Origin of the sequence: Brevibacillus sp. MCWH, from assembly GCF_013096935.1 — a bacterium.
In the GTDB taxonomy this organism is placed as follows: domain Bacteria; phylum Bacillota; class Bacilli; order Brevibacillales; family Brevibacillaceae; genus Brevibacillus; species Brevibacillus aydinogluensis.
This window is the reverse complement of record NZ_SDLF01000017.1, coordinates 1-57671: the sequence shown is the minus strand read 5'-3', so window position 1 is coordinate 57671 and position 57671 is coordinate 1. Positions and strand designations below refer to the sequence as shown.

Below are 57671 nucleotides of genomic sequence, written 5' to 3'. Positions count from 1 at the left end.
GTCCGGCGAACCGGCATTGATCAGAAAGCTGCCGCCGCGAATCAGATCTTTCGTTTCAGCCATCAAATCCCTCTCCCTTTTTATAAAATGTGGTGTTTCTCCGTGCCTACAGCATTTCGAACACGCCGGCGGCCCCCATGCCGCCGCCAATGCACATCGTCACGACGCCGTACTTGCCGCCGCGCCGCTTCAACTCATTCAACAGGGAAACGGTCAGCTTCGCCCCGGTGCAGCCCAGCGGATGGCCCAGGGCAATCGCACCGCCGTTGACGTTTACTTTTGCCGGGTCGAGGCCCAGTTCGCGGATGACGGCGAGTGACTGGGAGGCAAACGCCTCGTTCAGCTCAAACAGGTCCACATCGGCCAGGCTCAATCCAGCCATTTTCAGCGCTTTTGGAATGGCGACTACCGGACCGATCCCCATCACGTCGGGATCGACGCCGCCCACCGTAAACGAGCGGAATCTGGCGATCGGGCGAACGCCCAGACTGTCCGCCTTTTCCGCCGACATCACCAGTACGGCGGCTGCGCCGTCGCTCGTCTGCGAAGAGTTGCCTGCCGTGACCGTGCCCTGCACGTGGAACACCGGCTTCAGCTTGGCCAGCGCTTCCAGCGAGGTGTCAGCCCGCACGCCCTCGTCCGTGTCAAAGACGCGCTCCGTGACGTGCAGCTTGCCGTCATCGTCCACGCGGTGCTGCTTGACGGTCAGCGGCACAATCTCGTCCCGGAACTTGCCGGCGGCGATGGCGGCTGCAGCCCGCTGATGGCTTTGCAGCGCAAACGCGTCCTGGTCTTCGCGGCTGACGCCGTAGCGCTTTGCCACTTCCTCGGCTGTGTGCCCCATGCTCATGTACGCTTCCGGCATTGTCTCCATCAGCGTCGGATTGAGCGCCACCTTGTGGCCGGCCATCGGCAGCAGGCTCATGCTCTCCACCCCGCCGGCCACGATCACGTCAGCCCCGCCGGCGATAATCTGCTGGGCGGCGTAGGCGATGGTCTGCAGGCCGGACGAGCAAAAGCGGTTGACGGTAATGCCGGGAACGTTGGTCGGCAATCCGGCGCGCAGGCCGATCAGGCGGGCCATGTTCATCCCCTGCTCGGCTTCCGGTACGGCCGTCCCCATGATCACGTCCTCGATCTCGGCCGGATTAAGCTCGGGGACGCGGCGCAACAGGTCGCTCACGACCGCAGCCCCCATGTCGACGGGATGCACGTCCTTCAGGCTGCCTCGCTTCGCTTTTCCCACCGCGGTGCGGGCGCCGGCGACGATCACTGCTTCTCTCATGTCTTTCCCCCTCCCTAGTTACGCAATGGCTTGTTTTTCATCAGCATGTGCTGCATGCGCTGCTGCGTCTTGGGCGTCTTGATCAGCTCGAGGAACGCCTGCCGCTCCAGCTCCAGGATGTAGGATTCCGTCACCTCGGTGCCGGCCGGCACGCTGCCGCCGGACATGACGTAGGCGATCTTGCTGGCGATCAGTTCGTCGTGATCGCTGATGTAGCCGCTCTTTTTCATCGAATAGATGCTTTGCCGCAGGGTGGCATACCCCGACTCGCCGATGACGCGAATCTTGCGCGGCCGCTGCGGTGTATACCCCTCCTTGACCATCGTCAACACGAGCTGCTTGGCGTCGTAGAGGAGGTGATCCTGATTGATGCTGATCCGGTCGCTCGGGCGCAGGTAGCCCAGATTGATCGCTTCCTTCCCGCTGGTAGAGACTTTGGCCATGGCAATCGTCTCGAACGCACGGGCCACGAACGGGAATGGATCAACCGGCACGGTGCCGCCTTCCGGTACTTGTTCCATCGCCCGGAACAGCATCTCCTTGGTGCCGCCGCCGCCGGGCAAGAGGCCTACGCCCACTTCCACCAGCCCCATGTAGGTCTCGGCGGCCGCCTGCACGCGGTCGGCCAGGAAGCAGACTTCCACACCGCCGCCGAGCGTCATGCCGAACGGCGCCGCTACGACCGGACGGTGCATGGTGCGCAGCGCGTTCCCCACCTTGTGAAACTGTCTGACCAACATGTCCAGTTCAAACCAGTTTTCGTCCTGTGCCTCCATCAAGGCCAGAGCCAGGTTCATGCCGACACAGAAGTTTTTGCCCTGATTGCCGATCACCAGTCCGAGGAAGTTGCGCTGCACCTCTTCCACGGCGAAGGCCGCCATCTGCAGCACATCCATGCCCAGCGCGTTGTGCGGAGAGGTAAACTCCAGGCAGGCCACACCGTCGCCCAGGTCCACCAGCGCGGCACCCGCGTTTTTCCTGATCAGCCGGCCCTGTTCCTTGAGTGCCGCCAGGTTGATCTGCTCTTTCTTTTCCTCGACGTCCTTGTAGCGGCCGCCGACGGCAAATACAGCCACACGCCCGTCCTGTTTCTGATAGAACGAGGTCTTGCCGCTCGCCAGCAGTTCCTCCACCAGCGCCGGGATTGTCTCGCCCTCTTCGCGCATGCGGGCCACCGATTTTTCCACACCGATCGCGTCCCAGGTCTCAAATGGTCCCAGTTCCCAGCCGAAGCCCCATTTCATCGCCCGGTCGACAGCCACGATGTCGTCGGCGATTTCGTACGCCTTGGCCGCCGAGTAGAGCAGCACCTTCTTGAAGACGCTCCAGAGAAACTCGCTCCCCTTGTCCTTGCCGTACACAAGCGCTTTCAGCTTTTCCGGCAGCGTCTTCGCCGTCTTGGCCGCCTCCAGCGACGGAAACTTCGCCTTGACGCGCGGACGGTATTCCAGCGTGTTGTAGTCGAGTACGAGAATCTCTTTGCCATTCTCCGTCTTTACCTGCTTGAAGAAGCCCTGACCTGCCTTTTGGCCGAGCCAGCCCTTTTCCACCAACTGCAGCACCAGGGACGGCACTTCGAAGATCGCTTTTTCCGCGTCATCCGCGGTCTTGTTTTTCACGTTGTTGGCCACGTGCACATACGTGTCCAGCCCGACCACGTCCAGCGTGCGGAAGGTGGCGCTTTTCGGACGACCGATCACCGGACCCGTCAGCGCGTCTACCTCGTCGATGCCCAGTCCGAGCCGCATCATCTCCTGGATCGAGACCTGCAGGCCGAACGTCCCGATGCGGTTGGCGATGAAGTTGGGGGTGTCCTTGCAGAGCACCGTTCCTTTGCCCAGCACGAATTCGCCAAAGTGCATCATGTAGTCGACAATCGCCGGATCCGTGTCGTTTCCGGGAATAATCTCAAGAAGTTTCAGATAACGGGGCGGATTAAAAAAGTGCGTGCCCAGGAAATGCTTGCGAAACTCGTCGGAACGTCCCGCGCATATCTCGTTGATGGAAACGCCCGACGTATTGGAGGAGACGATGGTGCCCGGCCTGCGGTGCGCCTCGACCAGTTCAAACACCTTTTTCTTTACGTCGAGGTTTTCCACGACCGCCTCGATGATCCAGTCAGCCTCGCCGAGATAGGACAGGTGGTCTTCCATGTTGCCGACAGTGATCAGGTCCAGGTTCGCCTTGTCGTAGAGCGGAGCCGGCTTTTCTTTCAGCAGCCGGTCCTTGCCGGACTGGGCGATGCGGTTGCGGACGACGGGATCAGCCAGCGTCAGTCCTTTCTTTCTCTCGTCCTCTGTCAACTCTCGCGGCACGATGTCCAGCAGGTAAACGAGGATGCCGACGTTGGCCAGATGAGCGGCGATGCTTGCTCCCATCACGCCGGAACCGAGCACGGCCGCTTTGTAGATGTTGCGTTCCATCCATTACCCTCCTCACTAAAGAAATGGGGTCCTGCGAAAAAGGCAAAACAGTCTGAACTTGCAGAGTTTTTCACGAAGGATTTCTACCTGTTCAAACGTATTCCTTTTTTTCGCCGCACATGTCACCCCTTGAATGAATGCTCATTCATTTTGCTGGTGTAAAAAAACACCCCACCGTATAAGCCCTCGCACCTGTGAGATGTTTGGCGATTCAGACGCGACTGAATGATCGCTCAGTTTTATTGTAAACGAAAAGGAGAGCGGTTGCAATCTTCATTTGCTGCTTATTCGCTCTCTCCCCTTCCCGGAAGTTTTCCCGCCGCAACAGCCAAAGACAGGGCAGGCGGCCACGTACAGGCAGCAAAGACGCAGCCGCCCCTGCCGTTTATGCCGTTACTTATGGATGATGTTGATCGACATCACCTTGCGGCCAAACGGATTTCCGTCATCCGGTTCCAGCAGGTACTCCAGCTCGTATTTGCCCACTTTGCTGTCTACGTAAGCTGCCGTGACCCACAGCTTGTTCTTGTCGGTGTCATCCTTGCGCAGCGTGAGCGTCACGCGATAGTCATGCAGCGGCACGCCGATTTTGTCGATGCTCTCCTGCGCAGACTTGCTCAGATACGCGTCCAGCCATTTCTCATTCTTGGTTTGGTGCGCATAGTTGGCGGCGGTTAGCAGCATGTTCACCGCTGTTTGCTGCCGATTTTGCGATTCCCGGAACTGTTTGGCGGCGTCTTCCGTGTAAAAATCGTACAGGCGCTTCAGTACGGTTGCAAACTCTGCGCGTGTCATGTTTTTGTACGGGTTAAACAGGCGCGTTTCGTTGAACAGATGGAATTCGCGAATCGCTCCCGCATAAGGCGAGGCAGTATCAGGATAATAGCTTGGCTGTTTCCATCCTTGGTACCCGGCGAAAAACGAGGCGACATCCTGCGACTTTGCATTCATGGTTCTCAACTTGTACGGGGCGAGCAGGTGAAAGAAGATCATGCTGGCTTCTTCCCGCGAAAGCGGATACTGCAGGAACTGGGTCGGCACCCACCAGTCGACCAGTTCTTTCTGCGGTGTTTTCATCAACTGCCCCTGGGAAACCAGATGGAGATAATACAGAATCTTGTCACCCGGCCGGTATTCGTTGACAAAGCCTGTCTGGACGTCCAGCAGCACCTGCAGGTTGGCCGTCATCGCTTCGATTTCCTTTCGGAGCGGATACCTGTAATCGAGGTAAGCCTTCTGCTCGGGAGCAGCCAACGGTCCGTAGACGGCTTCAAAGACGCGGTTCGCCAGCACCAGCGCCTCGCCGCGGGTAATTGGCTTGTCCGGGTAAAAATGGCGCGTGCCGTTTCCCTTGTATATGCCCCGTTCGGTCAAGAACTGAATCTGCTCGCTGGCCCAGTGCCCCTTGACGTCGTCGTACGCGGTTTCGGCGTTTGCGCAGGGCACGATGACGACCTGGAACAACAGGCAAACCATGAGTACCCACAAAAGACTTCTCTTGAACATGATTTCTCCTTTCCTCTCCAAGTGAATTTGCGTCGAATGGTATGATTTGTACAGATGATTTCCGGGAAAAACTGCCTGTTTTACCGCCCAACCGCTGCTAAGTTATGAGAAAAAAATACCAACAGTTCCCACCTTTGTAAAGATAGCTTAAAAAATTTAGGATGGGATGCACAAGCTCTCCGCCTGACCCAATAGTCCGATCATCCTGCAATCAGGAAACATCATCCAGTTTTTAAGCTCTGTGTCGTGCGTCTTTCCGCTCCCTGTGCCGCACCAGGCCAAGCAAAAAACCGAAGGAATGACTCCTCCGGTTCAGCGTGCAGACAAAGTCCGCGGCACATGAGTGATGGGGCCCGCTTGGCTTTCTTTGCCCCATTTCTCCTTGCCATGCACTTTTTCTTACGACTTGATCTTCTCCATCCATTCTGGTCCTTTGGTCACCAGCACCCGCCAGAGCACCAGGTCGAGGACGGCAAACAAGCCAAACAGCAACAGGCTGATGCCGTACAGCGACGGCGTCACCTGGAACACCAGGTACAGCGTTGGCGCTGCGATGACCACCACGGCCGCCAACGAGAACAGCGTGTTCCAGTTCTGCTTGACCGCCTTCTGCTCTGAATCCCAGTCCAGTTTGGGCATCCTGAGGTCTATCATGATCCCGATCAGGTTGAGGAACACGATGCCCGGCAGGCTGGCAAGCAACGCGATCACGAGAAATTGCAGCGGCGGATGAAACACCAGCCCGAGGACGGCACACAGCAGCAGCATGCTGATGATGCCCAGTATCGTGCCCGGCACCACTTTGGCCGCGATGATCTGCACGTAAGAAACAGGCAGGTACTTGTTGACGAAAAAGGACTGCCCGTCGCGCGAGAAGGCCGTGGCGGAGACGCTGTTCATGACCGTCATGAAAATGGCGAGCACAAACAAGACCGCCACGCCAATTCCGGCAAAGGCGTCTTTCTGGAGAAACTGCCCCCACTCGCCCACTGTTTCAAACCCGTCCGGGCGGCTGAGCACGGGAATGAACACCAGCAAGGGAAACAAGAAGCAGGACAGGACGCAGTTGAGGAAAAAGGCAGGGGTGCGCAGCAGCACCTTCCATTCCTTGCTGGCGAACGCCAGCACAGGCGACCTTCGTCCGGTCAGCTTGTCAAACTCATCCCCGCTGACACGCCTGCGCCTGGCCGCCGTCTCGGAGATCCCCATGACACCCTTCAGGTACAAGCGGTCTCCCAGCATGACAAAGCCCGCGGCAAACACCGCCGACACCAGCACAAAGGCGAGCAGGTACCATAGGCCGGCGAGAGCTCCCGACTCGACAAGCGCCAACGCCCCCAGCCTGGTGTTCGGGAACAGTCGGGTGACCAGCGAAAGCAGGGCGTTATTATCCGAGATCAGCATTTGTGCCAACTGCTCGAAGCTGTGTTCCCCTGCGTTGTTCCGATTGATGGCAACTTGAACGCCAATCACGGCCGCGATCCCGATTACGCCGCTGATCAGGCGGAGCCGGTCCCTGCTTTTCCCCACGCTGGTCACCCGCATGAACAGCATGGCCACCAGCGAGGCGATGACCAGCGGGATGACCGGCAGCGTCAAAAAGACGACGGCCGCGTACAGGTAGTAGAGCGGTCCGGCGCCACTTTTCACCCCGTACGTTATCAGCAGCGGCAGCAGCAAAAACGCGGTCGGCACATACTCGTACACCAGCGTGACGAGGAACTTTGCCCCGAGAATGTCGGACGGCTTGAGCGGCAGGGGCAGCAGGTGCTCCACGTCCTGCGAGTAGTAGTATACAGTCAGAACGTAAAAAAGGGCGAAAATCAGGATGCCCATACTGGCAATTGCCATCCCCATCCCCAAGAGCGCGCTCTGCTGCCCGCTCGCCGCCAGTCCGTCGTACAGGCCCATGACCCCCATCACGTATCCGGATATCATCGGGAAAAAGGCGACAGCCAACAGCAGGATAATCAGCGCATTTTTCCACCAATTCCCCCGCTTCCCGCTCAAAAGGCCGCTGCCGTTTTTCATCAGCACCTTGGTCAACTTCCAGGTCCTATTCATGCTTCGTCAGCTCCAGGAACAGCCGTTCCAGCGATTCGCTGGAGCGGAAGTGCTCTTGCATCTCCTTGAACGTGCCGCAGAACAGAATCTCGCCCTTGTTGATGATGGCGACGCGGTCACACAGCTTCTCCGCCACTTCCAGCACGTGTGTGGAGAAAAACACGGTCCGGCCGCTGTCAGCGTGTTCCCGCATCATTTCCTTCAGGGTGAACGCTGATTTTGGGTCCAGCCCGGTCAGCGGTTCGTCGAGAATCCAGACTTCCGGATGGTGGACGAGGGCCCCCATGATTACGATTTTTTGCCTCATGCCGTGCGAATAACTCTGAATCGGATCAGAGAGGGCGTCGGTCATGTCAAACCGTTCGGCCAGCCGGGCGATCCGCTCCTTGCGCACGTCCTGCGGCACTCCGTACATATCGGCCATAAAGGTGACGTATTCCAGCCCTTTCAGGCGCAAAAACAAGTCGGGACTGTCCGGCACATAACCGAACTGCCGCTTGGCCTCCAGCGGTTCGGTCCCGATATCTCGGCCGTTCACCCGGATGGTTCCCTGGTCCGGCCGGACGATGCCGGTAATCATCTTGATCGTCGTTGTCTTGCCCGCCCCGTTTGGCCCGAGAAAACCGAAAATTTCCCCGCGGGGAACGGTCAGGGTGAGGCGGTCAACCGCCTTGACAGTACCGCCGTAGCTCTTGCTCACGTCCACGAGTTCGATCATGGTCGTCCTCCTTTTGCCGGGAAGTGCGTCGTACTTACACGTAATACGAACCAGCCGATAATGAGTTTCGTATCTCCCCTGCACCCTGCGGTTCTCCTGCGCCTGAGAAAAGAGCCGGCAAGAATGCCGGCTTGCGTGTTACTGCGGGATAAAACTGCCGTCGCGAAGCATGGTCAGCTCGCCCATGAAGAACGCCACGTCTTCCGATTCAGGCAGCTGGCCGTTTGCCTCCAGCGTCTCCAGACGGCGCAGCAGAAAGTTGGCAAAGTCGCTGATTTGCAGCGGATGCGCCTCCATGTCCGCATCGTCCAGCACCTCATATCGGGTCATGGCCTCCAGGTGGATCATGATGCGGAATCCGCCCAGTTCCCCCAGGTATTCCCGATTGTTCAGCGGCGATTTTTCCAGCTTTTGCAGCATGCTGACAATGTCATTGGCATACATGCTGGGAAACGCGACCATGTAGATGTCGCGAAGTTGCGATTCTTCCGTCTTAATCAGCAATACATCGATGCCGTCCATCTTTTTTTCCTTTTTCCCAAAACCGAACATGCCTATTCCACCTCAACTGTTTTTCAACCTCATTCCATGATAGCCATAATTTCTCCACGGAAACAACCCCTATCTCGCAACCAGCTCACATCGTTTTGCCGCACCGTGTTTGCGCGCTGTTTTTCGCGGGAAACATAAGCGCAATCACGAGTCAGACGGTGTCGGGAGCGGCAGCCGTAATCCGGACATGCGAAAAAAATATGTGCGCAAACCCCCTTGACATTTGCACAGGCCCACGCGAATAATTATGAATTAACAAACGCGATTGAACAAAAGTGTATAGCCTATGGCGATGACGGGGATCAGTAAAACCGCCCTTCAGGTACAGAGAGCGAGATTCAGCGGCTGAGAGATTTCGCCCATGAACCGGTTTGAACCCACCCCTGAGCGGCCAGGGATGACCTGGACAGGTTTCTTTCACCTGTTATCAAAGAAAGAGAGCCGAACGGTTTGGCGGCTGAACACGAGGACAACGCCTCGTGCTTTACGCCTGCATACCGTTAAATAAGGTGGTACCGCGGAAGAGAGATACCCTTTCGTCCTTATGTGTGGGATGAAAGGGTTTTTTGCTTTTTTGTTGCTGGAATGAGGAGGGTTACACGATGAAGAAGGGAAAAATGCGGCTGGTGGTAAAAGTGGGCAGCAGTTCGCTGGCGGCGCCGGGCGGCGGGTGCGATCCGGCGAAAATGTCCCTGCTCGTATCGGCCGTCAGCCGTCTTAGAGACGCCGGCCATCAGGTCGTGCTCGTCTCCTCGGGAGCGGTGGCGAGCGGCTTTCGGAAGCTGGGGTACCAACAGCGTCCCCGCACGCTGGCGGCCAAACAGGCAGCTGCGGCCATCGGGCAAAGCCTCCTGATGCAAACCTACACCGAACTGTTCGCCGCATACGGCTGCACCGTGGCGCAAATCCTCTTGACCCGGGGCGACTTTTCCGACCGCGAACGCTATCAGCACGCCTTTCAGACGCTGTCTCTGCTGCTGGAGAAAAACGTCCTGCCGATCATCAACGAAAATGACACCGTCTCCGTGGCGGAGCTGACCTTTGGCGACAACGACATGCTGGGCGCGCTGGTCGCCGGTCTGGTACACGCCGACCTGTACCTGATCCTGACGGATACCGACGGGCTGTACGACAAGGACCCGCGCACCCACGCGGACGCGGTCCGCATTCCCTATCTGTCCGCCGTCACCGACGAAGTGGAGGCGCTGGCTGGCGGAGCCTCCCGATTGGGCACAGGCGGGATGCGCTCCAAGCTGATTGCCGCCAAGACTGCCCGGCAGTTGGGCGTTCCCAGCTTTATCGGCCGCCTGGCGCAGCCGTCCGACCTGCTTGACGTGCTGGATGGCAGCGGCAGCGGCACCTACGTCGGCTTCCGTCCCGAATCGCCCGCTGGCCACGCGCTGCCGACCCGCAAGCAGTGGATCGCGCTTCACTCCCCCGTCCGCGGGCGGATCAGCGTGGACCAAGGCGCCGCCGAAGCTGTGCTGCTACACCAGCGCAGCCTGCTTTTGGCCGGCGTGCGGGACGTGGATGGCGCGTTTGCCTCCGGCGAGGTGATCGAGGTGTACTGCGACGGCCAAATGATCGGTCGCGGCGTCAGCCGCTGGAGCGCCGCCGAGCTGCGGGCAAAGCTCTCTGCCGCCAGTCCGCCGAAAGGCATCGTCATCCACCGCGACCAATGGACGGAAGCAGCGTGCTTTGCGGCAATCGGCGGCAGCGAGAGAACGTGAAGCAGGCGGGGGATTCCCTCGCGTTAAAGGAGATGAGGAATGTGGAGAAGAGCCAAACTGAGAAAAAACCACACATGGAGCAAAACCTGAAGGAACGCGTGTACGAACAGATCCGCCTGGCCAAACAGGCGTCGCGGCACCTGGCCTTGCTGTCCCGCCCGGAAAAGGACCGCGCCCTAAAGGCAATCGGCGAACGTCTGCTGGCTGACGAAGCAGCCATCCTCGCCGCCAACGAGCGGGATATGGCCCGTGCGGAAGCGGACGGTCAACCGGCTGCCTATCTGGACCGGCTGCGCCTGACGCCGGATCGGCTGCGCGATCTGGTCGAAGGGCTTGGCCAACTGGTCGCGCTGAACGATCCGGTGGGCGAAGTGACAGCCCAATGGACCCGGCCAAACGGTCTGGTGATTCAGCAGGTGCGGGTCCCGCTGGGCGTGATCGGCATGGTCTACGAGGCCCGGCCAAACGTCACCGTGGACGCCGCGGCGATTGCGCTCAAGACGGGCAATGCGATCGTCCTGCGCGGCAGCCGCAGTGCCCGGGAAAGCAACCTCGCCCTGACGCACAGCATCCGCGCCGCTCTGGCGGACAGCGGGCTGCCGGCAGAGGCCGTGCAGTACCTGCCCTATGACGCACACGAATCGGTCGATCTCTTGTGCACGGCCAACGGCTTGATCGACGTCGTCATTCCGCGCGGCGGCGCCTCGCTGATCAGCCGTGTGCTGCGCACCTCCACCGTCCCGGTGCTGGAGACGGGCGTGGGCAACTGCCACATCTACATCGACCGAACCGCCGAGTACGCCATGGCGGAAACGATCACCCTCAACGCCAAAACGAGCCGCCCTGCCGTCTGCAACGCGGCCGAAACCCTGCTCCTGCACCGCGCCTGGCCTGAAGCGCACCGGCGCGACCTGTTGGCCCGTCTTATGGAGGCCGGCATCGAACTGCGCGCCTGCGAGGAGACGCGGCGGCTCCATCCGGAGCTGGCGGACCGGCTCGTACCCGCCACGCCGGCGGACTGGGATGCGGAATACCTCGGCTTGATCCTGGCCGTGCGCACGGTAGACAGCATGGACGACGCACTGGACCATATCTCCCGCCACGGCACCGGCCACTCTGAAGCGATCGTGGCGCAGGACGCCGCGCGAGCGGAACGGTTTCTCGCCGCCGTCGATGCGGCAGCCGTCTACCACAACGCGTCCACCCGCTTTACGGACGGCGGGGAATTCGGCTTTGGCGCGGAGATCGGCATCAGCACGCAAAAGCTGCACGCCCGCGGTCCGATGGGCCTGCCCGCGCTTACGTCCAGCAAGTACGTCGTGCGCGGCAGCGGACAGATTCGCTAACGGAAGGAGAATGCAGCATGAGTGAACATTCAACGCTCTCTTTCGATACGCGGCTCGGCTTTCTCGGAGCCGGTTCGATCGTCGAGGCCATGCTGGCCGGCATATTGAAAAACGAACTCATTGCACCGGAGCGGATTTTTGTCGCCAACCGCAGCGACCAGGCGCGGCTCAGGCATCTGGCAGAGACGTTCGGGGTGAACGCCTGTGAGGACAAAGCCGCTCTGGTGGAGCAATCCGATATTCTCATCCTGGCGATGAAGCCCAAAGACGCTCCGGATGCGTGCCGCAGCCTGCGCGGACTCGTCCGTCCCGATCAACTGGTGATTTCCGTCGTCGCCGGCGTTTCCACGGCTTGCATCAGCGACTGGCTGGGCACCAATGGCCCGATCGTCAGAACGATGCCGAACACGTCGTCCGCCGTCGGGCTGTCCGTCACAGGCCTCTCCGCCAACCACGCCGTGAGTGAGCAGCAGCTTGGCGCCGCCACTGCCCTGTTTGAAGCGATCGGCTCCGTCCACATCGTGTCTGAAGACGAGCTGGACATCATCACCGGCCTCTCCGGCAGCGGCCCGGCCTACGTGTACTACCTGGCAGAAGCGATGGAAGGCGCGGGCGCGAAAGCCGGCCTGTCCCGCGAAATGGCCCGGCAGCTCACCGTCCAGACCCTGCTGGGAGCAGCGCAGATGCTGCTCCACTCCAGCGATGAGCCCGCCCTTTTGCGGAAAAAAGTAACCAGTCCGGGCGGCACCACCCAGGCCGGTCTGGAAGTCCTGGATTCGTACCGCTTTCAACACGCCGTCACCTCCGCGGTGCTGCGCGCCGCTGAACGGGCCCGCGAGCTTGGCGCCCAGTACCGGTGATCCGTTTTGCGTCTGCGCCCGATCGTGTATACTAAAGAAAAAACACGGACGAGGAGGAGCCGATGGAGATTTACGCCCTCTACGGTACGAGCGGGACGGGAAAAAGCACGAGTGCGCTGCAGCTGGCCCACCAGATGGACATCAGCGCCATCATTGACGACGGCATCCTGATTTACCAGGGCCGCAAGGTGGCCGGCACCTCCGCCAAGTACGAAAAAACGAAAATCCAGGCGGTCAAGCGGGCCATTTTCCACTACCGCGACCACGCGGAGGAAGTGCGCCGCGCTCTCGCCGCCCTCCGCCCTCAGCGCCTGTTGGTGATCGGCACCTCGAAGCGAATGATCGAGCGGATACGGGAAGCCCTGGACCTGCCCACCCCTGTCCGCTACATTCCGATCGAAGCGATCAAACCAGCGCATGAGATCGAAGCGGCCCGGTACATTCGGGAGACCCAGGGAAAGCACGTGATCCCGATTCCCCGCGTCGAGGTGGAAAAAGACTTTTGGCAGCGGATGATCGCCTCCGCCCAACAGATTTTTTCCGCCAAAAAGGAAGTGATCGGGGAAACGACGGTGGTACACCCGCCGTTTACCGGCGGCCGCATCCTGATTCATCCGCAGGTGCTGCGCAAGATCGTCCAGGTGACGTGCAGCCGCTTTCCGTACGTCAGCCAGGTGAAGAACATGACCTACACGTTTGAAGACGTGCCCCGTCTGCAGGTATCCCTGGATGTCCGGCTCCCGTATGGGACGTCCATTCCCCCGTTGGCCCGGGAGATTCAAGAGGCGCTACATCAGGAAACGAGCCACTGTCTCAATTTTGCCCCGGTCAGCATTGACATACGGATTATGCGCTTGCAATTGGTTTAATGGATTTCCTCCCAAGTACTCCCACATACGCAACGGCTTCTCCGGTTTGCCGACTGGCATTTGACACGAGGCAAACCGGCTTTCATTTTGCCTGCAAATACAAGTCATGACCCGCCTTCCCGCTGCTCAAGCTATGGAGTGTATCCCATTTTACCTGAAAGGAGATCGCCTCATGTCAACGACGATGTTCACTCCTCAGCAAACGCAGGCGCCGATGCCCCAACCGCCCCGCGTGATTTCGACCAAAGACGCCAGCTATTTGAAGGACGCCCTTTCCTGGGAACTGCTGGCGTTTAAAAAGCTGCACTTCTTCGCCCAACAGGCAACCGACCCGCAGGTGAAACAGGCGCTGGAAAAAGCAGGTCAGATGCATCAGCGCCACTACCAGAAACTGCTTAGCCACTTGCAGGTAAACAACGCGCAGGCGATGGCTGCCATTCCCCAGACACAGGCACAGCAGCAACAGCAGCAACAACAGCAGATGCAGTAAAAGGAGGGATATGAGATGCCAAACCAAAACCAGATTGCCAATCCGCAGACGGGTGTTCCCAAGGTAAAAGGGCCGCAGATGAACGACCGGGACTTCTTGAACGACGGCCTGGCGACATGCAAGTACCTGACGGACAGCCTGAACGTCGCCGTACGGGAAGCCAGCCACCAGCAGCTCTACGACGACCTGCTGCACATCCTGACGGAGACGCACCACAGCGCCCGCGAGATGTTTAATCTGATGTTCCAAAAGGGATGGTACAAGCTGGAGGCGGAAGACCAGCAAAAGCTGCAGCAGGCGTATCAGCAATTCAGCGGATATTCCACGCAGTTTCCGTATCACTGATAGACGATCGCTGCAAACCGGGAAATTTGTCTTCAGTCTGAAGGGACATCCGACAAGGGATGTCCCTTCTGTTTGCAGACAAGTCCGTAGCCGATGGGTGAGGGGGCCCGCTCGCTGCTCTGCCGACGGTCACATCATCTCTCTGATCAATCGGGACAGGCGGTGAAGCGCCCGCTCCATCTGCTGCTCATCGGCGTATGCGTACGAGAGGCGCAGGTGGCAGTCGTCCGTGCCGTCATAGATGTAGCCCGGATTCAGCAGAATGCCCTCGGCCAGCGCCCGCGAAAAGAGAGTCCGCATCGACACCGCCCGGCGCAGCCGCAGCCAGATGTAAAAGCCGCCCTGCGGATATCGCCATTCCGCCAGATCGGCAAACCAGCGCCTGAGCGACTCGCACGCGCACGCCCTGCGCGCTCGAAGCGCCTCCCTCACCGTTTGCAGATGGCGTTGGTACAGGCCGCTGCTCAGCCATTCCGCCGCCACCAGCTGGGACAGAGCGCTGGCTCCGTAATCGGTCTGCATTTTCACGTCGGCCAGCCGTTCGACAACCGGTTCCGGCCCGACAACCCAGCCAATCCGCAGCCCGGGGCTGAGCGATTTGGACAGGCTGCCCACATACAGGACCAGCCCGTTGGGGTCGAGCGCCTTCAGCGGAGGCGGCCCCGGCTCGTCCAGCCACAGTTCGCCGTAGACGTCATCCTCCAGGATGGGCAGCCGCTCCCGTTCGCAGCCGGCCAGCACCTGCTGCCGCCGTCTCTCCGACATCAGGATGCCGGTCGGATTGTGAAAGGACGGTATGGTGTAGAGCAGAGCGGCCTGGTGGGCCTGTTTCAGCCGTGCCAGCGCATCCGGACGAATCCCTTCCTCGTCCAGCGGAACGCCCGTCAGCCGCATGCGCGACGACTGAAACACCGGCAGCGAGTACAGATAGGAAGGGCGCTCCAGCAATATGGCCGAGCCTTGGCGCAAAATACCCAGCGAGATAAGCTGCAGCGCCTGCAGTGCACCGGACACGACGAGAATGGACGACGGCGGAGCGTCGATGCCGCGCGTCCGCAGGTGGGCGCTGATCGCCTGCCGCAGTGACTTCAGCCCTTTGGGTTCCGTATAGCCGAGCTGGGCAATCTGTCCGCCCAATCGTCCCATAATCTCCGCCATGCCGGCAGACGGCAGCAGGTCGGGCGACAGTTCCCCCGTGCCCAGCCGAATGATCTGCGGATCGTATTCATGCCGGTTGATGGCCTGGATGGTCGGCTGATTGGGCGGATGTTCGCCCGCCTGGACGTAGCTCAGCCAATCGGGAGGCGGGGCGGACGCCAGCAGCGACCAGGTGTTGTTGCTGACCACGGTGCCGCTGCCCACGACCGCTTCGATCAGCCCTTCCGCCTTCAGTTCGTCCAGCGCCGTCACCACCGTGCTCCGGTTGACGCCAAACGCCTCGGCCAGGGCCCGCTGCGTCGGCAGTCTGCTTTTGACCGGCCAGTCGCCGGTGGCGATTTTTTCCCGGATGAAGGCGACAATCTGGGCGTAGATCGGCACATCCGACGCCCTGTCCGGCTTCCAGTCAATCGTCGGCACCATCGCGATCCCTCCTCCGGTCTTCATGCTTCCCCTATTGTAGCCAATTGGTCGGGTCGCTGCCAAACCAATTGGCTGGAGACAGACGGCCCGATTTGTCTTACTGTGGAAGCCATGAGATACACCGCAAAAGGAGGAGCTTTTCGCATGTGGGAAGCCGCGTTGCACGGATTTGTGCTCGCATTCGGATTAATCCTGCCGCTCGGCGTGCAAAATGTCTTTGTCTTCAATCAGGGGGCGGCCCAGCCGACGCTGTGGCGGGCGCTGCCTGTCATCCTGACCGCAGCCGTCTGCGACACGCTCCTGATCCTGTTGGCCGTGCTGGGCGTGTCGCTGGCGGTGCTCACCTTTGCCTGGCTGAAAACCATCCTCTATGCCGGGGGCGTCTGCTTTCTCATCTACATGGGCATCCTCACCTGGCGAAGCCGCCCCTCTGCCGAGACGCAGGAGGCGGAGCAGTTCCCGCCGAAACGCCAGGTGATGTTCGCCGCATCGGTGTCGCTGTTGAATCCGCACGCGATCCTGGACACGATCGGCGTCATCGGCACCAGCTCGCTGGGCTATGCCGGCGCGGCGAAGTGGGGATTCGCCGCCGCCTGCATTCTCGTCTCCTGGCTGTGGTTTTTCGGACTGGCGCTGGCCGGACGGATGGCGGGCAGACTTGACTCGTCCGGCCGGCTGCTGCGCGCCCTCAACGTCGCCTCCGCCTTTCTCATCTGGGGCGTTGCTGCGTACATGGCGGTTTCGCTGGTGCGGGATCTGACCGCGTAGGAATCAACTAGAGAAGCAAGAAAGGGGAGCAAGTGGCTCCCCTCTTACAATAAGATTCTATATTTTTGTTAATATCCTGGATCATAATCATACATCTGAATATTTCTCGGATAAAATAAATTAGTGCTGGACCTCTCTACTTTTTTTATGGGCTGATCATTCATAAATACAACAATAAACAGGGCTAATACAGTCAATGTCTTCAATGTTTTCATTATTACACACCTCTCCTTTGCCTTTTTTTATAAATTTTACCATACAACCCCTTATATTTTCCACATATTGTATATCAATTGATTTTTTCAACTTAGTGAACTGTGACAGAATGTCAGTCATACATTCGATTATTTCCTGGTAGGCACTCACTTCTCCGTAGGCGCACAAACTGTTAAGATAACTGTCAATCCCTTCATCATGGGCGCCTGTCTGTATCTGAAACGCCCCCTTGTAGCGATAGTACTTTCCAATCGATCGATGTTTATAGGGAGTCTGCGGATTCTCCGGCAGGATTTCCTTTTCCTTTTTCAACAGCTCGGCAATTTCTTGGTGATTGTTCGTCTGCAGATAAATGTCCATCAGTTCATTCACAACATGAATGCGCGAATCCGGGCTAATCTCGCGTAAACACTCTTTCAGCATGGGAACAGCCACATCATATTCCTTTTTGCGTGCTTTTACGATCGCACGGGTAAGTTTGGCCGCTTCTGTAACAAATTCATAATCAAACCTCTCAAACACACGCAAGCGTAATTCAACAACGTCATACTCCCCCAAACGAGAATATGAGTTGATCATGGCCAAATACGCTCTGGCTGCCAGTTCCGTGTCAGCCGTTTTCAACGCAAGGCCTGCTTCACAACATTCAATACATCGTTTGTATTTTTGAATGGTGTAGGCTTGTAGCGCCATCCTAAAATAATAAATCGTCTGTTCGTCTCGGGTTAAAAAGTCAATGTAATGCATAATTTCTTCGCCAACTCGGAACGAATCGTCCAATCGCTTAAAATCATACCTTTCAATCAGGTATTTTTTGAGCAGCCCTTTGGCAATATACTGCGGGATTCCGTGTTCTCTCGCGTATTTGACAATGGTGTTGAAAAGCGGCAGGCTGAGCTCGGTATTGGTGGTGGTGTCAGCGAGGTGATACAGCCGTTCCAATGCTGTGTAGGTGTCTGTCTGGGGAGATTGCAGGAACTTGACGGCCACTTTTTCCAACAGTGGAATGCTGCTGCCTCGTTGAATGACATCCTGCAGGATTTCATATAACGTCTCTGACCGTTGTTCGTCTTCCACGTAATATTCAATGATTTCTTCATAGGGCTGAGGCAGGACAGCAGCTAACGCCTTAACTGTTTTGTATTCCGGCCGCTTCGTTTCCCCGCTTTCAATCTTATAAAGTGCCCCTTTGGTCACACCAGTTTGTGCTTCCACTTCCGAAAAAGAAACCCCGCTTTGTTTACGGTAAAGAGATAATAAATCTCCGAGGGTTTTCCTTCGTCGTTGGTTTCTTTCCAACTATAACACTCCATTTCCAAACATTACTATTTTATAGAGATTATAAACAGAAAATAAAAACAGATCAATAAAAATCTTTTTGTCTTTATATCAGTGTATTAAAATGTCGAACGTTTTCTAAAAAGTGAAGTTGGTGACATTTGGTAAATAGTAGGTACAGTAAAGGAAGGAAATGGAATCGCACTATCAATTCTTGGAGGCATTCGGACATGGAGGGCTGGCGCGCCAAAAATCACGAAGACGTTTCGCAAATCATTGAGAACCTCCAAAAACAACTGAATGAGATTGTCAAACAAAAAGGATCGTTGACGGATTGTGCTGTATTGCGTGTAAGCCAGGAACTGGACAGGTACATCGTGGAGCGTCAGCGAATGTTGCTGGAAAGCAGGAAAGGCAGGTTTCTTCTCCGCTCACCTTACCGCAAACATCCCGGCTAGAGCGGGACATCCGAGCGATAAAAAGGAGTTGACGGCTTCTTGAAAAAACCTTTCGGATTCGCAGCAAGTGCCGTCATTGTCGCTGCGGTTGGAATCACATCGGCTGCCGCAGCACAGCTGACCGCTTCTCCCCCCGATCCGGGACAGGAGCGAACGGCTGTGTATGCCGCCGAGGTTCAGCGACTGGCAGAAAGCCGCACGTTTGTCGACAACGGATTGAACGTCCAGGCATTGGATGAAGCGGCAAAAGTGGATGAAAACACTGCGCTTGCAGCGGCGAAGCGATCGAAATGATCGTCGGCAAGCATGGACAATGACAGCAAAAGCCCTGATCCCGCCATCTTGGAGCAGGGCTCAGACTGAAGAGACAAACTCCCTCGTTGCCAGTGCAGTCGAGGGAGTTTTTAACCATGCTTCTCCTTTAGATCTGCAAATACACGATCAATAGTTTCCTTTCTGAGCACGTAAAGTCGTTTATTCAATTCAGGAACGGGTTACTTCCCTGGAATCGACATTATTGTGGTGCATAAGGTTTTCCCTTATGGTTTTCTCATTGGTCACACTTGCTCTTGACAACTGTTTTTTCATTATCCGATCATACAAGTCTTTCATTTTCGTAAGATCATGATAATCCATATACTTTTCCAACAAATAAAACTGAGAAAGAATCAATGATTCCGTTATTTCATCATAGGCATTCACCTCTCCGTAAGCGAACAATCCGTCAATATAACTGTCAATCCCTTCATCGAGGGAGCCTGTCTGTATTTGAAACTCTCCCTTGTAGCGATAGTATCTTCCAATCGACCGATGTTTATAGGGTGTTTGCGGATTTTCCGGCAGAATTTCTTTTTCCTTTCTCAGCAGCTCGGCAATTTCATGATGATTGTTCGTCTGCAGATAAATGTCCAGCAGTTCATTCACAACATGAATGCGAGAATCCGGGCTAACCTCGCGTAAACACTCTTTCAACACGGGAACAGCCACATCATATTCTTTTTTGCGTGCTTTTACGATCGCATACGTAAACTTGGCTGTATATGCAACAAATTCGTAATCAAACCTTTCAAACACACGCAAGTGGGATTCAACAGCGTCATACTCCCCCAACCAATAAAATGAGTTGATCATGGCCAAGTACGCCCTGGCTGTCAGTTCCGTTTCAGCCGTTTTCAATTTAAGGCCCGCTTCACAATATTCAATACACCGTTCGTATTGCTGAATGTTGTGGGCATGGAGCGCCATCCTAAAATAATAAATCGTCTGTTCGTCTGGGGTTAAAAAGTCAATGTAATGCATAATTTCTTCGCCAAGCCTGAATGAATCGTCCAACCGCTTCAAATCATACCTTTCAATCAGGTATTTTTTGAGCAGCCCTTTGGCAATATACTGTGGGATTCCGTGTTCTCTCGCGTATTTGACAATAGTGTTGAAAAGCGGCAGGCTGAGCTCGGTATTGGTGGTGGTGTCAGCGAGGTGATACAGCCGTTCCAACGCTGTATAGGTGTCTGCCTGGGGAGATTGCAGGAACTTGACGGCCACTTTTTCCAACAGCGGAATGTTGTCGCCTCGTTGAATGACATCCTGCAGGACCTCATACAACGTATCTGGCCGTTGTTCTCCTTCCACATAACACTCAATGATTTCCTCAAAGGGCTGAGGCAGGATGGCCACTAATGCCTTAACTGTTTTATATTCAGGCCGCTTCGTTTCCCCGCTTTCTATTTTATATAGCGCCCCTTTTGTTACTCCAGTCTGCGCCTCAACCTGTGCGAATGAAAGGTTGTTTTGTCTGCGGTAAAGGGACAGCAAATCCCCAATGGTTCTCCGTGGAATTTGGTTATTTGCCAACCAAATCACTCCCAATTCATATTTTTTGCAAAATTATATCCAGATTGTTATACTGCTTCAATATAATGGCTCTCCATTATTTGTCGATCATTGTATAAAATCGTAAAACATAAGAGGTGTTTTTGCCCTTTTAGTAAATGGTGGGTACAGTAAAGGAAGGAAATAGAATCGCACTATCAATCTTGGAGGCATTCGGACATGGAGGGCTGGCGCGCAAAAAATCACGAAGACGTTTCGCAAATCATTGAGAACCTCTGAAATGATCGCCGGCAAGCGTGGTCAATGACAGCAAAAGCCCTGATCCCGACATCATGTTGGGAGCAGGGCTTTTTTCGCGCTCGGATCAGCCATCCTCTGCGCACCATCGCTGTGTTTATCCCCGCCCAGGCCAGGACAGGATAATAGTAACAGCACAGATCATGCACACGCGAAGGAGCTGAAGTGTAATGACTCGTCACCGTTTCAGGCAGCTTCGCTATCCGTTTATCGCGCTGGCGCTGATATCGGGGTTATTAGCCTTGCATGACCACTACCGCATAAATACCTCCCCGGTCGCGGCCCAACGGGTGCAAACCGTCACCATTGCCAGCGCCGGCTTTTTGCCCAACCGGCTCGTCTTTCACCAGGGAGAGACCGTTTCCCTGACGGTCGTCAACACGGACACCCGTCCCCACAACCTGGTGATTCGCGAGCTGAACATCTCTTCCGCCGATCTGAAACCGAGCCAGTCGACGACGCTCCAGTTTACGGCCAGCAAAAAAGGGCGCTATCCGTTTGTCTCGGATACGCCCGGTTATCCGGAAACAGGGTATCAGGGACTGCTGATTATCGACTAAGCTGTCCTGACGTGAACTGTTCCTGCTGCTCGGCCGAAGCGTGCTTCCACGGCCCAAAGCGGATGATCAGCAGCGGAATGAGTCCGGCCACCGAGGCCAGACCGAAAAACAGGTACGTCTCCAGGATGGAAAACGTGTCCTTGATCCATCCGCCCACCAGGTTGCAGGTCATCGAGCCCAGCCCGTTGCCGATGGAAGCGTAGATGGCAAGCGCGGTCACCTGCAGGGAAGCGGGCGTGTTTTCCCGCACGAACTGCGCTGCCGTGGCCAGATAACATCCGACGGAGAGACCCTGGATGAAAAAGAGGGCGATCACCCAGGTCGTGTCGGGAGCCGTGCTGTACCAGAGCCAGCGAAGGGCGGAGACCGTGCTCGAAAGCAGAATGGTCAGCTCCAGCCCCCAGCGGCGCACAAAGTAACCGGCGACTTTCATAAACGGCGCCTCACTGCCGGCAAAGAGCAGAAAGGCCAGACCCACGCCGGCCACCGTTCCCCCGATGTGCTGGTAGTACAGGGAAAACCAGATGTTATGGGCATTGATCGTCCCAAAGATAAAAAAGGTAGCCGAGAGAAACAGGACAAACCGCGGCAGGCGGATCAGCTGAGTCAGTCCCTTGAACACACTCACGGTAAACGGCGCCGCATCCGTGTGTTCCGGAATCTGGCGCAGAAACAGGCAGGCGATCAGGTAGGCGCCGCAGTACGAGTAAAAAATGGCGGCAGGCCCCCATTGTTCCACCGCCAACCCGGTCAGAAAGGCGGCGAGGGCAAACCCGACTGCGCCCCACATGCGAATGTCGCCGAACTGGATGTTGTGCCGTTTCGCATACCCCAGTGCCAGGCTGTCCGACACGGGTACAACCGCACTTTGAAACACGGACATGGCGATGTAGAGCAAAAACACCCAGGCAAACGTGGAAACGGCGGGAAACAGCAGCCCGATCGCCCCCGCTGCTGCCAGGGTCAGCATCAGGACCTGCTTGCGGATGTGAAAGCGGTCGCAGATCATGCCCCACAGCGGCTGTGTCACAATGGAAATCACCGGTGTCACGGCGCTGATCACGCCGATCTGCGTTCCGGTCAGGCGGATCGAATCGTAGTACTGGGTAATGAGCGGAAAAAACGAGCCGAATCCGTAGTAGGCAAACAGGTAAAATGCGTTCAGGTGGATGCGCTGTGCCCCGCGTTCGTCGCTCGCTTGACTGGTCAGTGCTTCAGACATAAGCTCTCCTTTGGTTCAGGCCGAAGAGACGAGCGTGCCCGCTCGTCTCCTCGGCCAAATTGCGCTTGGGTTCAGATGTCGGAAACGCGGTAATTTCTTGTGGTGACAGTTCTCGTCTCCGTCGGCAGCGGCCCGCTTTACTGCTTCACTGCCGGGAGGATTTTCTCCATGTTGACTGTCCGCTTTTTCTCCCAGGTCTCCGGCTTTGTCTCGTCGTACTGCTCCAGGAACTGGATCACCTCTTTGGTCAACGGCGTCGGCGTGGACGCACCGGACGTGACCGCCACCTTTTTCTTTCCTTTCAGCCATTCCAGATTCAGTTCGGACAAATCAGCGATGCGGTAGGCCGGCACGCCGGCAATCTCTTCCGCCACCTGCGCCAGCCGGTTGGAGTTGTTGCTGCGCGGGTCGCCGACGACGATGCAGAGATCGGCCTCTCCGGCCTGCTCCGCGACTGCCTCCTGGCGCACCTGTGTGGCCAGGCAGATTTCGTTGTAGACCTCCACCTGCGGGAAGCGTTTGATGATCGCGTCCATCAGGTGTTTGACGTCCCACTGGCTCATCGTCGTCTGGTTGGTCACGATCAGTTTGTCGACGGGCAGATTCAGCGCCTCGATCTCGTCCACGGTCTGCACCAGATGCACCCTGTCGGGAGCAATGCCGACAGCTCCCTCCGGCTCCGGATGCCCTTTTTTGCCGATGTAGATGACGTGATACCCCTCCGCCACTTTTTCGCGGATCAGGTCATGGGTCTTGGTGACGTCCGGGCAGGTGGCGTCTACCACGGTCAAGCCCTTTTCACGCGCCTTTTTCCGCACTTCGGGGGAAACGCCGTGCGCGGTGAAGATCACCGTCCCCTTGTCAATCTTGTCGAGCAGCGCCAGCCGGTCTTCGCCGTCCAGCGTCTTTACACCCAGTTTTTCAAACGCCTCAACGACGTGGGCGTTGTGTACAATCATCCCCAAAATGTGAATCGGTCGGGGCAGGTCAAAATTTTGCGCCGTTTTCAGCGCCAGCACCATGGCGTCCACGACGCCGTAACAGTATCCGCGGGGGGAAATCTTGATCACTTCCATGTGTACCCCTCCTCTCGAAATAAACAAACCGTTACTATTATACCTTATTTGCCTGCTTCCCGCTTCCGTTCGTAAACCTTCAGATTATTGTACACAACTTTGAGCAGCGGCGCGGCCACACCCAGTTCCTCCGCCCGCCGCAGCAGGTAGCCCTGCAGGTGATCCGCTTCCACCGGCAGTCCTTTTTCCATGTCGCGCAGCATCGAGGACTTCATTCCGTAGCCCAGATTTTGAAACGTCTTCATCTGCTTCTCGACGATGTCTTCGTCGATCGGGGCATGCAGCGCGCGCATCACGGCGGCCGCCTCTTCGGCCAGTTGGCGCGTCAGCTCCATCCCGTAGACGGCATCGCGGATCGGCCCTACCGCTGCGTTCATCAACGTGGTCATGCCCGACAAGGTGGTGATGAACAGGTACTTGTGCCACATGTCGCGCTGGATGTTGGCGCTCGCCCTGATCGTGGCCGCCGTCCCGGCAAAAGCCCGTTCGATCGCGTCCACCCGCTCGCTTCGCCCGCCTTCCCACTCGCCGAACACCGCTTCGTGCGTCGGGCTGGTCTGCACCACATCGCCATCCTCGTTCAGCGTCGTCTCGATAAAACAGAGACCGCCGAGGACCCGCTCCCGTCCAAAACGCGCCCATAACTGCTCCATGTGGGCAATCCCGTTCAAGAGCGGTATCACCACCGTCTGTTCGCCCACGTACGGAGCAATCGACTCCAGGCTGTCGTCCAGATGATAGGCCTTGTTGGACAGGATCACCACGTCAAAGGGCCCTGCTGCTTCACCTGCGACGATCAACTGCGGTTGGTCGAGATGAATGTCGCCGTGCACGCTTTGTACGCGCAGGCCCCGCTTCAACAGCTGTTCCTGCCGACGTTTTCGCACGAGGAAGGTAACATTTTCCCCTTTTTCCGCCAATCGGGCGCCAAAATAACCGCCCACCGCACCTGCTCCCAAGACCAATACGTTCATCCGCATTTCCTCCCCATCTTAGTTCAAAATAGTCTGTCTCCATTCTAATAAAACGGAAGCTGATGCGATACCCCGCACTATTATGTAATAAAACCTAACATTATGCGTCATAAAACCTATTGACAGCGCAAAAATCCAAACACTATAATCGCTAATATGAAATTAAAAAATCGAACATTAACACAAATTTCACCTAAGAATATTCGCCATGGAGTGATCAAAATGGATATGAAATCAGTTCTTTCCCTGATTGAATCAGAAAACATCGAATATGTTGACTTTCGCGTCGTCGACCTGTCCGGCCGCCAGCATCATGTGACCATCCCCGCCTATGCGGTTGACGAAGGGACCTTCCTCAACGGCGTCGCCTTTGACGGCTCCAGCCTGGTTGGGTATAAAGGCATCGAAGACAGCGACATGGTGGCGATGCCCGACCCCGCCAGCGCATTTATCGACCCGTTTGTCGAAGCGAAAACGCTGAACATCGTCTGCGACATTTACAATCCCGACGGCACTCCCTACGAACGCGACCCGCGCGGCATCGCCCTGAAGGCGGAACGCTACCTGAAACAGACAGGCCTGGCCACCGACGCCTACTTCGGCCCGGAATCGGAATTTTTCCTGTTTGACAACGTCCGCTACGCTTCCGGACCGTCCGGTTCCTTCTTCCATATCGACTCCGAGGAAGCGTTCTGGAACACCGGGAAGGAAGGGCAAAACCTCGGCTACAAGGTGCGCAACAAGGGCGGCTACTTCCCCGTGCAGCCGACTGACACACAGGTGGACATCCGCAATGAGATGTGCACACTCATGACCCAAGCCGGCCTGAAAGTGGAGCGCCATCACCACGAGGTGGCCACTGCCGGGCAAGCGGAAATCAACTTCCGCTTTGACACCCTGACGCGCACGGCTGACAACCTGCTGCTGTTCAAGTACATCGTCCGCAACGTGGCGGCCAAACACGGCAAGACGGCCACCTTCATGCCGAAACCGATCGTCGGCGACAACGGCAGCGGCATGCACGTGCATCAAAGCCTGTTTGACGGCGAGCGACCGCTCTTCTACGAAAAAGGCGGCTACGCCAACCTGAGCCAAATGGCGCTCTATTACATTGGCGGCATCCTGTATCACGCCCCGGCCCTGATTGCGCTGACCAATCCGAGCACCAACTCGTTCAAACGGCTGGTGCCCGGCTATGAAGCGCCGGTCAACCTGGTCTTCTCCAAAGGGAACCGCTCCGCTGCCATCCGCATCCCGGTGGCTGCCATGACGCCGAAAGCGGCTCGCATCGAGTTTCGCACCCCGGACTCCACGGCGAATCCGTACCTGGCCTTTGCCGCCATGCTGATGGCCGGTCTGGACGGAATCAAGCGCGGGCTTGATCCGCGCGAACTGGGATTCGGGCCGGTTGACCGCAACATCTACGACCTCACCGATGCAGAAAAACATGAGATCAAGAGCGCACCCGGCTCGCTGGAAGAAGCGCTGAACGCGCTGGAACGCGACCACGACTTCCTGCTGGAGGGCGGCGTCTTCACTCACGACGTGATCGAAACCTGGATCGCCCTCAAGCGCGACGAAATCCAACAAGTGGAGCGCACCGTCAATCCGAAGGAATACGAACTGTACTACGATCTGTAAGCCAAGCGCTCGGGCAATCCTCCAATCTGGAACCGCGAGAAACCGAATCCGCCGCAAATACAGAAGCAACAAAAAGACCGAGGCATTGTGCCTCGGTCTCAGTTTGTTTGCAGGCAAAATCAGTCATGTGTGATGGTGCCCGCTCGCTCTCTTGACAACCAGCAAAGTAGTCGAATGCGTCCGCTCCAAAACGCGACGCGGATAAGGGGCAAACAACGCTACAACAAACGCAGCCGCTCCGCCAGCTCGCCCGTCGTCTTGGGCAGGCCGGGGCCGAGCCGTTCTTTCACATGGCCGGGAAGGGATTCCCACAGTTCCAGCACGGCGGGCCGTTTGAACTGCAAAACCTCCAGGATGTCCCGACGGGCAAAGACACGCTCCGGCTCCCCTGCCAGCACAAGCCGCCCCGCATCCATCACAAACACCCAGTCCGCCCAGGCGTATGCGAAATCCAGGTCATGCGTCGCCATTACAATTGTCGTGCCTGCTGCGTGGATGCGCTCCAACTGACGGACAAAGGCCTCCGTCTGCCACGGGTCCAGGTAGGACGTCGGCTCATCCAGCAGCAGCAGTTCCGGTTCCATCACCATCACGCCGGCCAGGGCCACCCGCCGCTTCTGGCCGAGACTCAGATGATGCACCGGAGTGTCAGCCCACTCACTCAGGCCGAATGCCTCCAGTGTCCGCCGCACTTTTTCCCTGATCTCCGCTTCCGGCAGATGGAGATTGCACAGCCCGTACGACACATCCTCGGCGACAGTGGCAGCGATCAACTGCTGCTCCGGGTCCTGAAACACAAGCCCTACGTTTCGTTTGAGCGCCTGCAGATCTGCCCGCCGCGAACTGATCGGCACGCCTTTCCACAGGACCTGTCCCTTGTGCGGGCGAAAAATGCCGTTTGCATGCAAAAACAGCGTCGACTTGCCGCAGCCGTTGCGGCCGAGCAGCGCACATCGCCGGCCTGCCGGCACGGCCATTGTCACGCCGTTGAGCGCAGGCTGAGCGGCGCCCGGATAGGTGTAATGCACATCGGCAAACTCAAGCACATGCGTTGTCACGTCTCATCCTCCGATCCACCATTCCCATGCCGCCAGCAGCACACATCCGACCAGTGCCTCCCGTTCGTGCCGCTTGGAGCGGACATGTGTTGACAGGCTGACGACGCGAAAGTCCTCCGTGAAACCTCGCGCCATCATGCCCAGGTACAGCTGCCGATACCGGAGCATCGCACGTGCAAACAGCCGGCTGACCAACCTGCCGGTGTCGCGGAGCGCCGCGCGAATCCCCTGATAGCCGCCCCTCGCGATTTGCGCGGTCCGCAGCCAGGCTGCCGTTTCCAGAAACACAAACCCCAGACGGTACATAAGCATCACCAGATCGGTCAGCACCGCCGGCAGGCCGATGCGGCGCAGCACCTGGAGCAGTTCGGCAAACGGCACGGTAAAGAGCACGAAATACAAGCAGGACAGTGCCGCGAGGGAACGGCACATGAGGGTCACTGCCCGGGCGACGCCGTCCGTGGTCACATAAATCACCCAGCCTCCCCACTGCCAGGCGGCCAGGACATTGGCGCCGCTGCTCCACCCGGACGAAGGCGCCGCTTCCACCAACAGGGCCGGCATTCCCGCGGCCAAAAACGAACATGCGAGAACGAGCCCGACCAGGTAGACGCGCCAGGGAATGCGGGCGTAGGCGACAATCCAGATGCTTATCCAGACAAAGGCGGCAATCTGCACGGGCGGATGGCTGACCAGGACGATCAACATCAGCGCCACGGCAAACAGCAGCTTGCAGCCGGGGGACAGGCGGCGCAGCCGGTTGGTGTAGGCGAGCGTATCCAACTGGTCGATCATTGTTCTTTGCCGTTGTTCAACCGACCCCGGTACAGGCCGATTGCATATCCGATAAATCCGGCGCCCAGCGCGGCCTGCACGGCAAACAGCAGGCTTTCCGTCTCGCCGCCCGGCGGCTCCACAAGCGGCTGGAACCAGGGCTCATAGTCGGGGGCCACTACTTTGATCGCTTCTTCCGCCGCGCCGTCCGCTCCGCCAAACTCCGAATCTTTCACCAATATCAGCGGCAGCACGGCCAACAACGCCACCAGCAGCAACAGCACCCAGTTTGACCAGCGTTTCACTTACATCCCCTCCCGTTTGAGCAGCGGCAGTTGCGACAGTTCTTTTGCATTGTACGACTGCAGCCAGTTCCAGACGAGCACCGTCAGCAGTCCCTCGCTTACGGCCAGCGGCACCTGCGTCAGCGCGAAGATGCCGGCAAATTTGGCGAACGAGGCGGCGACACCACCGGATGCTGCCGGAAACGCCAGCGCCAGCTGCAGTGACGTCACCACGTACGTGGTCAGGTCGGCCAGGGCAGCCGCCAGAAACACTGCCACCCGCTGGCCGCCGTTGGCCCGCAGCACCAGCCGATACACCCCGTAGGCCACAAACGGCCCGACCACTGCCATGGAAAACGCGTTGGCCCCCAGCGTGGTCAAGCCGCCGTGGGCGAGCAGCAGGGCCTGGAACAGCAGCACCAGGGTGCCCAGCACCGACATGACCAGCGGACCGAACAGGATGGCTCCCAGGCCGGTCCCGGTCGGGTGGGAACTGCTCCCGGTCACAGACGGAATTTTCAATGCGGACAGAACAAAGGCAAACGCCCCCGCCACCCCCAGCAGCAGCTTCAACTCGGGGTTATCCTGGACCAGCCGCTTGATGGAGCGCAGGCCCAGCAGGAAAAAGGGCAGAAACGCGGCCCACCAGAACAGCGCCCACTCCACCGGCAAAAAGCCTTCCATGATGTGCATGGCGTGTCCGGTCTCCGGCTCATTCAGCAGAAAGTACATGACAAATCCGGTCACAAGCATTCCGCTCATCAACGAACGCGAACGGCTCATCGAGCATCCTCTCCCTATCTGGTTCGACATCCAACGTCCAAGAAAAAAACTCATCCGGCCGGATGAGCTTTGCGCAATGTGAATAGACGACTACTTCCTCAAACAAAACAGTCGTACTGCCTGGGCTCACCTCTCCTTTCCTCGAAGGCTGTTGGGTGCGGCAGCTAGGTAGGTCTCCTGGCTTCCAGATCATCACGCTCTTTTGCCTTCCCCGTCCGGCGAGCGGCGAGTGGCCTGTCAAAAGAGAATTCCCTGGTTACAGTGGCGGGACCGCTCGGGATTTTCACCCGATTCCCTGTTACCCCTTATCCGCATAAGGGCACCTAGCTCCGTTGTATTCGGTTTTTTTCCTTTCCATCTTGGACGTTTGCGTCCATTATAAACGAGCCCCCGCGAAAGCAAAAGAGGGGAGAATCGTCTCCGAGGTGCGCTATCTATCGTGCGTCCACGCCTACCGCGTCGCTGATGCGGGCAAACCCGTCCTTCTTCAACAGCTGCACCAGCCGTTTGTTAATCTGCCGCGCAATACCCGGCCCGCGGTAGATCATTCCCGTGTACACCTGCACCAGGCTGGCGCCGGCGCGAATCTTGCGGTAGGCGTCGTCACCGGTGAAGATGCCGCCCACTCCGATGATCGGCACCTTGTCCCCCACTTCCTGGTAAATTTCTCTCACCCAGGCGGTGGACCGCTCCTCCAGCGGCTTTCCGCTCAAGCCGCCCGCTTCTTCTGCGTACGGGTGGTTTTCCACCCCATCACGGGACAGTGTGGTGTTGGTGGCGATGATGCCGGCCGCCCCTTCAGCCACCGCGGCCCTGACCACGTCACTCATCTGCTCGTCCGCCATGTCGGGCGATACCTTCACCAGGATCGGCTTCGCCTTGGCGCCGCGCATCTCCAGTTCGGCCGCCTTGGCCTTCACTTCGCGGAGAATGGACCGCAGGCTGTTGGCCTCCTGCAAGTCGCGCAGGTTGGGCGTGTTGGGCGAGCTGACGTTGATCACAAAATAATGGCCGTACGAATAGAGCAGGTCCAGGCACTTGCTGTAGTCGGAAGCCGCTTCTTCATTGGGCGTCAGCTTGTTCTTGCCGATGTTGATGCCGATCGGGATGTCGGCATAGGCGTAGTCCAACAGGTTTTGCGAGGCGGTGTAGGCGCCGTAATTGTTGAACCCCATGCGGTTAATGACCGCCTGCTTCTCCGGCAGGCGGAACAGCCGCGGCTGCGGATTGCCCGGTTGTCCCTGCGGCGTGATTGTGCCCACTTCCACGAATCCAAAGCCCAGCGAAGCCAACGCGTGATAGACTTCGGCGTTTTTGTCAAATCCGGCGGCCAGGCCGACTGGATTGGGAAAGCGAATGCCCCAGAGCGTTGTCTCCAGACGTTCGTCGCGGAACTGATACACCATCTTCAGGATGCTTTTGCCCGGTGCGGAGTTTTCCACTGACCGGAGCAGGTGTATGGTCTTCTCATGCGCTTCTTCTGCGCTCATCTTAAACAGGAATTTTTTGACCAGTTGATACATCACTGCACTCCTCACTCGTTCTACTGCCTAGTAGCATACCATATTTGCAAAAGGGTGCGCACTACGAGAGAAGTACCCTTTCCCTTCGGTTACGGAAAAACTTCTGCCGCGATACGAGGATAGACCCTGGTCCATTGGCAGCAGACGGCTGTTTCGGTTCCTACTCCTCCCGTCTGCAGGCAGCCGGCCCCTCTAGCAACTAGTATCCTCATTCCCTATGCCTGTATTCTCTTAAACCCGATCTCCCGACAAAAAAACTGCCTGCCCCGATTGGCAGGGCAGGCAGTTGGTCACGGTTTTGCTGTGTCGGCTGGGATCGTCCCGGCCCGGTCAGTTTTTCACCAGCAGCACGTCGTCGATAGAGACGTACGGCAGGTTGTGCGCTTCGGCGACGGCCTTGTAGGTCACGTTCCCCTCGATCACGTTGACCCCTTTGGCCAGCGCGCGGTTGTCCAGAATCGCTTGGCGGTAGCCCTTGTTGGCAAGCTGCACAGCGTACGGCACGGTCACATTGGTCAGTGCCAGCGTGGAAGTGCGCGCCACCGCGCCCGGCATGTTGGCAACCGCGTAGTGGATCACGCCGTGTTTTTCGTAGGTCGGGTTGTCGTGCGTGGTGATGCGGTCGATCGTTTCGATGGAACCGCCCTGGTCGATCGCCACGTCGACGATCACAGAGCCCGGTGCCATCGTTTTGACCATCTCTTCCGTCACCAGGCGAGGTGCACGGGCACCAGGGATGAGCACGGCGCCGATGAGCAGGTCCGCCTTTTTCACGGCGTTGGCGATGTTGAACGAATTGGACATCAGGGTTTGCACGCGACCTTGGAACAGGTCATCCAGTTGGCGCAGGCGATCAGCATTCACGTCGATAATCGTGACGTTGGCGCCCAGACCGACTGCCATTTTGGCAGCGTTGGTGCCGACGATGCCGCCGCCGATGATGACCACTTCACCTTTTTGCACACCAGGTACGCCGCCGAGCAGCACGCCCTTGCCGCCGTACGGTTTCTCCAGGAACTGCGCGCCGATTTGCACGGACATGCGGCCGGCCACTTCGGACATCGGCATCAGGAGAGGCAGTGAACCGTTGTCCAATTGAATGGTTTCATACGCGATCGCCACCACTTTTTTCTCCATCAGGGCGCGAGTCAGCTCCGGTTCCGGCGCCAGGTGCAGGTAGGTGAACAGGACCAGGCCTTCGCGGAAGTAGCCGTATTCGGACGGAAGCGGTTCTTTTACTTTCATCACCATATCGGCTGCCCACGCTTCCGCTGCCGTGGCGACGATCTCCGCTCCTACCGCCGTGTAATCGTCGTTGGTAAAGCCGCTGCCCAGGCCGGCACCGTTTTCGATGCGAACCGTGTGGCCGTTTTGCACCAGCGCAGCCACGCCGGCAGGGGTAATGGCTACGCGATTTTCGTTGTTTTTAATCTCTTTGGGAATCCCTACAATCATGCTGGTTATCCTCCTTCGCAACGCCGTATAACGAGTTACTGCTATTGTACAGCGTTTTCAAAACGCGTTTCCTTGGGGATTCCCTTAATCTTTTGCCGCTCTGTTTGTGAATTTTCACAAACGAACTAGCGTTCCTGGTCCAACTTATCCATTTTCAGTTCCAGATACAACGCGGCGCGCTGATTCATGTCCTCCAGGTCGACTCGCAGAATCTCCTCGATCCGGCGCAGGCGGTACCCAAGCGTGTTGATGTGGATGTGCAGCCGCTGGGCGGTGACGTTGGACCGGCCGGCAGCGTCCAGGTACGTCTCCAGCGTCTCCATCAGCGCAGTCTGGTTTTCCCGGTCATACGCCTTGAGCCGGGCCAGCCGGTCGTTTTGGTAGCCCTGCTCTTCGTCCCACTCCTTCAGTTTCAGCAGGTAGCGGTAGATGCCCAGTTCGTGGTACCCGTGAATTCCTTCTGTCTCACGCGGAAACAGCCGCTTTACCCGAACCGCGTGGAGCGCTTCCCGGTAGCTTTTTACGATGTCGGGGTAGGCCCTGTAGACGCAGCCGTAACCGGCCGTCACCTGGCCTTCGCGGACGTGGGTCACCAGCTTGCTGAGCGAGTCGGCCAGAAACTGCTCGGTTTTGCGCAGCAGCTCGTCTTTCCCTTCCTTGCCTCGACCGAAAAGACCGATCAGCAGCACGATCTGTCCGTCATCCACCACCCACAGCAGCTTGTCGCGCATCAAAAGCGGGTAGAGGTACTGCTCCAGCCCCGTTCCGGCCGCCTCGATGACGCAGATGAGGTAGGAGGAAGGCAGCTTCATCTGCAGGCTTTCCGCTTTTTGCCGAATCAGCGCGTCACTGGTGTGATTGCCCAACAACAACTCCCAGAGAAACTCCTTGCGCCGCCGCTCCTCCGCCTTCCGCTTTCCCTGCCGCTGCACCAGCCGGGTCACCGCTGCCCGCGCCGCCTGTCGCAATATTTCGTCGTCTTCCTCGGTCAAGGGGCGGTTTACTTCCTGGGCCCAGATGTATCCCAGCACGTCGCTGCCGCGGCGAATCGCAATCGCCACCCGCTTGCCGAGCCCCACCTCGTCTTTTGCCGGGATGTGCACGGGGTCGTCCTTGGTCAAAAGCTCCTGAAACACCCCGTCTTTCCACAACCGGGTCAGCACGTGTTCCGGCACCCGCCGGCCCATGATCGTCGACCAACGGGCCTGGTCGGTGCTTTCGCCGTGGGAGCTGTAGGCGATCAGCCTGTGGTCGGCGTCTTCGATCGTGATCGGGTTTTGCAACAGATCCCCGATGATGTCCGCCAGTTCTTCAATATCCGCATGTTGGTACTTCTGAAAGTAATCAGGTTGAACAGGCACGGTTCCACCTCTTTGCCGACCATGTGTACGTAGTTCTATTATACCGGAAAGGTGGAACGAGGCGGAACAAAAGATAGCGAGACACCGCAATGCCCGCCCGGCAGCGATACCTGCCTGACGTCATGCATGGACAGCCTGGCCGATCCCGCCCCGAACTGCCTCCCAGAGCGTTTCGGACAGTGTCGGATGGGGCGCGATCAGGGTTTCCGCCGCCTCGGCTGTCATTTCCGTGTGCAGCATCAGCGAAGCCTGACCGATTAACTCAGTAGCCCGCGGTCCCACCAGGGAAATGCCCACGATTTCATGATAGCGAGGTTCGATCAAGACTTTTGCCTTGCCGGCTGTCTCCTGCAAAATCTGCGCCTTGCCGTTGGCCGCAAAGGGAAACTCGCCGATCCGGATCTCGCCGTACGTTTCCCGCGCCTGCCGCTCAGTCAGTCCCACCGACGCCACTTCCGGCGAGGTGTAGATGCAGCGTGGCACTGCGCGATAATCGACGCTGCGGTCCCCTCCGCAGATGTTGACGGCGCTCACCTCTCCTTCATGAAACGCCACGTGCGCGAGCTGAATTCCCCCGATCACATCGCCCGCCGCGAAAATGTGCGGCAGGTTGGTCTGCATCCGCTCGTTCACCTCGACCCCGCGCGAAGTGACGCGCACCCCGATCCGTTCCAACCCCAGACCGGCCACCCGGGGCCTGCGCCCGATTGCCACGAGAACAGCCTCTGCGGCAATTTCGATCACCCCCTCCGGTGTACGCACCCGCGCTGTTTTCGTCGCGTGATCCAGCGCTTCCACACGGCTGCCCAAATGAACGGTGACCCCCGCTTGCCTCAATCCCCGCTCCAGGACGGCGGCGATGTCTGCGTCTTCGCCAGGCAGCAGTTGGTCTGCCATTTCGACGACGATCACGCTGCTCCCCATCCGCCCGTACAGCGAAGCAAATTCACAGCCGATCACGCCGCCGCCCACGATCAGCAGGACGGGCGGGGCGGCGTCAAGCGACATGGCATGACCGCTGTGCAGGACCCACTCGCCGTCAAACGGCGCAAACGGCAGGGCGATCGGCTCCGAGCCGCTGGCGATGAGAAAGCGGTCCGCTTCCAGCCGCTGTTCACCGTCACTCCGCTCAATGAGCAGCCGGTGCTCGTCGATGAAGGACGCCCTCCCGCGGATGACCTGCACCTGGTTTTTCTTCATCAAGTGATGAACCCCGCTGGTCAACCTGCGCACAATGCCCTGCTTGTACGCCTGCACATTTTTCCAGTTGACGCTTGTTGCTTCCGCCGGCACGTCAATGCCAAAGCGGCCGGCACGCTGAACATGCTGGTACATCTCTGCCGACTCCAGCAGCGCTTTGGTCGGCATGCAGCCTTCGTTCAGACAAGTGCCGCCCAATTCCTTTTCTTCGATCAAAAACACCCGTTTCCCCAGGCGCGTGGCGGTGATTGCCGCCACGTACCCTGCCGGACCTCCGCCAATAATCGCAACGTTTTGCATGTGATGTCCTCCCTAAAGCAGCAGGTTGTACGGCTCTTCCAGATAGCGCTTCACCGTCGCCAGAAATGCCGCTGCCGGAGCGCCGTCAAGCACCCGGTGATCAAAGGTGAGCGAGAGCGGCAGCATGCTTCGCCGCACAAGTTCGTCGCCGACAAAGACAGGCGTATCCTTTGCGGCCCCGACACCGAGAATCCCCGTCTCCGGCGGGTTGAGGATCGGGGTAAAGGTGTCCACGCCGTATCCGCCCAGATTGGTGATGGTGAAGGTGGAGCCTTTCATCTCATCCGGCGCAAGCTGGTTTTGGCGGGCGCGATCCACCAGCGACCTGATTGTTCCGGACAGTTCTGCCAGCGACAGCGTCCCGGCCCGCCTGATGACTGGCACCACCAGTCCTTTTTCCAGAGCGACGGCAATGCCCAGATGAATCTCCTCGTACCGCTCGATGTGATCGCCGAGAAACGCGCTGTTCATGTCCTTGTGGCGGGACAGGGCCAGCACGACCGCCCTGGCGATCAAATCGGTGACGGTCAGCTTCACCCCGCAGCGCTCCTGCAGCTCGCCAGCTACTTGTTCCTTCATCCGCAGCAAGTCGGTCACATCGGCATGCATCGTTATGGTGAGCTGGGCGCTCTGCATCAGGCTGTGTTTCATCCGCTCGGCAATGACCTTGCGCATGCCCGCCACCGGAATGCGTTCGGCGCTCATTGTCCCAACCGGCTCCGCGTCAACCTGTCCGGCCGACGCGTTTGCTGCGTTTTCCCGCGCCGCCAGCGCCGCCTCGATATCCTCCTTGGTAATGCGTCCCTGCGGACCCGATCCGACGATGCGCGTGTAGTCCAGTCCAGCCTCTTCGGCCATTTTGCGGGCCACTGGCGAAATCTTGACGCCTTCCCGCGACAGGGCCGAACCTGCCGCCGGTGTCCTTCCTGTCGCCGGTGCTCCCGGCGCGGCAGTCGCAGTCGTCACCGGCTCTGCAGCCGCCAGCGAAGCGGCCGCTTCCACCTGTGCAGCACCAGCTGCCGGCACCTCTGTTATCGTCTCGTTTGGTTGGCCTACCACACCCAGCACGGTACCGTAGGGAACGACACCCCCCTCAGCTACGTCAATGCGCAGCAGGATGCCATCGGCCGGTGCTTCCACTTCCATCTCGATTTTTTCCGAGCTGATCTCGACGATGCCCTCCCCCTTTTTCACGGCATCGCCCACTCGTTTTTTCCAGGCGATGACGGTCCCCTCCACCATCGCCATGCCCAGTTTGGGCATAATCACTTCATGTGCCATGCTGATCTCTCCTCCCCCTGCTTCGACGTCACCCAAAAACGAGCCAGGAGCACCCGGCGCGGCTGCCGCACCGAACCGAATGCTCCTGGGCAAACAACCATGTACCGGTCCCGCTCACTCCCGCGATCAGGACGGCCAGCGGGCTTTTCCGCCATCGGGCAGCGATTACGTCACCGCCGCGATGGACGCGTCACCGATCAGTTCCGAGACGGCCTCCACCACTTTCTGGGGCGAAGGCAGATACAACTCCTCCAGGGGCGGCGAAAACGGCACCGGAGTATGCGGCGCGGTGATCCGCTTGATCGGCGCATCCAGTGTATCGAAGCCCTTGTCCGCCACCAAGGCCGCGATATCGGTCGCCACGCTGCAGCGCGGATTGGCTTCGTCGACCACGATCAGGCGATTGGTCTTGGCGACCGACGCGAGGATGGTGTCTTCGTCCAGCGGCGAAAGCGTGCGCGGGTCCACCACTTCTGCCTCGACGCCTTTTTGGGCCAGTCGCTCCGCCGCCTGCAGCGCCGTGTGGACCTGCTTGCCGATGGCCACGATCGTCACGTCGCTGCCGACGCGTTTGATGTCCGCCTTGCCGAGCGGCAGGGTGTAATACTCTTCCGGCACGTCACCGGTAGTGTTGTACAGGGTCTTGTCTTCAAAGAAAATCACCGGGTCGTTGTCCTCGATGGAAGCGAGCAGCAGCCCTTTGGCATCATACGGGGTGGACGGGACGACCACCTTGATGCCCGGGATGTGGGTAAACATTGCGTACAGGCTTTGGGAGTGCTGGGCGGCGGCGCTAAAGCCCGCGCCGTGCATGGTCCGAATCGTGACGGGCACCTGCGCCTTGCCGCCGAACATGTAGCGGAACTTGGCCCCCTGGTTCATCACCATGTCGAGACAGCTGCCGATAAAGTCGTTAAACATCAGTTCCGCGATCGGGCGCAGGCCGGTTGCCGCGGCTCCCATCGCAGCTCCGATAAAGCCGGCTTCCGTAATCGGCGTGTCCAGCACCCGCTCACGGCCAAACTCCTGCACCAGTCCCTTGGTCACACCGAGCACGCCGCCCCAGGCTTCGTCATCCTGCAGATGGTCCACCTGCGCACCTCCGGCCACGTCTTCGCCGAGCAGGATGACGTTTTCGTCAGCCCGCATGGCCAGCCTGATCGCTTCGTTGACAGCGGCAGAAAAGCTGATTTTTCTCGTCATGTTCATCCTCCTTTCTTAGTAGGACACGTACACGTCGGTCAACAGTTCGCTCGCATCCGGATACGGGCTTTCCTCCGCGAACCGGATCGCCGCCTGCACGGCTGCGTCCACGTCACGCTCGATGCCGTTGATCTCATCAGCCGTCAGCGTCTGCGTGGCAAGCAGGTGATTGCGGAACAGGGCGATCGCATCCCGTTCGTTGAGATGTTCGGCCTTCTCTTCCTCTGTTTTGTACTTTTGGGCATCACCTTCAAAATGGCCGTAATTGCGGTAGGTAATGCACTCGATCAGCGTGGGACCTTCGCCTCTGCGGGCGCGGGCGATCGCTTCACCCGCCGCGCGGTAGACAGCCAGCACATCCTTGCCGTCAACGACCACGCCGGGCATGTTGTAACCGCTTGCACGATCAGCGATACGGGTGCAGCTTGAGGCGTATGTGAACGGGGTGGCCTCTGCATATCCGTTGTTTTCCGCCACGAAGACGACCGGCAGCTTCCAGATGGCCGCCAGGTTCAGTCCTTCATGAAACGTTCCCTGATTGTTGGCCCCGTCTCCGAAGAAACAGACGCTGACCGCGCCGCTCTTTTTCAGCTTGGCCGTCAGCGCCGCTCCGCAGGCGAGCGGGAATCCGCCTCCGACGATTCCATTTGCGCCGAGCATGCCTTTGTCCAGATCGGCGATGTGCATCGAGCCGCCCTTCCCTTTGCACAGGCCGGTGGCTTTGCCGTACAGCTCCGCCATCATGCCGTTCAGGTCACATTCCTTGGCGATGCAGTGACCGTGGCCGCGGTGCGTGCTGGTAATGCTGTCCTGCTGGTTCAAATGGGCGCCAACTCCTACCGCGATCGCCTCTTCTCCTGCGTACAGATGAACGAAACCCGGCAGTTTGCCCTGCCCGAACAGCAGGTGAACCGCGTCTTCAAACTTCCGGATCTCCACCATCTTGCGGTACATCCATCTCGCCTGTTCGCGGGACAGTACCTGTGCTTCCGCTTGTGTCGCTTTCATCGCTTACGCCTCCCATCGTGATTTGTCGGCAGCAAAAACCGCTCTTGCCTCCTGTCTGAATTGCAACCACCGTGCCAGCCGTTTACGTCTCGTGCAAACAGCAATCGGATGCGGATTTTTCCCTATTCCGCATATCCCCGCGTCCGCAGCGAGCGGCACCGGATGAGACACATTCCCAAATCGTCCCGTTTTGTCTCATGCGCTGTGCGCGTGCGGACATAAAAAAACGCCGGTTCACAACAAACCGACGTTGCCGTTTCGCTCCTTCAACGAGGCAAGCGACCGTTTCGCGTCTGCTTCCAGCGAGGCGGGGCAGGCGCTCATCTCCTCCACCGTTCCCAGCCCTGCCAGCACGTCCCGCACCCGCCCGACAAATGCGTCTACGCCCCCGCTCATGCCCAGTTCGCTCAGGCTGGCCATGCGCTCCGGCACCACACGGGGAAAGGTGTCTGCCGGTGCACCTTTTCCAGCCATCCGGTAAAAGTCTCGCGCCGCTTCACCGTACGAGCAGCCGCTCCCTTCCGTCAGAACAAACGCCTGCACGATGACAGCGCGCGAGAGCCGCCTCTGGGCAATCCCGCAAAATTTGAGACCGTCGATGCTAAGATCGTACGAACCGGGACAGTAGGCTCCCTCCACTTCGCCTGTTTGCACCCGCTGTCCCGTCGTGCCAAGGACCGCTCGAATCAAGGCCGCCATGCGCTCGAAATGCGGTTCGGGGGTGAGATCATGGGCAGGCGCCTGCATGACCAAAGACAGGTTCACCACCCCGCCGTCGAGCGGAACCGCCGCTCCGCCCGAGTGTCTGACAGCCGTCTGGCACCCCCGCTCCCGCAGCAGTCGGACGGCCAGCGCTGCATTCGGCAGCTTGGCGTCCTGCGCTCCCAGCACCATCGCCCGCCGGTGCCTCCAGAGATGGACCAGCGGCGGCACCGCTTCTGTTTCCCGCGCCGCCAGCCGGGCGTATGCTTCGTCGATGCCAAACGGGATTAAAACGTCTCCGGTCTGGATGGATGCGGCCGTGTTCAGCATGCGGATGACAGGCATGTCATTCATTAGGTTCCTCCTTGCGCCTACAACTGATATTTTTTCAGCTTCCGGTAAAACGTGCTGCGCGGAATCCCCAGCATCTCCGCCGCCACGGAAGCGCTCCCGTTGCTCTTTTCCAACGCCCGGACGATCGCGTTTCGCTCCAACTGCTCCCGATACGTGAGCGGACGAGGGGAAGGGGATGGCGCTGCGGATTGCGGTGGCAGACCCGGAGAACATTCCGGCTGCACCGCCTCTAAAAGAAAGCGCTTCCATTCTTCGCGCGGCGACACCCTCATCCGTTCCAGCACGTTGAACAGTTCCCGGATATTCCCCGGCCAGTCATAGGCAAGCAATACCTCCATCACATCTGCCGGCAGTTCCAGCGCGAAGCCGTTCTGACTGCAATAGTGACGGATCAGAGACGGGATGTCTTCTTTTCGCTCCCGCAGCGGCGGAACCGTGATCGGCAGCACGTGCAGCCGGTAATACAAGTCCTCCCGAAACGCTCCTTCCTTCACCAGTTGACGCAGGTTGCGGTGCGTGGCGGCGATGACGCGAACGTTCACCGAAATCTCCTCCGCACTTCCGATCGGGGTGACCTTTCGTTCCTGCAGCACCCGCAACAGCGCCACCTGCATCGCATGCGGTATCTCGCCGATCTCATCCAAAAACAACGTGCCGCCGTCCGCCTGAACAATCTTCCCGCTGTAACCGCGGCGCCTGGCTCCGGTAAAGGCGCCCTCGGCGTACCCGAACAATTCGCTTTCCATCAGCTCGCGCGGCACCGCTCCGCAGTTCACCGCCACAAACGGCCCCTCCGCCCGCGGACTGCTGTCGTGAATCGCCCGGGCGATCAATTCCTTTCCCGTGCCGCTTTCTCCATAAATGACAACGGTGCCGTCCGATGGGGCAATCCGTTCGACTTCGCGCAGGGTAAACTGAAAGGCGCGGCTCGTGCCTGCCTCTCCGCGAAACCGAACTCGGGAAACGGCACGGCCGGTTGCCTGCTGCTGGAACCCGGAGACGGCACGGCCGGTTGCCTGCTGCTGGAACCCGGAGACGGCACTGTCGGTTGCCTGCTGCAGGAGCCCGGAGACGGCACGGCCTGTCCCGTGCAGATGGACCCGGGACTCGCTGCGGAGCAGTTCGATCCGGTAACCGATCAGCCCTCCGTGCCTGAGCGAGTACAGGGGAATCTGAATGCCTTCCCGAAAGCCGGATTCCCGCACCTGTTCACGGGGCGCTTCAGCCCAGCCGCGCATCGCCTGCCGGACGCTGCGGCTGGCGTACACCACCCGCTGATCCTGATTGCAGACCACCCAGAGGCGCTCTTCTTCGTCCGGCTCCTCCACCGCCAACCGCATCAATTCCAGGTCATCCCGCTGCCGCTCTTTCATCCACTCCTGCTCGATCAAGAAAGCCAGCGAAGAGACCGTGGCCATCATCTGGGGATGGCTGCGGGCCAACGGAGCGGAAACATCCACCACCCCGATCAAGGTTCCGTTTCCGTCCCGGATCGGTGCCGCCGAACAGCTCCAGGAGTGAGACGCGACGGAGTAGTGTTCCGTACCGTTGACCATGATCGGCTCGCCCGCCATGAGCGCCGTGCCGATCGCATTGGTGCCCACCTCGTCCTCCGTCCAGCGCACACCTTCCCGAAAATTGATGGCGTGCGCCTCCTGAAGCGTTCGCTGTTCTCCCTGCATGCTGAGCACGTAGCCCTCCGGATCGATCACCAGGGCAATCATCCCGACATCGCGAATAAACGGAGACAGCCTGCTGATCTGCGGCAAGGTCAACTCCAGAAGGCGGCGGTTTTTTTCCTTTTGCAGTTCCCAGGCTTCCCCCTTCAGGACCTTCCTCCCTTTTCCTTCGTACGGATTGACTTTCCCGATCTTGCAACGATGCCACGATTCCGAGATTCGTTTGTTGAGTCGCGCCGAGTCCAATACGCCTTCTTGAACAAAACGTTTCCACATGCTGAGCGAAACGCTTTCCTCAATCATGCATCCTCCACCCTCCGCTCCTCAATTCTGTCCCGCTGCCTTAACAATATATTGAATTTTCTGTTTTTTCAAGAAGTTATCCAGTTAGAAGCGAAGGTGAGAACCGAACAGCACCGAGCCATTCAAAAACGGCCGACTTCTCTACGAAAGGCGGCCGTATCTCCTTACAGCAGTCGCGAAATTGCATCCATCACCTGTTCTTTTTGAAACGGCTTGACGAGAAAGTCCCGCGCGCCTGACTTCATCGCTTCCAGCACTTTCTGACGGTGGCCGATCGCAGAGCAGATCAGCACCCGTGCCTCCCTGTCGTACGCCAGAATCTCCCGCATCGCCTCGATGCCCTGCATCTCGGGCATACTGATGTCCATGGTGACGATGTCCGGTTTCAGTTCCTTGTACTTGGCAATCGCTTCTATCCCGTTGGCGGCTTCCCCGCACACCTCATGCACGTCGCCGACCATGTCGGCCAGCATCCGCCTCATAAACGCCGCGTCGTCCACAATCAACAAACGGGCCACGCACTTTTTCCCCCTTGAACCGTCTCGCACTTTCTCTTTTTACTTTTACAAAAAACGCGAGACTTGTCCACGAAAGAAATTGGCTGTTTTTGTCGAACTGCCCGTCATGTCCGTTATCGACCGGTGGTAAAACCGATCGGCTGTTCCGCCTCTCCCGCAGTGGCCAACGGGCTGTCCGGTTTCGGATGGGGCGTCGTCTCGCCGATCTCCGGTATTTCCACCTGCGTGAACTCGTCCGGGATGTCCACCTGGGGAATTTCCACAATCTCCTTTTCCATGATATCCTCCTTTGCCCAACGTATTGCCGGTGTCATCGGCGCTCCCCGTTATCGTTCCCCGAGCGGCCGCGCCCCATTCCCCGCCGCATGTTTTACCCGGCAGGACATGCGCATCGCCACACCTGCACCATTTTGCTCCGTCCCTTCTCTTTTTTTCCAAACGGAGGATTTTTGGCCTATGTTGTAGAAGTGTGTTCAATTACGTTTGTTTTTTAGGGAGGATCGAGTCATGCCCAAACTGCAGCCGTTTTCCGCCCTGTTCGTGGGTCTGGTCATCGCCCTGCTCCTGTTGATCACCAGCCAGTTTATGACCAGCATGACACACCTGCAGCAGTTCAACCAAACTGGGAATGCCAAGCACAAGCTGCGGGTGGCGCTCCTTTTGGAAGGGCCCACGTACGACCAGGGTTGGAACAGCAGTGCGCTGGAGAGCCTGACGGAATTGAAGAAAACGTACGGGTTTTCCCTGGAAGTCGCCAGCAATCTGAAGCCGGAACAGATTACCGCCGTGACGCAGCAGTACGCCTCCAACGGCTATGATCTGATCTTCGGTCACGGTGTCATTTTTTCCGAGCCGTTCACCCAGATCGCTCCCCTCTACCCGGAGACGCGTTTCATCTCCTTTAACGGGGAAGCGGTCCACCCCAACCAGACGACCATCTGCTACGATATGAAACCGGCCGGCTATCTCGTCGGGAAACTGGCCGCCACCATGTCCAAGACCCGCAAAGTCGGCTATATCCTGACGGACAAACCGACCGAGTACAAGCAGTTGGAAGGTTTCCAGGAGGGGGTCAGAAACACAAATTCGCGCACGCAGCTAATCGTCGAGAAAGTGCCTGATTTCAACGACGTGGAGGGTGCCACCCGGGCCGCCAAAAGCATGATTGCCAAAGGTGTGGACGTGATCTACACGACCGGCGACAGCTACAATCTGGCGGTCATCACGGAAGCGCAGCGGGCCAACATCTACGCCATTGGCTACATTGCCGACCAGCGCTACATCGCCCCCAACCACGTGCTCGCCTCGTTGATTCAGGACGTCCGGCAGTGCTACCGAACCCTGATGGCCCAGTACACCGCCGGCACGCTTCCTTCCGGTACGGTCACCTACGGTCTGGCCGAGGGCGTAAATCGGTTAAGCACGTTTGGCCCGATGGTGCCGCCGGAGGTACGCGCCGAAATGCAGCAGGAATTTGAACGCCTTACTCATCATCGCCAGCAATAGGTGGAGGATTATCTACATGTCTCCGTTTCGAAACTTAGGGTTTCAGAAAAAAATGATGCTCAGTTACCTTGTCATGATGCTTCTGATCGGCTGTGTCACAACGTTGTTCAGCTACCAGATGACCAAAGTCACCACGGACGAGACACACCTGACGCAAAACGTGCTGCCGCAGGCGAGCAGCCTGCTTGACATCAAAAACCAGATGTACATGAAAACGTATGCGCTGAAAATGTACACCATCACCCGAGAGCCGTCCTATCTGGACGAGTACTACACCAACCTGATTGACACGTCGCGCTTCGAATCCATCCCCAAGACAGACACCAACAGCGACTTGTTTGCCATCATTGAATCTATTAGTGAACTGGATTTTCTGTTCTTGAACAAAATCAACCCGTTGCTGAAAGCCAACAACGTGGAGGCGGTCAGCTACGTCCTCACCCAGGAAGTGCAGCCGCACATCGACAAGTTGGAAAAGCAGCTCACCTTTTCGCTCAACCGGCTGGAATTCCAGACGAACAAGGAGTTTCAGCGGACCAACGAGAGCCTGAAAGTCTCCCTCATCCTCACCTATTCAGTCTCCGTGGCCGCCATTCTGTTTGGACTGTTCTGTACGTTCTACTTCCGCAAGGAGCTGCTCCGGCCGATCCAATCGCTGATCCAGCAGGTGCGCAAAGTGTCCAAAGGCACGTTCGGGCAGCAGATCATCTACAGCACCCGGGATGAGTTTTACGAGCTGGCCCAGGAGTTCAACCGGATGTCGAGAAACATCGCCCGCCTGTTTCAGCAGGATGAAGCCCGCCGCCTGGTACTGGAAGAGGAGAAAAACGTGCGCGAGCAGATCCTGAACTCGCTGCCGGTCGGGGTCATCACTCGCCACTATCACTCTGCCTGGGTGCACATCAATCAAAAGGCGAACGAACTGGTACAGCTGGACAAGAACTACTTTCCGCAGACCGACGATCCCTCCGTCTGGGAACAATCGCCGGATACGGACGAGGCGCCGTGGTTTGAAAACCGGAAGATCACCCTGTACAAGCAGGATGGCAGTTCGTTCACCGCGCTGGTCTCCTACGTGCCGCTGCGAAACCAGCACAACCGGGAGGCAGGGTGGATGGTCACCTTTACCGACATCACGGAACAGGAAAAGGTGCAGGCGTACCTGCACCAGTCGGAAAAGCTGGCCATGGTCGGCCAGTTGGCAGCCGGTGCCGCCCACGAAATCCGCAACCCGTTGACCGTCATCTACGGCTTTATTCAGCTGCTCCAGCAGCGCCTCCCCGACGAGGAGCGCGACCGCCACTACCTGCCGCTCATCCTGCAGGAGATCGAGCGGGTCAACAAAATCGTGACGGAACTGCTGATGCTCTCCAAGCCGTCACAGCCCAACTACCGGGAAGTGGCGCTGGCCCAGGTGCTGGACTCAATTCTTCCGCTGATCAAGGCGGAAGCGACGCTGCACGGCATCGAAATCGTCGACCTCTGCGACAAGGAGACACGCATGCCGGTGGACGTGGAACAGCTGAAACAGATTTTGCTCAACCTGATGAAAAACAGCATCGAAGCGATGCGGCAGGGCGGCGTCCTCACCGTGGAAAACCGGGTGGACGAGAATTATGTGAACATCCACATCCGCGACACCGGCGAAGGCATCCCGCCAGAGCATCTGAACCGGATATTCGACCCGTTTTTCTCGCTCAAGGAAGACGGCACCGGACTGGGTCTGCCGATCACCCGGCGCATGGTGGAAAACCACGGCGGAGACATGCGCATCTTCAGCAAAGTGGGAGAAGGCACGGAAATCGTCATTTCCCTCCCGATCCAGCCGCGTGCCCTCGAGGGCAGCGCTTAATCCCGGGCAACGCTGTCCAGCCAGGCAAACATCCGCCGGGTGTACGTCTCCATCCGCTCTCCCTGGAACAGGTGGCTGGCTCCGTCCACCAGCCACAGCTCACAGGGTTTGCCGCACCGCTGCAACGCGTCCGCCAGGCGAATGGCGTGCTCCACTCCCACGTTTTGGTCTTCTGTCCCGTGGATGATCAGCACGGGGCAGGCAATCTCCGCCGCCCGGTAGACGGGCGACCGCCAGCGGTACGCCTCCGGCTGCTTGCGCGGGTGGCCGACGACGCGGCGAAGCATGCGCCGCAGGTCAACTCGCTCCTCGTAGGTGAGAAACAGGTCGCTGACCCCTCCCCACACCACCGCCGCGCGAATCCCGGGACACTCGATCGCTGCCAAGAGCGACATGATCCCGCCGCGGGAAAACCCGTAGACGCTGATCCGCGTCCGATCCACGCCCGGCATCGCCCGCAGCAGCTCGTAGGCGGCGAACACATCGTGCCGGTCCTCGCCGCCGAACTCGTCCCGTCCCTCGCCTCCTTCGTTTCCGCGGTAGTGCGGAGCCAGCACCACGTATCCAAACGACGCCAATTGGCTGATCCGCTCAGGCCTCACCTTCCCGACGCCCTTGATGCCGCCACGGCAGTAGAGCAGCGCCGGAAGTTTCGCCGCTTCTGCATCAGGAACAGCCAGAAGCGCTTTGACGCGCAATCCCTGGCTGAGATAGGTGACGGTGTACAGCCGGACGCCCGGCTGGACCGGCAGTTCGGGCTTCAGCTCCAGGAACGGCGCGCACGCCATGTTGCCTCCTGTTTGCACACGGACTCCTCCTCGTCTCCTTCGTCTTGCATTAAGATGCCCCGTTTTGCCTCCTACGCCTGGATGGGCATGGCGAAAATGCAAAAAGGGAAGAAGGGACGGTAACCGGTCCTTCTTCCCGATATGTCAAACCAGTATCAACAAGGCTTAATAGCCGCGTTTTGCGTTCTTTTTGTTGATGGTAGCAAGGTTCTCTTCGCTGTGCTTCAGCCAACGCTTCAGTTTGTCCTCGAAGGAAGCAGAGCTGTCACGTCTTGCGTTTCCTCCGCGGTCTCCTCCGCGATAGCCACCGCCACGGCGCTCGTCGCGTTCGCTGCGCTCCGGCGCAGGCAGTGCAGCGCGAACCGAAAGCGAGATTTTGCCTGCATCATCAATGGAGAGTACTTTTACCTTCACCTGATCTCCCACGGAAAAGTGATCGTTAATGTCCTTAACAAAACCGTTTGCTACTTGGGAAATGTGGACCAGCCCCTGCTCGGTTTCGCTGACTGCTACGAACATCCCAAACGGTTTAATCGCTGTCACTTTTCCCTCGATGATGCTTCCCACTTGTACTGCCATTCAGTTTGCACTCCTTTTATCATTTCCCAAAAATGTAAGAGAACCTCTACCAGAAGCCTCATTTCATAAGTATAACAGAGAAATTCAAATACTGAAAAGCCTAATCTTTTGCCGAAGCACACCGGCCGGCAGAGGTGAAAAACGATGGAAAAAGATGCAGGGAAGGACGCCTGGGTGCGTGTCCGATCCCCCTGTATTAGGATGGATGAGCTGCTCATCTTTTATCACGCCGTTTTTGTCCGGGCCACGCCCGCGCAAGCACGATCAGCAGCAGCATCGTGCACGCGCCGCTGGCATCCAGCACCACGTCAGCCACCTGTCCCGTCCTGTCCGGGGTAAAGGTTTGATGCCACTCGTCCAGCACTGCCACCGCCAGCGTCAAAAATGCGCTCCACGGCAGTGCGACCGCAAACGGTGCGAAGCGGCGCAGCACGCGGTACCCGGTCAGGGCGAGCAGGGCAAATGTGGCAAAATGGGTTCCTTTGCGGAGGAAAAATTCAATAAACCCGTCAATGCCGCTTGCCTCTACGCTGATCTCCTGTTTTCCGTAGCGAAACGACACGTCCTTCAGACGTTCGCCCACCGCTTGTTCGTCAATGAAGCGGGAAATGGTTCCGCGCATGTCTTGTTTGTAGTAAGGCTGGGACGACGAAACGTACAAGCCGGCCAATATGGCGACCAGCAGCAGCACGTCCAACAGCCGAACGAATGTCTTCACGCTCTTCTTCCTTTCGCGGGAATGTTCCGCTTTCATTGTACCAGGAATCCGCCCGTCGCACGCCTGCAAAATGTCACGAATGGGCGTCGCGCGCCGTCACCGGCAGCGGTTGAAAATCCTCTTCGGTCAGCTCGTGCCTGTCCCGTACGGGGACGGCCTCCTCCCCCTTTGCCACTTGAACTATTTCCTGCCGTTGTCGCATGCGCGCATCCCGGCGGCGGACCTGTTCATTTTCCCACCAGGCACGCAGCCGGCTGCGCAGTTCCGCCAGTGACAATCCGGCGCGATTGGCCAACCTCTGCTCAGTGGCGTGCTGCATCGCCGGCACAAGGACGAGAACGGCATAGGCGGCCAGGAGCAGACCCGTCAACAGCGCGACAGCAAACGAGGCGTGAAGGGCGGCGCCTTCCATCCACCCGGCAGCCAGCGGCAGACAGGCGGCAGCCGTCGCCGCCAAAACGCACACCAGCGGCCGGATCGCCCGGACTGTCCCGACACGAATCCCTTTGAGGACGGAGGGAGCGGCGTCCGCGAGGAACAATTCGTCCAGATGGATCAACGCCTGCTGTGTCATCACGGCACAGACGGCAGCGATGCCGTACACGCCCATCAGGTTGAGCGGCCGATCCAGCCAGAGCAGCCCGACCGTCACCCCTCCGGCCAAAACGGGCAGCAGCGCGAGCGCCACCATCCCGTGCCGCATCCGCCGGTAAAGAAGCAAACTGCACAGAAGCACTGCGGCCGCCGCCACGGCTACTGCCAGCAACCGTCCGGCCGTATCCTTTTTGTTTGCTTCCGCTTCTTCCAGCTTGTCCCATTCGCTTGCATTGAGGATCTCGTATCCCTCCGGAATCGTGAATATCTCCTTCATGTTGTCAGGGATCACATATGACAAGCTCCTGATTCGATCCTGCATGGAAACGGCACTGCTCAATTTGATTACGTACATGCCGTCCACGCGGCGATAGACGGGCGGTTCATCGACAATTGTCCATTCCGTCAGGTCGCTCAGACGGACGGCTCCCTGCGGCGTGCGAATCAGGATCTGTTTCACCTGGTCGGGATGCTCCATCCACTTGTCGGGAAAGCGGGCGGTTACCGGTACCGCCCCGTTGTCTCCGTACAGGGTTCCGGCCTGCTGCTTTCCAAGATAGGTGGCCAACTGCCGCTTGATCTCCTCCTCCGTCACGCGGTAGCGGACGAGCATCTCCGGTCTGGGGCGAATGGCGATATACGTCCCCATATCGCCTTCGCCGATGCGCTCGTCGGTGATGATCTCCCGCCCGTCTTTGTCCGTCCACCGCAGCTCCTGCAGGTAGGCGACCGTCTGGGAGGCGATCTCCCGGACTGTGTGCAGGGACGGCCCTTTTACATAAAATTCCAACCTCGTCTTCTGGTCCTCTGAAAGCACGACGGCAAACGGATCGGTGCCGGGGATCTCCCGCAGTCGTTTGTCCAGCTCTTTTTCCAGTTCCGTCGGCGTCCGGGTCCAGCGGCTCTTGTCAATCAGTTTCAGATGAAAGGTAAGCCGCTCCCGACTGGCTGTCGTGTACAGGTCGCGCACTTCTTCCAGTCCGGAAAGACGCTCTTCCGCCACCCGGGCGGCTTGAATCGCCTCATCCAGCGTGCTGCCCTTGACCATCTCCAGCGACAGCGTCTTCTCCTGTCCGTCGATATCCCCGTACGGTTCGGTCAGGACAAAGGCGTCCAACAGCACGACGGCCAACAGCGAGAGGGCCACGGTAATCCCGTACGGCAGAAAGCCCTGGTTGACAGAGCGCTCCCACCGGTTCTTCAGGAAGCGGCCCACCCTGCCGCCCAGCAGGCTGCCCGCCAAATGCTTCCGCTCTGCGGCCGGTCCAGCGGCAGCGCCGACCGTCAGCCATTGAGCGGCCTGCACCGGCACGATAAACCCGTACACCAGAAGCATGGTCAACGTCCCCAGCGTAAGAACCGGCAGTGCGTCATATAAAAGAGGCAGGTCGGCTGCTTTGACAAAGTCGGTCACCATCAGCACGCACCAGCCGGCGGCACAGACGACGACAGCCAGCAGCAGCGTCTTCAGCAGAGACCATGCCTCGCGCAGGCCGAGCACCGGCGACAGCTGCCCCGCTCCGGCCAGCCGATGGATCAACGCCGCTGCCGCCCCGACGTACAGCAGAGCAAAGACGGCTGTCGGGCCGAGCGAGGTCAACGTCAGCGGCACACCAATCAGCCACATGCCGCCCAACAGCGCTCCCAGCGACAGACATGCCGCGTACAGCATCAGCAGGGCGGCCATCGCACTGCGGAGCCACACGCCAAGCATCACTGCCGCCCCCAACCCGGCCACGGCCACAAGCCAGCCGATGTCGCGCAGCGCCGCCGTCAACGCCTGTGAACGGTCTTCCACCAGATCCAGCGTGTACCTGTCCGCTGCCTGTTCGTTCCACTCAGCCACGGCCTGCGCCACTTTGGCCCGGATGGCAGGAACCTGGGCCGCTTCCGTCGCGAAGACGCTGATCCCCACCGCCGGTTCGCCGCGATAGAGTGTCACCTCTTCCCCTCTGCTCCCCCGCAAATCGCGCACCTCGGCCAGTTCTTTCAGCGGCACGTATCCCTTCTCCGTGGCGATCATCTTTTGGGCCAGCTCCTGTGGGCCTGACAGTTGGCCCTTCCACTGGAAAGCGGTCCGCTCACCGCCGGTTCCGACAGCGCCCACCTGCTCGTCCGCGCCGACGCCGCGCAGCTGTCCCAGCACATCCCCCGGCGTCAGGCCGTAGGTTAGCAGCATGGAGGGGCGAAACACCAGCTCCACCTCTTCCCGGACGCTGTGGTCCTCCACCTCCACGCGGGCTACGCCCGGGATGGAGGCCAGTTTGTCATGCACCGCGTAGCGGGCCGCGTCGGCCAGTGCCTGCACGTCCGCACCGTGCAGCAGATAACGGCCGATCTGATTGTCGGCCAGGTTGGCCTGGCTGAGACGCCATCCGCTTATCGGCAACCGCGCTGTCGTCTCTTGCAGTTTCTGCTCCAATCGGCCTTTGTAGGAGCTGGGCGGCCGTCCCGCCGTCTTGACTGTGAGCGTCGCCCCTCCCGATCGGGATTCGGCGCTGATGTGCACCCCGGCGTCCAGTTCGCGGACTGCATTCTCCACGGGACGGGTCACAGACTCGTCCACGGCTTCCGCCGACATGCCGGGAGCCTCCAGGGCAATGACGTACTCCGGCAGGGGGCGGTCGGGAAACAGCGCGACATCCATCCTGGAAAGGGCGCCGACAGTCAGCAGGCAGCAGACGAGCGCCAGCAGCCCGGCCAGCGCCGGCAATGTCGAAGTATAAGTGCGTTTACTCATCGGCCACTTTCACCACCTCACCGTCCGCCACATAGGAGAGTCCGGAACTGACGATCATATCGCCCGGCTTCAGCCCTTCCAGGACTTCATAATGAGGGCCGTACACATTGCCCACCTTGACGGGTGTTTTCCTGACCGTGTTCTCCTCGATCACCATGACGTAGTGGGATTCTTCGGAGATGCCGACACTGCTCGCGGGCACCAGCACTCCCCCGCTCGGCTTCACCTGATAGCGGCAGGTGACGGTCATACCCCCTTTCCAGACGTGCTCCCGGCCGTTGATTGTCACCTCTACCGGATACGTGCCGGTTCCGGCGTCGATCACCGGCGCCACGAAACTAACTGTCCCCTCCGTCTCCGTACCGTCCGGCGCTTTTACCGTCACCGTTTTGCCCACGGCAAAATTGCTGATTTGCTCACCGGTCACCTGCAGCTTGACCAGCCAGCCTGAGGTGTCCACCAGGCGCATCACCTCGCTGCCCGGCCCCGTCTGCTCCGACTCCGCCTGCGATATCGACGCCACCACGCCCGAAAACGGCGCCTTCAACACGGCGTCCGCCGCCTCTTGCCGGGCCCGCTCCAACTGTACTCTGGCCTGCTGCACTTCGGCGTTGGCCTCTTCCACGTCCAGCTTGTCCGCTCCCTTCAGCAGATTGTCGTAGCGGATCTGCTTCTCCTCCAGGTCCAGTTTCGCCTGTCGCTCGCGGAGAGCCAGGCTGTCCAGCTCCTCTTTGGAAATGGCGCCGTTGGCGTAAAGCAGCTTTCCTCGCGCGTGCTCTTCCGCCGCCTGGGCAGCCGTCTGCCTGGCCTTTTCAAGCTGTATCTTCTGCGCCTCCACCTCGTGCTGCTCCGGCCCCTGCAACGCCTTTGCCCGACGAATGGCGGCACTGGCCACCTGCCCCTGGGCCGCGTTCACCTCCTGCTGCCACACGGACGTGTCGAGTGTGGCCAATGTCTCTCCCTGCTTGACCACACTGCCCTTTTTTACAAAAATATTGGCAATCCGGCCCGATCGGCCAAACGAAAGCGGCAGTTCCTTGAGCGGGGCCACCACACCGGCGATCTCCTGGGTCATGCCGTCATGCTGTTCGACCGTGTAGGCTTTCACCGTCTTCACCTTGATCACGCTTTCTTCTTGCAGGCGCTTCAGGTTTTCCACGCTTTTCTCCAGTTTTTCGCACCCGGCAATCAGCAGGGCAGCGAGGGAAAGCCCGATCCATTTCTTCATTCCATCAACCCCTACCCCGGACTCGATATGTCGAAACATGAAACATAAACAGAAAATGGGACAATTAGTACAAAATAATTTTACCGAAAGGATTCTACTTGCGCCACTTTTCTGTCGATTTTTACGATTCTTTACTTTACGTCTGCCACCGCGCCTTGTCCTCTTGGGCAAACAGGCGGAATTCCCCCCCTTCTTTTCAGCCGATCGCCACTTCTGGTAAGATGGAGGTAGCCCGATTTTGTCAGCGCTTTCACGCGTCGCTTTTTCTCAATATTTCGAATGGTGGGAGTGAGCTTCATGGCAAAGATCTACTCGTCCTATGCGGAAATCGTGCAAGACATCCACGACGGTGCCACCTTGCTGGTCGGCGGTTTCGGTCTGGTGGGCATCCCGGAGAACCTGATCATCGCACTTCGCGACAAGGGCGTGAAGGACCTCACCGTCGTCTCCAACAACTGCGGCGTCGACGACTGGGGGCTTGGTCTTCTGCTCAAGGAAAAGCAGATTAAGAAAATGATCTCGTCCTACGTGGGGGAAAACAAGGAGTTTGAGCGGCAGTTCCTCTCAGGAGAACTGGAAGTGGAACTGACGCCGCAGGGGACGCTGGCTGAACGTCTCCGGGCCGGCGGGGCCGGCATTCCCGCATTCTACACACCTGCCGGCGTCGGCACCCCGATCGCCGAGGGAAGGGAAACCCGCGTGTTCAACGGCAAGGAGTACCTGCTGGAACACGCCATCACCGGCGACTTCGCCCTGATCAAGGCATGGAAGGCGGATAAGATGGGCAACCTCGTCTACCGCAAGACGGCCCGCAACTTCAATCCGATGATGGCCGCCGCCGGGAGAATCACCATCGTCGAAGTGGAAGAAATCGTCGAGACAGGTGAGCTGGACCCCGATCAGATTCACACCCCCAGCATCTACGTGCAGCGTTTGATCCAGGCTCCGTCGTTTGAAAAACGGATCGAACGACGCACGGTGCGGCAGTAATTCCAGCAAAAGGAGGATGCAGTGATGGCTCTTACGCGTGAACAGATTGCGATGCGCGCCGCCCAGGAAATCGAGGACGGCTTTTATGTGAACCTGGGGATCGGCATGCCCACCCTCGTCGCCAACTACATTCCGGAGGGCAAAACAGTCGTGCTCCAGTCGGAGAACGGCCTGCTCGGCATCGGTCCCTATCCGACGGAAGACGAAATCGACCCCGACCTGATTAACGCCGGCAAGGAGACGGTCACCGCCATACCCGGCGCCGCCTACTTTTCCAGCGCGGAGTCGTTTGCGATGATCCGCGGCGGCCACATTGACCTGGCCATCCTCGGCGCGATGGAAGTCTCTGCCGCAGGCGACCTGGCCAACTGGATGATCCCCGGCAAAATGGTCAAGGGCATGGGCGGCGCGATGGACCTGGTCCACGGTGCAAAGCGGATCGTCGTCATCATGGAGCACGTCAACAAACACGGTGATCCGAAAATTTTGAACGAATGCGCCCTGCCGCTGACCGGCAAACGGGTGGTGAACCGGATCATCACCGACCGCGCCGTGCTGGACGTCACCCCGGACGGCCTGGTGCTGAAAGAGGTGGCGGAAGGCTACACGCCGGAAGACATTCAGGCGTGCACGCAGCCAAAACTCATCGTCTCCCCCGACTTGAAAACAATCACGCCATGAAGAAAACACCCGTGTGAAAACAAACCGGCCTCGTCCCTTCTCAAAGGACGGAGCCGGTTTTTTGTTTGGTGCTGAATCGCTTCCCGCCCGGGAAACCGTTTATAATACAAGGAGTAAACAATCTTGACCGAGAGGAGATTCACCATGTCCAATACGCTTGGCTGCCTCGTCCTGCACGGTTTTGCCGGCGATATCCGGGATGTGATGCCGCTGGCGAAGACACTGCGTGAAGCGGGCTACCATGTGGAGTGCCCCACCCTGGAAGGACACGGCTTGGGCCGACGGCAGCTGGCCAAAAGCACCCGGCACGACTGGCTGCGCTCCGCCGATGAAGCGTACAAACGGCTGGCCATGCGTGCCGACCCGATTGTTGTCATCGGCTTTTCCATGGGCGGCCTGCTCGCCATTCACGTCGCCCACCGTCATCCCGTCCGCCTGTTGGTTACGATCAATTCCCCGTACCATTACTGGGAGGTGCGGCAGGCCCTGCGCAATCTGCGCGACGATTTCTCCACCCATTCCCGCCGCTACATCAACGGCCTGGTTAACATTCCGCTGCGCAGCATGCTGCAATTTCGCCGCTTGCTGAAAGAGACAAAGCCGCTCTTGCCCGACATCCGCGTCCCGTACGTGCTGCTGCAGTCGAGACGGGACGATACCGTGCGGCCATCCAGCGCGGAGCATCTGGCCAATAGCGTTGCCCCCGAGGCAGGCGCCCGCATCTATTGGTACGACAACTCCGGCCACATGCTGCTGCACAGTCCGGACCGCGACGACGCGATCGCCCGCATCCTGGACGCAATTCGGGAACACGGCTCGGCGTAAGTAAACAGCGCGGACGGTGAATCCGAGCAAGCCCTGTGCGAAACCGGAAGAAGCGGAACGTACGAGAAATGGCAAATGGCCGTCCAATCGGTTGGCGATTCAATCCACTATCTTGTTTTCTCCGGCTTGTTCTCTCCGGCCGCATGCGCCTGCCCCGCCCGCCCGGACCAGGCGGCCGCCATCGCCAGCAGGAAGGCGGCAGTTCCTGCGTACAGTCCGTTCAGGCCGAACCAGCCGTCTGCCCAAAACGCGAGCAGCGGTCCAGCGGCGGCGCCGAGATCGGTCACCACCGAGTAACACGTCAGCAGCTGCGCGCCGTTGGCCTGCCGGGACGCTTCGTCTGCCGCCAGCGTGTCCATCACGGTAGTGAGCACCGTGCCGGTAAGCTGTATCCCCAAAAGCACGCCCAACCAGAGCGCAAAGGGCAGCGGCACTGCTGTGAGGCCGAACAACACCGCAGCCGCCAGCACCGCCCCGACCAGCATCCGCCGCCGTCCGCAGCGGTCCGACCACCTGCCGAACCACGGCGCCGCCCACGGTTCCCAGACCCAGCGGGCTCCCTGCACCACGCCGGCGACGACGGCCGAGCCCACCACCATCCCGCCGATCACCGCAAACGGCTGCCGAAGATCGATCAAGCGGCTCAGTGTGGAAACCAGTATGCCTTGGTAGCACATGGCGACAAACATTCCCGAGGCCATGGTCAGCGCGACACTCCCCGTCCAGCAAAGCTGCGGCCGCACCGCTGCGGCGGACGCATCGCCGCTCTGTCCGGTAAAGGATGCGGGGATGAAGGCAAAAACGAGGACAAACGCCACCAGCGACACCCCCGCCAGCAAAAAGGACGTCGTCCGCAAGCCCACCCAGGCGACCAGCAGCGGGCCGGCCAGCATGCCGACCAGGCTGCCCAGCCGGAACAGTCCGTTGTACAGCCCCATGAAATGGCCGCGATTCCCGTCGTCGGAGACGCTGACGATCAACGAATAGGCACCCAACCGCAAGAAGGTCCAGGCCGCTCCCCAGAGACAGCGCATCAAAAGCCACAGCCAAAATCCCTGAAACCCGTACGAGGCTGTCGTCACGAACGCCAGGAACACGGCGATCGCCAACCCCGACCGGCCGCCTGTCCGCTCATACCATTTGCCGATCAACGGCCCCAGCGGCACCCGCACCAGCCGGTTGACCGAGAGCAACACACCTACCTGCCAGAGCGCGTCCAGTCCCGCCTCCCGCCAATAGAGCGGAAGCGCCACGTACAGCACGGAATCACCGAGCACGCACATCGCTGTCACGAGAGCCAGTGCCATAACCTGTGTCTTGCCGTGTTTGCCTTCCATCGCAATCTCCTTTGCCGGAACAAATCTATATGCTTTACACTACAAAGGAGACTGACAAAAATCCAATACATATTGGCACCCGACTCATAAGCAATCCTTATGAATGGAGGAAAATCATGAACCTTCACGCGCTGCGCATCTTCGTGGAAGTGGCGGCACGGGGCAGCGTGACCGGCGCGGCCGATGCGCTCTCCATCAGCCAGCCGGCCGTAACCGCGCACATCCGCAAACTGGAACGGGATCTCGACATCAAGCTGCTCACGCCGCAGGGACGAGGCATTGCGCTCACTCCCGAAGGACGTTTTTTGTATGAGAAAGCCCGGCGGATTTTTGACTGGGAACGGGAGATCGAGTCCCAATTGGAGGAGATCAAACAGGGCAAGCGGGGAAAGCTGCGGGTGGCGTCCACTTTTCTCCCCTCCCATTACCTCCTGCCCAAATGGCTGGCCGCCTACAAACAGCAGCACCCGCAGGCGGACGTGGAAATCCGCGCCGGAAACTCGAAGCAGTCGCTGGAACGTCTGCTCCGCTGTCAGGCGGACCTGGCCGTGGTCACCAACGAGTCGTGGGACGAACACCTGCCCATCCGGCGTCGGCACATTACGGATGTGGCCTTTTGGTTTATCGTCCCCGCCGGTCATCCGTTTGCCGGCCGGACGGTTTCATTGGCAGCGCTGATGCGGGAGCCGTTTTTGCTGCGGGAAAAAGGCAGTTCCACGCGGGAGAGGCTGTTTTCCCTCTGCCGGGAGCACGGCGTCGCTCCGCCGAAAGCGGGCCTTGAATACCACGGCCTGTTCGAATCCATCCAGTCCGTCAGGGCGGGGTACGGCTCGATGCTGGCACCGGAACCGTCCGTCCGTGAACTGGTGGAACGAGGCGAAGTGGGGCGAGTGCTGGTCGACGGTGTGACGATCAAACGGCCGATCTACATCTGCACCCGCGAGGAGGATGATGCCCTGCGCCCTGCGGCCGCCCGGTTTCTGGAGATGATCCTGCCGCCCTGCATGCAGACGTGAGGATGAGAGGCGAGTCGCCGTCGTCCCAATCAAAAAAAGAATTGATTGATTATTAAAAAGAGTTGATTGATTCGTTGTTATTGTTACAATGGATACAATGCAAAATGATTGGTCGCCGCAACATGTCTGCTTAAACTGGGGGGATTCCAATGGAACATTATGCGTTGTTCGTGCTTATGTCGATCCTGCTGATCATTCTGCCTGGCCCCGATACCGGCGTGGTGACGCAAAACACTGTTTTCCACGGCCGTTCAGGCGGGATGAAAACGGTTCTGGGCAGCACGTCCGGACTGCTGATCCACACGCTGGCCGTTGTCTGCGGCATATCGGCGATCCTGGTGAAGTCCGCGTTTCTCTTTTCCATCATCAAGTACGTCGGGGCCGTCTACCTTCTCTACCTGGGAATTACGTCGTTGTGGTCGCTTCGGAATCAGAAAACCGCGGCTGTTGAGCAGCCAGATGCCAAGCATCAGAACAAATCCCCCTTTCTGCAGGGATTTTTGACCAATGTGCTCAATCCGAAAGTGGCTGTCTTCTTCCTGACATTCCTTCCGCAGTTTGTAACGCCCGGCAGCTACGCGTTTCTGCAATTCCTCGCCTTGGGTTTGACTTACACACTGCTTACGGTCGCATGGTTTTTCCTGTACGTCCGGTTCATTGACCGGCTGCGCGCCTGGATGAAAAAAGCGTCCACGCAGCGGGCCATCCAAGGAATCACCGGCCTTGCGCTGGTGGCGTTCGGCGTCACGCTGGCCCTGGAAAAGCGCCCGTAAATGACCCCTCAACGGCAAAGAGCCCTTCCATTTAGGAAGGGCTCAGATTGCAGACAAACTCCCTCGTTACCATTGGCAGTAGAGGGAGTTTGTCCTGTATGTATTCGAAGGTGAAGCGGAAATGAAGGGCATTGTGCCTCCCTTTGCCTGACTTCCATAGCCAATTGGC

At 58.8% G+C, this 57671-nt stretch carries 52 protein-coding genes and 1 riboswitch (1 of these 53 running past the window's edge); of the genes, 18 read left to right on the top strand and 34 right to left on the bottom strand.

Annotated features, from left to right (window positions below):
- The 7 genes from ETC00_RS14695 to ETC00_RS14665 all read right to left on the bottom strand — a co-directional run.
- Positions 1-63, bottom strand: partial view of an acyl-CoA dehydrogenase family protein gene (locus tag ETC00_RS14695; RefSeq protein ID WP_171566828.1) — the 5' portion only. Its footprint begins 1716 nt before the window's first position; 63 of the gene's 1779 nt are visible here — the first part of the coding sequence; the start codon lies at positions 61-63; its stop codon lies off the left edge, out of view.
- Between the two features lie 43 nt (positions 64-106).
- Positions 107-1285, bottom strand: a complete 1179-nt coding sequence (locus ETC00_RS14690) for an acetyl-CoA C-acetyltransferase (RefSeq protein ID WP_171566827.1) — start codon at positions 1283-1285, stop codon at positions 107-109.
- 14 nt (positions 1286-1299) lie between these two features.
- Positions 1300-3708, bottom strand: coding sequence for a 3-hydroxyacyl-CoA dehydrogenase/enoyl-CoA hydratase family protein (locus tag ETC00_RS14685; protein WP_171566826.1), 2409 nt, complete (start codon positions 3706-3708; stop codon positions 1300-1302).
- A 393-nt stretch (positions 3709-4101) separates the two neighbouring features.
- Positions 4102-5214, bottom strand: coding sequence for an S-layer homology domain-containing protein (locus ETC00_RS14680; RefSeq protein WP_171566825.1), 1113 nt, complete (start codon positions 5212-5214; stop codon positions 4102-4104).
- Positions 5215-5613: 399 nt separating this feature from the next.
- The gene (locus ETC00_RS14675) at positions 5614-7278 is read right to left on the bottom strand and encodes a putative ABC transporter permease subunit (RefSeq protein WP_171566824.1); all 1665 of its coding nucleotides are present in this window, start codon (positions 7276-7278) and stop codon (positions 5614-5616) included.
- Positions 7271-7996, bottom strand: coding sequence for an ABC transporter ATP-binding protein (locus ETC00_RS14670; protein ID WP_171566823.1), 726 nt, complete (start codon positions 7994-7996; stop codon positions 7271-7273). The genes ETC00_RS14675 and ETC00_RS14670 overlap by 8 nt, the downstream gene beginning before the upstream one ends.
- Positions 7997-8134: 138 nt before the next feature.
- Positions 8135-8548, bottom strand: coding sequence for a hypothetical protein (locus tag ETC00_RS14665; protein ID WP_171566822.1), 414 nt, complete (start codon positions 8546-8548; stop codon positions 8135-8137).
- A 602-nt stretch (positions 8549-9150) separates the two neighbouring features.
- Here ETC00_RS14665 and proB point away from each other — a divergent pair.
- The 6 genes from proB to ETC00_RS14635 all read left to right on the top strand — a co-directional run bounded on the left by proB (position 9151) and on the right by ETC00_RS14635 (position 14188).
- Complete coding sequence (gene proB, locus ETC00_RS14660) at positions 9151-10278, top strand: glutamate 5-kinase (RefSeq protein ID WP_171566821.1); 1128 nt, start codon at positions 9151-9153, stop codon at positions 10276-10278.
- Positions 10279-10319: 41 nt separating this feature from the next.
- A complete protein-coding gene (locus ETC00_RS14655; RefSeq protein ID WP_371808909.1) occupies positions 10320-11624 on the top strand; it encodes a glutamate-5-semialdehyde dehydrogenase in 1305 nt (434 codons plus the stop codon).
- A 17-nt stretch (positions 11625-11641) separates the two neighbouring features.
- Positions 11642-12484 (top strand): pyrroline-5-carboxylate reductase, encoded by an 843-nt coding sequence (gene proC, locus ETC00_RS14650; RefSeq protein WP_171566820.1) that lies wholly within the window; start codon positions 11642-11644, stop codon positions 12482-12484.
- Positions 12485-12546: 62 nt separating this feature from the next.
- Positions 12547-13353: an isopentenyl transferase family protein gene (locus ETC00_RS14645; RefSeq protein ID WP_171566819.1), complete on the top strand. Its 807-nt coding sequence runs from the start codon at positions 12547-12549 to the stop codon at positions 13351-13353.
- A 172-nt stretch (positions 13354-13525) separates the two neighbouring features.
- A complete protein-coding gene (locus ETC00_RS14640) occupies positions 13526-13843 on the top strand; it encodes a ferritin-like domain-containing protein (protein ID WP_171566818.1) in 318 nt (105 codons plus the stop codon).
- A 15-nt stretch (positions 13844-13858) separates the two neighbouring features.
- Positions 13859-14188 (top strand): spore coat protein, encoded by a 330-nt coding sequence (locus ETC00_RS14635; protein ID WP_171566817.1) that lies wholly within the window; start codon positions 13859-13861, stop codon positions 14186-14188.
- Positions 14189-14317: 129 nt separating this feature from the next.
- On the opposite strand, the gene pdxR is transcribed toward ETC00_RS14635, so the two are convergent.
- Positions 14318-15766 (bottom strand): MocR-like pyridoxine biosynthesis transcription factor PdxR, encoded by a 1449-nt coding sequence (gene pdxR / locus ETC00_RS14630; protein WP_171566848.1) that lies wholly within the window; start codon positions 15764-15766, stop codon positions 14318-14320.
- A gap of 147 nt (positions 15767-15913) precedes the next feature.
- Here pdxR and ETC00_RS14625 point away from each other — a divergent pair, with 147 nt between their 5' ends.
- Positions 15914-16537 carry a LysE/ArgO family amino acid transporter gene (locus ETC00_RS14625; RefSeq protein WP_171566816.1) on the top strand — a complete coding sequence of 208 codons (624 nt, stop codon included), beginning with the start codon at positions 15914-15916 and terminating at the stop codon, positions 16535-16537.
- Between the two features lie 156 nt (positions 16538-16693).
- On the opposite strand, the gene ETC00_RS14620 is transcribed toward ETC00_RS14625, so the two are convergent.
- Positions 16694-18052, bottom strand: a complete 1359-nt coding sequence (locus ETC00_RS14620; protein WP_171566815.1) for a helix-turn-helix domain-containing protein — start codon at positions 18050-18052, stop codon at positions 16694-16696.
- 209 nt (positions 18053-18261) lie between these two features.
- On the opposite strand from ETC00_RS14620, the gene ETC00_RS14615 reads away from it, so the two are divergent.
- Both ETC00_RS14615 and ETC00_RS14610 read left to right on the top strand, forming a co-directional pair.
- Positions 18262-18489 carry an aspartyl-phosphate phosphatase Spo0E family protein gene (locus tag ETC00_RS14615; protein ID WP_171566814.1) on the top strand — a complete coding sequence of 76 codons (228 nt, stop codon included), beginning with the start codon at positions 18262-18264 and terminating at the stop codon, positions 18487-18489.
- Positions 18490-18528: 39 nt separating this feature from the next.
- Positions 18529-18783, top strand: coding sequence for a hypothetical protein (locus tag ETC00_RS14610; RefSeq protein ID WP_171566813.1), 255 nt, complete (start codon positions 18529-18531; stop codon positions 18781-18783).
- Positions 18784-18972: 189 nt separating this feature from the next.
- Here the strand turns inward: ETC00_RS14610 and ETC00_RS14605 are convergent, their stop codons facing one another.
- Positions 18973-20340, bottom strand: a complete 1368-nt coding sequence (locus ETC00_RS14605) for a helix-turn-helix domain-containing protein (RefSeq protein WP_171566812.1) — start codon at positions 20338-20340, stop codon at positions 18973-18975.
- Positions 20341-20786: 446 nt separating this feature from the next.
- Between ETC00_RS14605 and ETC00_RS14600 the strand changes: the two genes are divergently transcribed.
- Positions 20787-21176: a cupredoxin domain-containing protein gene (locus ETC00_RS14600; RefSeq protein ID WP_171566811.1), complete on the top strand. Its 390-nt coding sequence runs from the start codon at positions 20787-20789 to the stop codon at positions 21174-21176.
- On the opposite strand, the gene ETC00_RS14595 is transcribed toward ETC00_RS14600, so the two are convergent.
- The 3 genes from ETC00_RS14595 to panE all read right to left on the bottom strand — a co-directional run bounded on the left by ETC00_RS14595 (position 21166) and on the right by panE (position 24448).
- Positions 21166-22398 (bottom strand): MFS transporter, encoded by a 1233-nt coding sequence (locus ETC00_RS14595; protein WP_171566810.1) that lies wholly within the window; start codon positions 22396-22398, stop codon positions 21166-21168. The genes ETC00_RS14600 and ETC00_RS14595 overlap by 11 nt on opposite strands.
- A 137-nt stretch (positions 22399-22535) precedes the next feature.
- On the bottom strand, positions 22536-23474 hold the full coding sequence (locus ETC00_RS14590) for a 4-hydroxy-3-methylbut-2-enyl diphosphate reductase (protein WP_171566809.1): 939 nt from the start codon (positions 23472-23474) through the stop codon (positions 22536-22538).
- 44 nt (positions 23475-23518) lie between these two features.
- Positions 23519-24448 carry a 2-dehydropantoate 2-reductase gene (gene panE, locus ETC00_RS14585; RefSeq protein ID WP_171566808.1) on the bottom strand — a complete coding sequence of 310 codons (930 nt, stop codon included), beginning with the start codon at positions 24446-24448 and terminating at the stop codon, positions 23519-23521.
- Positions 24449-24670: 222 nt separating this feature from the next.
- On the opposite strand from panE, the gene glnA reads away from it, so the two are divergent.
- Positions 24671-26089: a type I glutamate--ammonia ligase gene (gene glnA, locus ETC00_RS14580; RefSeq protein ID WP_171566807.1), complete on the top strand. Its 1419-nt coding sequence runs from the start codon at positions 24671-24673 to the stop codon at positions 26087-26089.
- A 218-nt stretch (positions 26090-26307) separates the two neighbouring features.
- On the opposite strand, the gene ETC00_RS14575 is transcribed toward glnA, so the two are convergent.
- The 15 genes from ETC00_RS14575 to ETC00_RS14505 all read right to left on the bottom strand — a co-directional run bounded on the left by ETC00_RS14575 (position 26308) and on the right by ETC00_RS14505 (position 42153).
- Positions 26308-27147: an energy-coupling factor ABC transporter ATP-binding protein gene (locus ETC00_RS14575; protein ID WP_171566806.1), complete on the bottom strand. Its 840-nt coding sequence runs from the start codon at positions 27145-27147 to the stop codon at positions 26308-26310.
- A gap of 3 nt (positions 27148-27150) precedes the next feature.
- Positions 27151-27942 carry a cobalt ECF transporter T component CbiQ gene (gene cbiQ / locus ETC00_RS14570; protein WP_171566805.1) on the bottom strand — a complete coding sequence of 264 codons (792 nt, stop codon included), beginning with the start codon at positions 27940-27942 and terminating at the stop codon, positions 27151-27153.
- Positions 27939-28226, bottom strand: coding sequence for an energy-coupling factor ABC transporter substrate-binding protein (locus ETC00_RS14565; protein ID WP_171566804.1), 288 nt, complete (start codon positions 28224-28226; stop codon positions 27939-27941). The genes cbiQ and ETC00_RS14565 overlap by 4 nt, the downstream gene beginning before the upstream one ends.
- Positions 28227-28988: an energy-coupling factor ABC transporter permease gene (locus tag ETC00_RS14560; protein ID WP_171566803.1), complete on the bottom strand. Its 762-nt coding sequence runs from the start codon at positions 28986-28988 to the stop codon at positions 28227-28229.
- A 150-nt stretch (positions 28989-29138) separates the two neighbouring features.
- Positions 29139-29330, bottom strand: a riboswitch (cobalamin riboswitch).
- Positions 29331-29422: 92 nt separating this feature from the next.
- Positions 29423-30511: a quinone-dependent dihydroorotate dehydrogenase gene (locus tag ETC00_RS14555; protein ID WP_171566802.1), complete on the bottom strand. Its 1089-nt coding sequence runs from the start codon at positions 30509-30511 to the stop codon at positions 29423-29425.
- Between the two features lie 330 nt (positions 30512-30841).
- Positions 30842-31966: an alanine dehydrogenase gene (gene ald, locus ETC00_RS14550; protein WP_171566801.1), complete on the bottom strand. Its 1125-nt coding sequence runs from the start codon at positions 31964-31966 to the stop codon at positions 30842-30844.
- Between the two features lie 125 nt (positions 31967-32091).
- Entirely contained in the window at positions 32092-33327 is a 1236-nt protein-coding gene (locus tag ETC00_RS14545) for a PucR family transcriptional regulator (RefSeq protein WP_171566800.1), read from the bottom strand.
- Positions 33328-33447: 120 nt separating this feature from the next.
- Positions 33448-34827, bottom strand: coding sequence for a dihydrolipoyl dehydrogenase (gene lpdA / locus ETC00_RS14540; RefSeq protein WP_171566799.1), 1380 nt, complete (start codon positions 34825-34827; stop codon positions 33448-33450).
- A gap of 12 nt (positions 34828-34839) precedes the next feature.
- Positions 34840-36108 (bottom strand): dihydrolipoamide acetyltransferase family protein, encoded by a 1269-nt coding sequence (locus ETC00_RS14535; protein ID WP_171566798.1) that lies wholly within the window; start codon positions 36106-36108, stop codon positions 34840-34842.
- A gap of 165 nt (positions 36109-36273) precedes the next feature.
- Complete coding sequence (locus ETC00_RS14530) at positions 36274-37311, bottom strand: alpha-ketoacid dehydrogenase subunit beta (RefSeq protein WP_171566797.1); 1038 nt, start codon at positions 37309-37311, stop codon at positions 36274-36276.
- Positions 37312-37326: 15 nt separating this feature from the next.
- A complete protein-coding gene (locus ETC00_RS14525; RefSeq protein ID WP_171566796.1) occupies positions 37327-38319 on the bottom strand; it encodes a thiamine pyrophosphate-dependent dehydrogenase E1 component subunit alpha in 993 nt (330 codons plus the stop codon).
- Between the two features lie 234 nt (positions 38320-38553).
- Complete coding sequence (locus ETC00_RS14520) at positions 38554-39375, bottom strand: lipoate--protein ligase family protein (protein WP_171566795.1); 822 nt, start codon at positions 39373-39375, stop codon at positions 38554-38556.
- Positions 39376-39392: 17 nt separating this feature from the next.
- On the bottom strand, positions 39393-41357 hold the full coding sequence (locus ETC00_RS14515) for a sigma-54-dependent Fis family transcriptional regulator (RefSeq protein WP_171566794.1): 1965 nt from the start codon (positions 41355-41357) through the stop codon (positions 39393-39395).
- A gap of 164 nt (positions 41358-41521) precedes the next feature.
- A complete protein-coding gene (locus ETC00_RS14510; protein WP_171566793.1) occupies positions 41522-41875 on the bottom strand; it encodes a response regulator in 354 nt (117 codons plus the stop codon).
- Positions 41876-41988: 113 nt separating this feature from the next.
- Positions 41989-42153, bottom strand: a complete 165-nt coding sequence (locus tag ETC00_RS14505; RefSeq protein ID WP_171566792.1) for a hypothetical protein — start codon at positions 42151-42153, stop codon at positions 41989-41991.
- Positions 42154-42382: 229 nt separating this feature from the next.
- On the opposite strand from ETC00_RS14505, the gene ETC00_RS14500 reads away from it, so the two are divergent.
- Positions 42383-43381, top strand: coding sequence for a BMP family ABC transporter substrate-binding protein (locus ETC00_RS14500; RefSeq protein ID WP_171566791.1), 999 nt, complete (start codon positions 42383-42385; stop codon positions 43379-43381).
- A 16-nt stretch (positions 43382-43397) separates the two neighbouring features.
- Complete coding sequence (locus ETC00_RS14495; protein ID WP_171566790.1) at positions 43398-45233, top strand: sensor histidine kinase; 1836 nt, start codon at positions 43398-43400, stop codon at positions 45231-45233.
- Here the strand turns inward: ETC00_RS14495 and ETC00_RS14490 are convergent.
- The 5 genes from ETC00_RS14490 to ETC00_RS14470 form a co-directional block, all read right to left on the bottom strand.
- The gene (locus ETC00_RS14490) at positions 45230-46021 is read right to left on the bottom strand and encodes an alpha/beta hydrolase family protein (protein WP_171566847.1); all 792 of its coding nucleotides are present in this window, start codon (positions 46019-46021) and stop codon (positions 45230-45232) included. The genes ETC00_RS14495 and ETC00_RS14490 overlap by 4 nt on opposite strands.
- Before the next feature lie 165 nt (positions 46022-46186).
- Complete coding sequence (locus ETC00_RS14485; RefSeq protein ID WP_171566789.1) at positions 46187-46600, bottom strand: S1 RNA-binding domain-containing protein; 414 nt, start codon at positions 46598-46600, stop codon at positions 46187-46189.
- A gap of 214 nt (positions 46601-46814) precedes the next feature.
- Complete coding sequence (locus tag ETC00_RS14480) at positions 46815-47318, bottom strand: VanZ family protein (RefSeq protein ID WP_171566788.1); 504 nt, start codon at positions 47316-47318, stop codon at positions 46815-46817.
- Between the two features lie 73 nt (positions 47319-47391).
- On the bottom strand, positions 47392-50652 hold the full coding sequence (locus tag ETC00_RS14475) for an efflux RND transporter permease subunit (protein WP_171566787.1): 3261 nt from the start codon (positions 50650-50652) through the stop codon (positions 47392-47394).
- A complete protein-coding gene (locus tag ETC00_RS14470) occupies positions 50645-51880 on the bottom strand; it encodes an efflux RND transporter periplasmic adaptor subunit (protein WP_171566786.1) in 1236 nt (411 codons plus the stop codon). The genes ETC00_RS14475 and ETC00_RS14470 overlap by 8 nt, the downstream gene beginning before the upstream one ends.
- A gap of 297 nt (positions 51881-52177) precedes the next feature.
- Between ETC00_RS14470 and ETC00_RS14465 the strand changes: the two genes are divergently transcribed.
- The 3 genes from ETC00_RS14465 to ETC00_RS14455 all read left to right on the top strand — a co-directional run bounded on the left by ETC00_RS14465 (position 52178) and on the right by ETC00_RS14455 (position 54376).
- Positions 52178-52870: a CoA transferase subunit A gene (locus tag ETC00_RS14465; protein WP_171566785.1), complete on the top strand. Its 693-nt coding sequence runs from the start codon at positions 52178-52180 to the stop codon at positions 52868-52870.
- A gap of 24 nt (positions 52871-52894) precedes the next feature.
- The gene (locus ETC00_RS14460; RefSeq protein ID WP_171566784.1) at positions 52895-53551 is read left to right on the top strand and encodes a CoA transferase subunit B; all 657 of its coding nucleotides are present in this window, start codon (positions 52895-52897) and stop codon (positions 53549-53551) included.
- A gap of 144 nt (positions 53552-53695) precedes the next feature.
- Positions 53696-54376, top strand: a complete 681-nt coding sequence (locus ETC00_RS14455) for an alpha/beta hydrolase (RefSeq protein WP_171566783.1) — start codon at positions 53696-53698, stop codon at positions 54374-54376.
- 107 nt (positions 54377-54483) lie between these two features.
- Here the strand turns inward: ETC00_RS14455 and ETC00_RS14450 are convergent, their stop codons facing one another.
- Complete coding sequence (locus tag ETC00_RS14450) at positions 54484-55713, bottom strand: MFS transporter (protein WP_171566782.1); 1230 nt, start codon at positions 55711-55713, stop codon at positions 54484-54486.
- Positions 55714-55829: 116 nt separating this feature from the next.
- Between ETC00_RS14450 and ETC00_RS14445 the strand changes: the two genes are divergently transcribed.
- Together ETC00_RS14445 and ETC00_RS14440 are read left to right on the top strand one after the other, a co-directional pair.
- Positions 55830-56729: a LysR family transcriptional regulator gene (locus ETC00_RS14445; protein WP_171566781.1), complete on the top strand. Its 900-nt coding sequence runs from the start codon at positions 55830-55832 to the stop codon at positions 56727-56729.
- A 149-nt stretch (positions 56730-56878) separates the two neighbouring features.
- Complete coding sequence (locus ETC00_RS14440; RefSeq protein WP_171566780.1) at positions 56879-57502, top strand: LysE family translocator; 624 nt, start codon at positions 56879-56881, stop codon at positions 57500-57502.
- Positions 57503-57671 lie beyond the last annotated feature (169 nt).

What these genes read in the sequence shown, in the direction of transcription:
- ald (WP_171566801.1), bottom strand. Translation starts at nt 31,966, where the DNA reads ATGATTGTAGGGATTCCCAAAGAGATTAAAAACAACGAAAATCGCGTA.
- ETC00_RS14560 (WP_171566803.1), bottom strand. Translation starts at nt 28,988, where the DNA reads ATGAGCCGTTCGCGTTCGTTGATGAGCGGAATGCTTGTGACCGGATTT.
- proB (WP_171566821.1), top strand. Translation starts at nt 9,151, where the DNA reads ATGAAGAAGGGAAAAATGCGGCTGGTGGTAAAAGTGGGCAGCAGTTCG.
- ETC00_RS14535 (WP_171566798.1), bottom strand. Translation starts at nt 36,108, where the DNA reads ATGGCACATGAAGTGATTATGCCCAAACTGGGCATGGCGATGGTGGAG.
- ETC00_RS14525 (WP_171566796.1), bottom strand. Translation starts at nt 38,319, where the DNA reads ATGAAAGCGACACAAGCGGAAGCACAGGTACTGTCCCGCGAACAGGCG.
- ETC00_RS14475 (WP_171566787.1), bottom strand. Translation starts at nt 50,652, where the DNA reads ATGAGTAAACGCACTTATACTTCGACATTGCCGGCGCTGGCCGGGCTG.
- ETC00_RS14495 (WP_171566790.1), top strand. Translation starts at nt 43,398, where the DNA reads ATGTCTCCGTTTCGAAACTTAGGGTTTCAGAAAAAAATGATGCTCAGT.
- ETC00_RS14555 (WP_171566802.1), bottom strand. Translation starts at nt 30,511, where the DNA reads ATGTATCAACTGGTCAAAAAATTCCTGTTTAAGATGAGCGCAGAAGAA.
- ETC00_RS14690 (WP_171566827.1), bottom strand. Translation starts at nt 1,285, where the DNA reads ATGAGAGAAGCAGTGATCGTCGCCGGCGCCCGCACCGCGGTGGGAAAA.
- ETC00_RS14460 (WP_171566784.1), top strand. Translation starts at nt 52,895, where the DNA reads ATGGCTCTTACGCGTGAACAGATTGCGATGCGCGCCGCCCAGGAAATC.
- ETC00_RS14520 (WP_171566795.1), bottom strand. Translation starts at nt 39,375, where the DNA reads ATGAATGACATGCCTGTCATCCGCATGCTGAACACGGCCGCATCCATC.
- ETC00_RS14530 (WP_171566797.1), bottom strand. Translation starts at nt 37,311, where the DNA reads ATGACGAGAAAAATCAGCTTTTCTGCCGCTGTCAACGAAGCGATCAGG.
- ETC00_RS14625 (WP_171566816.1), top strand. Translation starts at nt 15,914, where the DNA reads ATGTGGGAAGCCGCGTTGCACGGATTTGTGCTCGCATTCGGATTAATC.
- ETC00_RS14595 (WP_171566810.1), bottom strand. Translation starts at nt 22,398, where the DNA reads ATGTCTGAAGCACTGACCAGTCAAGCGAGCGACGAACGCGGGGCACAG.
- ETC00_RS14450 (WP_171566782.1), bottom strand. Translation starts at nt 55,713, where the DNA reads ATGGAAGGCAAACACGGCAAGACACAGGTTATGGCACTGGCTCTCGTG.
- ETC00_RS14445 (WP_171566781.1), top strand. Translation starts at nt 55,830, where the DNA reads ATGAACCTTCACGCGCTGCGCATCTTCGTGGAAGTGGCGGCACGGGGC.
- ETC00_RS14685 (WP_171566826.1), bottom strand. Translation starts at nt 3,708, where the DNA reads ATGGAACGCAACATCTACAAAGCGGCCGTGCTCGGTTCCGGCGTGATG.
- ETC00_RS14680 (WP_171566825.1), bottom strand. Translation starts at nt 5,214, where the DNA reads ATGTTCAAGAGAAGTCTTTTGTGGGTACTCATGGTTTGCCTGTTGTTC.
- ETC00_RS14600 (WP_171566811.1), top strand. Translation starts at nt 20,787, where the DNA reads ATGACTCGTCACCGTTTCAGGCAGCTTCGCTATCCGTTTATCGCGCTG.
- ETC00_RS14670 (WP_171566823.1), bottom strand. Translation starts at nt 7,996, where the DNA reads ATGATCGAACTCGTGGACGTGAGCAAGAGCTACGGCGGTACTGTCAAG.
- ETC00_RS14515 (WP_171566794.1), bottom strand. Translation starts at nt 41,357, where the DNA reads ATGATTGAGGAAAGCGTTTCGCTCAGCATGTGGAAACGTTTTGTTCAA.
- ETC00_RS14505 (WP_171566792.1), bottom strand. Translation starts at nt 42,153, where the DNA reads ATGGAAAAGGAGATTGTGGAAATTCCCCAGGTGGACATCCCGGACGAG.
- proC (WP_171566820.1), top strand. Translation starts at nt 11,642, where the DNA reads ATGAGTGAACATTCAACGCTCTCTTTCGATACGCGGCTCGGCTTTCTC.
- ETC00_RS14615 (WP_171566814.1), top strand. Translation starts at nt 18,262, where the DNA reads ATGGAGGGCTGGCGCGCCAAAAATCACGAAGACGTTTCGCAAATCATT.
- ETC00_RS14645 (WP_171566819.1), top strand. Translation starts at nt 12,547, where the DNA reads ATGGAGATTTACGCCCTCTACGGTACGAGCGGGACGGGAAAAAGCACG.
- ETC00_RS14485 (WP_171566789.1), bottom strand. Translation starts at nt 46,600, where the DNA reads ATGGCAGTACAAGTGGGAAGCATCATCGAGGGAAAAGTGACAGCGATT.
- panE (WP_171566808.1), bottom strand. Translation starts at nt 24,448, where the DNA reads ATGAACGTATTGGTCTTGGGAGCAGGTGCGGTGGGCGGTTATTTTGGC.
- ETC00_RS14500 (WP_171566791.1), top strand. Translation starts at nt 42,383, where the DNA reads ATGCCCAAACTGCAGCCGTTTTCCGCCCTGTTCGTGGGTCTGGTCATC.
- lpdA (WP_171566799.1), bottom strand. Translation starts at nt 34,827, where the DNA reads ATGCAAAACGTTGCGATTATTGGCGGAGGTCCGGCAGGGTACGTGGCG.
- ETC00_RS14640 (WP_171566818.1), top strand. Translation starts at nt 13,526, where the DNA reads ATGTCAACGACGATGTTCACTCCTCAGCAAACGCAGGCGCCGATGCCC.
- ETC00_RS14675 (WP_171566824.1), bottom strand. Translation starts at nt 7,278, where the DNA reads ATGAATAGGACCTGGAAGTTGACCAAGGTGCTGATGAAAAACGGCAGC.
- ETC00_RS14455 (WP_171566783.1), top strand. Translation starts at nt 53,696, where the DNA reads ATGTCCAATACGCTTGGCTGCCTCGTCCTGCACGGTTTTGCCGGCGAT.
- ETC00_RS14470 (WP_171566786.1), bottom strand. Translation starts at nt 51,880, where the DNA reads ATGAAGAAATGGATCGGGCTTTCCCTCGCTGCCCTGCTGATTGCCGGG.
- ETC00_RS14490 (WP_171566847.1), bottom strand. Translation starts at nt 46,021, where the DNA reads ATGGCGTGCGCGCCGTTCCTGGAGCTGAAGCCCGAACTGCCGGTCCAG.
- ETC00_RS14465 (WP_171566785.1), top strand. Translation starts at nt 52,178, where the DNA reads ATGGCAAAGATCTACTCGTCCTATGCGGAAATCGTGCAAGACATCCAC.
- cbiQ (WP_171566805.1), bottom strand. Translation starts at nt 27,942, where the DNA reads ATGATCGACCAGTTGGATACGCTCGCCTACACCAACCGGCTGCGCCGC.
- glnA (WP_171566807.1), top strand. Translation starts at nt 24,671, where the DNA reads ATGGATATGAAATCAGTTCTTTCCCTGATTGAATCAGAAAACATCGAA.
- ETC00_RS14440 (WP_171566780.1), top strand. Translation starts at nt 56,879, where the DNA reads ATGGAACATTATGCGTTGTTCGTGCTTATGTCGATCCTGCTGATCATT.
- ETC00_RS14635 (WP_171566817.1), top strand. Translation starts at nt 13,859, where the DNA reads ATGCCAAACCAAAACCAGATTGCCAATCCGCAGACGGGTGTTCCCAAG.
- ETC00_RS14665 (WP_171566822.1), bottom strand. Translation starts at nt 8,548, where the DNA reads ATGTTCGGTTTTGGGAAAAAGGAAAAAAAGATGGACGGCATCGATGTA.
- ETC00_RS14590 (WP_171566809.1), bottom strand. Translation starts at nt 23,474, where the DNA reads ATGGAAGTGATCAAGATTTCCCCCCGCGGATACTGTTACGGCGTCGTG.